This window comes from Candidatus Enterovibrio escicola, from assembly GCF_002464935.1.
Lineage (GTDB): Bacteria > Pseudomonadota > Gammaproteobacteria > Enterobacterales > Vibrionaceae > Enterovibrio > Enterovibrio escicola.
Window position 1 is genome coordinate 115,343 of sequence record NZ_NBYY01000013.1, and the last position, 41,889, is coordinate 157,231.

Genomic DNA, 41,889 nt, shown 5'->3' on the forward strand with positions numbered 1-41,889 from the left:
TTGCTATTTTATTAAAGTGGTGTTGCACTAGTCGCGGAGATTTGCGTTAAACTTGTGACCTAATAGTGTTACAACATCTGAAACCGCATTAGAAATATCAGCTTCTTCTAAGGTACGCTCCCCTGATTGAAGTAATAAGGCAATGGCTAAGCTTTTTTTGCCTTCTTCTACACTCCTACCTTTAAATAGATCAAACAGTCGTGAACTTCTAATAAGTGCATTATCAGTAGCCAAACACGCGCGAACGACTGTTTCTGCTTCAATTTTATCAGAAACAGTCACGGCAATATCCCGCCGGTTTGAAGGGAACTTAGAGATATCAACAGCTTCTGGAAGAATACGTTGGTTAATAGCGTCCCACTCTATTTCAAATACGATGGTACGACCGTTCAAACCAAATTTTTTCTCAAGTTTTGGATGTACTGCACCTATGTAACCAACAACTTTCCCGTAAATTTCAATCTCGGCACTTTGCCCTGTGTGTAGTGCTGGATGTTTAGCAGCCTTGAAATTATATGCCAACTCATTAGCAGTTAGCTTTAAAATAGATTCTAGATCACCTTTTAAATCAAAAAAATCAACCAAGTTAGTTGCAATATCCCAATGTTCCTCGGAACGTAACCCAGTAATTACACCTGCCAACATCATATCTTGACGTACGCCGGTCTCTGCAGATTCATCAGGGATGAAACACAAACCTGCTTCAAACAGACGTATGCGTGGTTGTTGACGCTTTTGATTATAAACAACTGTGTTCAACAAACCTGTCCAGAGACTTAAACGCATAGCGGACATATCAACGGAGATTGGATATGGCAGTATAAGTGCATCAACATCAGGTACGATAAGTTTTTGTTGTGCTGGATTAACAAAGCTATATGTGATAACTTCGTAGTAACCTCGGTCGACTAGTAGATCACGAATGCGCTTAAGAGGCTGATTTACTTCTTTATGTTCGTTCATAATGAGGTGCGTGATTGGTACTTGGTTTGGAATATTTTCATAACCGAAAATACGACCTACTTCCTCCACCAAGTCTTCCTCAAGAGATATATCAAAACGCCATGAAGGAATTTTGGTACTCCAACCTGTAGTTGTTTTTCCTACATCACAGCCCAGCCTCGTCAAAATTTCTACAACTTCATCAGAGGCAATGTGATGTCCAAGCAGATTATCCAATTTAGTTCGACGAAGAAGAATTGTTTGTACCTTTGGTAGATACTCTTTCGACTCTTGAGCAACAATATCACCCGCTTCACCACCACAGCTCGCAATCAGAAGTTGTGTTGCACGTTCCATGGCGTGGTACTGAAGACTTGTATCAACACCACGTTCGAAACGGTGTGACGAATCAGTGTACAAACCATAGCTACGTGCTCGGCCACGAATTGAATCTGGAGTAAAGAAAGCAGCTTCCAGAAAAATATCTTTGGTCTCAGTTTTTACACTTGAAAAGTCACCACCAAGGATACCCGCAATTGCCAGCGCTTTATTGTGGTCAGCAATAACTAGCGTATCGTCGTTCAGTTCTACTTCGTTGTTGCCAAGAAGAACTAATTTCTCACCTGGCTTCGCCATACGTGCCACAATACCCCCCTCAATTTTAGAGAGATCGAATGCATGCATCGGTTGACCTTGCTCTATCATCACGTAGTTTGTGATATCAACGATTGGGTCAATAGAGCGAATACGGCTACGCCTCAATTTTTCTTGCATCCACAATGGAGAAGTAACTTTTACGTTGACATTACGAACAACACGTCCCAAGTAACGAAGACAAACTCTGGGTGCTTCGATAGCAATGGAGACTTTATCGTCGATAACTGGTGATATTTTATTAAATTTAGGATCGGTTACTTCAGCGTGGTTTAGTACACCAACTTCTCGAGCTAACCCTCTGATGCTTAAACAGTCTGCACGGTTTGCAGTCAGTTCAACATTTATACTTACATCGTTTAGATTGAGGAGTTTTCGTACATCAGTTCCAATTACTGCATCTTTTGGGAGTTCCATTATGCCGTTCGGTTCAATGTCAATACCCAGTTCAGAGAAAGAACACAGTATACCGTTTGAGAGTTGACCACATAGTGTTTCTTTTTTGATTTTAGAATCGCCAAGTAAAACAGCACCAACAGGGGCTACAGCTACTTTCAAACCCAGACGGCAGTTTAATGCCCCACAAACGATGTCTAGCAGCTCTTCGCCAGCCACGTTTACTTTAGTTACACGCAGTTTTTCATTGTCGGGGTGTTGACAGCATTCAATTACTTCACCAACAACAACACCAGTAAATTTACCTGCAACAGCTTCAATATCGTCTACTTCCAGACCTGCCATAGTCATTTGCTGAGCAAGTTCTTCCCTATTTACAGCAGGTTTAATCCATTCTCGAAGCCAAGACTCACTGAATCTCATTTTTTAATTACTCCAATACTTACCTGAATTGTTTCAGGAAGCGTAGATCGTTTTCAAAGAACGCACGCAAGTCATGCACGCCATAACGCAGCATGGTCAAACGTTCCACACCCATGCCAAAGGCAAACCCTGAGTATTTTTCAGGGTCGATGTTGACTGCGTGAAGTACCTGCGGATGCACCATACCGCAACCCAAAACTTCCAGCCATTTATCATTCTTGCCCTTTACGTCTACTTCTGCAGAAGGCTCAGTGAATGGGAAGTAAGAGGGACGAAAACGTACTTCCAGATCCTCCTCAAAGAAGTTGCACAGAAAATCATGGAGGATGCCTTTTAATTGAGAGAAGTTTACGTTTTGATCAACCAACAATCCCTCTACCTGATGAAACATTGGAGTGTGTGTTTGGTCGTAGTCGTTACGATAAACACGACCAGGTGCGATGAAACGCATCTGTGGTTGGTTGTTCTCCATGGTGCGAATTTGAACACCAGAGGTATGCGTACGTAGCATAAGATCATGATTAAAAAAGAAAGTATCATGGTCAGTACGTGTTGGGTGATCTTTTGTAATGTTCAGTGCATCGAAGTTGTGAAAAGAATCTTCAATTTCCGGACCCGTTTTAACCGAAAAACCCAATTCCCCAAAGAAACCTTCAATGCGTTCGATAGTACGTGTTAGTGGGTGAATACCACCCTCCTCAATGCGCCGTCCTGGCAGGGTCACGTCAATGGCTTCACCGGAAAGCTTCAATTCAAGCTCCGAATGCTCAAGCGTGTTTTTACGCTCAGAAATGGCTTGCTTAATAGTTTGTTTGACTTTATTAATTCTCGTACCAGTTTCATGGCGCAGGCCAAGTGGTAATTTACCTAATGCTTGAAGTTGCGCTGTCAGTTCAGATTTTTTACCTAGGTGTTGTACACGTACCTCATCTAAGACCACAACAGAGTTAGCAGCGTTAATGGCCGATATTGCGTTGAACAGAATGTCCTCTACGCGTTGCATGGCTTCCTTTATCCACCCTTCTGGGTAGTGTCCTACGAGAATAAAAAAGATAGACAAATTTTAGTTTAAGTGCCCTTCATTAGGTGTTGTTGATCTTTGCTTTAGAAAACTCGTTCAACAATATAACTTTAGTCATATTAACATAAATACCAGTGATATTGTGCTGCCGTAATTTCTTTCGAGATTATCATATATATTTGAAACTGAATGATATTATTTAATTCACTTCAAGGGATTTTTATACTAAGGGATCAGTTTATACCACTTTTAGCGATATCTCGCTCATAATTTCCGGCGTTGTTGATTAAATCAGGTCTATAACGCACTGATCCCAATATTTGTTACAGTTTTAATTTGTCTGATGGAGCACAAGCATACCGAATCTTATGATATTGTTCATTGTTTTCATATTCGCCAGTGCTTCACCAACTTTAGCAGTGTAATCACGAAGAGTGAGTGTAGGACCGAGCAACTGCTTATAGCGATCCATTGCTGTTTCAGTTAATGAGTGTTTGTGATAAAGACTGTCCTGTTTACACTTCGTCAGTTTGTCGTCTTTCAACGCCTTTACTGCTTTACTTTTAACCTGATCCTTAATTGCAGATCTTGTCATTGTGGCGATAAAAACCGGATGTAGAACTGGGAAACTACAGAAACTGGAATGGCGAGATGTGATGGAAGATTGTTCACACATAACGCTCGGAGACACGAAGAACTGGCACACAAGGCGAGTTCCTCTTCTTAATCGTTCGGCTCTGATATATCATGCGTGAACGAAAAGAAAGAGGTCTTCATATGCCGTTTGAAGGACTCTCCGGAGCCAAAATCACAAACAACTGAAAGAAGATGCGGATGGTTCTAAGCATCAAAAGATGACCCTAAATTTATACCTCACTATAATGCGTTATACATGTGCCACGTGTTTGGTTATGAATGACACCCCAAAATTAAAAATTTTACTCTGGCTTGGTCGCTCAATGACCTGCATGGTTAAATGTTACTCTCATCTGAATGTCAAGCATTTTGCTGATGCTGTGACTTTCCTAGAGGGTTATTTATCGACAGCATAATGTTACATAAATATTAAAATATTAGGCTGTTACACGTTTATACTATCTAGTAGATTTACTTCATGTTATTAAGAATTTCTGAAATATAAAACCACGGTAACGATGACTGTGATGTATTAAACAATTCCATGCCTTAATGGCAGCCTCATTTATCTAAAAAGTGACTGAGCCATTGTTTACTAATGTTTGATTATATTGTTTTCAATTGCTGATCTTGTGCTTGGTCGTTTTCTTCATCACCTCGCGCTTAACTCCATGGTGATCTGATCATAGAAATTGCTATTAATTCAGATAGTTGTAGAAATATGCCGGAAGAACCTCGTATTTGGAAAATTTTTAATGATTTATAAAATAAAAGTCACGACTTTCCCCGTATTTTTTATTTCTGAAGTGCTAATTTACATTTGTTCAATCATATCTTGAGCAAACTCAGAACACTTTCGCAAAGTAGCACCCTCCATTAGACGTTCAAAATCATAAGTTACAGTCTTATTACTGATCGCTTTTTCCATAGAACAAATGATCAGGTCAGCCGCTTCCGACCAATCCATATGACGAAGCATCATCTCTGCGGACAAGATTAGTGAACCAGGGTTTACTTTGTCCTGACCTGCATATTTGGGCGCCGTGCCGTGTGTAGCTTCAAACAATGCAATACCGTCACCAATGTTTGCACCAGGGGCTATACCTATGCCACCAACTTGTGCTGCCAGCGCGTCAGAAATATAATCACCATTCAGATTCAGGGTTGCAATCACATCATATTCTGCTGGGCGCAGCAGAATTTGTTGTAAGAATGCATCCGCAATCGCATCTTTAACAATAATTCTTTTGCCAGTTTTAGGGTTATTGAACACCACCCAAGGACCGCCATCTAACAATTCAGCACCAAATTCTTTTTTTACTACCTCATAACCCCAATCTCTGAAGGCACCTTCGGTGAACTTCATTATGTTACCCTTATGAACTAAAGTAAGAGAATCACGATTGTTATCGATAGTATACTGGACTGCCGCCCGAACCAGACGCTTAGTACCTTCTTCTGATACTGGCTTGATACCAATACCACACTGATGATCGAACCGGATTTTAGTTACACCCATTTCTTCTTTTAGGAACTTGATCACCTTATCAGCTTCTGCCGTGCCTGCTTTAAACTCAATGCCTGCATAGATATCTTCTGAATTTTCACGATAAATAACCATATTAGTCATTTCTGGTCGTTGCAAAGGGGTCGGTACACCATTAAAATAACGAATAGGACGAACACACATATAGAGATCTAATTCTTGACGAAGAGCAACATTCAAAGAGCTGATACCACGACCTACTGGTGTAGTCAGAGGACCTTTAATAGACACTTTGTATTCACGAAGAAAGTCTAGAGTTTCAACAGGTAGCCATTCATCTTCACCGTAAACTCGAGTTGATTTTTCACCAGTATAGACTTCCATCCAAGAAATCTTACGGTTACCACCGTAAGATTTTTCTACTGCAGCATCGACAACTCGGATCATTGCTGGACTAACATCAACACCAATACCATCACCTTCAATGTATGGGATAATTGGATTGTTAGGAACTACCAACTTACCGCCTTCTATCTCAATCTTCTGACCAATTTCTGGTACCACCACTTTATTTTTCATTTAATTCACCTCTGTCTGTTTTTTATTACGTTACCTACCAAACAGAATAATTTTCTGTCGCAAAATGCTTCATTAATATATCAATATTGTGAATCAGGTAATTTTCTCTTTTGTATAACATACCGTAAAAGAATACTGTAAATTCTACAACACACTAATCACATTATTCTATGTATAATACGAAAGCGCATTTTGTAACTAGACCTGATTGATAGCATTCAACGACGTTTAAAACAACTTCAGAAAGAGGTGTCAACAAATTGGCTTCCACATTAAAGGCACAACATATTTCACGTGAGTACACTCGCAAAACTGTTCGAGAAAATAATCCTACACAAATCATTATTTTCAATAAGCCATTCAATACGTTGAGTCAATTTACGGGAAAGTGTGGTGATTCAACATTAGCTGATTTTATTTCAGTAAGAAATGTGTATGCTGCAGGTCGTCTCGACAAGGACAGCGAAGGTCTGCTTGTGCTGACGAATGACGGTGTTTTGCAAGCGCGTTTAACCCACTCAAAATTTAAATTACCGAAAACATATTGGGTTCAAATTGAAGGAATTCCCACCAAAGAATCACTAACTCGTTTGCGTAAAGGTGTAAAACTTAATGATGGATGGACACTTCCGGCTACTGTTGAATTAATGAATAATCCTGACTTATGGCCACGTAGTCAGCCCATCCGTCATCGTCCCTCAATCCCCACATCGTGGCTTACTATTACATTACAAGAAGGCCGTAATAGACAGGTTCGTCGAATGACCGCAGCTGTTGGCTTTCCAACACTTCGTTTGATCCGTTATAGTATTGGTGAATGGACAATAAATGGGTTGGAATTAGGCGAATGGCGAAAAACACCCATCACTCCGAAACAATCAAGGCGTGATTAGGTTCTCATCTGTATCAAAAAAAGAATTTCTGTTAAACTTCGCCACCAATCTAATGGGAGCTGGAAATGTCGTTATGTTAGATAGCAGCAAAAAAAAAGTTATTGTTGGTATGTCCGGCGGCGTCGATTCCTCAGTGTCTGCCTATCTACTGATTCAACAAGGCTTTCAGGTAGAAGGTCTTTTCATGAAAAACTGGGAAGAAGATGATAATGATAAATACTGTTCGGCATCGGAAGATCTGGCCGATGCACAAGCCGTTTGTGACAAACTTGGTATTCATATGCATACCATTAACTTTGCTGCTGAATACTGGGATAACGTCTTCGAGCACTTCTTAACCGAATACAAGGCAGGTCGCACGCCAAATCCAGACATCCTTTGTAACAAAGAGATTAAATTTAAAGCTTTTATGGAGTTTGCAAATGAAGTACTAGACGCAGATTATATCGCGATGGGTCACTACGTTAGGCGCACCTTCCCTCCTAAAAAAGATACGAAAACACAAATGCTTCGTGGAGTTGATAGCAACAAAGATCAAAGTTACTTTTTATACACTCTTAGCCACAAGCAAATTACACGTAGTTTGTTCCCAGTTGGTGGTTTGGAAAAACTTAAAGTCCGGCGCATTGCTGAAAAGCAAGGCCTGATCACAGCGAACAAGAAAGACTCCACGGGCATTTGCTTTATTGGTAAACGCAAATTTCCAGATTTTTTATCTAAGTACCTACCAGCGCAACCAGGTGTAATCGAAACCATAGAAGGTAAAAGTATCGGCGAACATCAAGGATTGATGTATCACACACTTGGTCAGCGAAAAGGTCTATACATTGGAGGGCAAAAAGGCGGTGATGGTAACGAAGCAGCTTGGTATGTGGTTGATAAAAACATGGAACGAAATGTCCTAATTGTTGCACAAGGTAACGATCACCCTCGATTATACTCGACTAAATTGGTTGCGGGTCAACTTCACTGGATTGACCGTAAAACAATGACGCAACCATTAAAGTCAATCGTAAAAACGCGATACCGCCAGCAAGACATATCATGTACCATCGAACCTATTGATGGCGACAAAGTCGAAGTTACTTTTGATAAACCGCAAACTGCAGTAACCCCAGGTCAGTCAGCAGTATTCTATTCTGGTGATATTTGTCTGGGCGGCGGTATAATCGAAACGCGTATTTAAGGAGCAACTATCAGTGGCTACTACTTTGTTTGATCGTACTATCGCATTCGCAGGTATCTGTCAAGCCATCAAACTGATTCAGGGAGTAGCTCGTTCAGGCTGTTGTGAGCACAGTGCTCTTAGAATAAGTTTGAACAGCATTATAGTCACAAACCCTGCTTCTGCCTTCGAGGTCTTCGGTAAAGAAGAAAACCTCAAATTAGGCTTAAGAACCCTGATTAATGAACTGGATAGCAGGATAAGTAGTAGCGAACTCACTCGTTATTTAATCAATATTCTTGCACTTGAACGCAAGCTGTCTGGTCGAAGAGACAGTCTTGCGCAATTAGGAAATCACTTGGAAACCGTCCAACGTCAGATTCAACACATTGACCTTCTTACTGATCAAATGATTAGTAATTTAGCCAGCATTTACCTCGAAATTATCACCCCATTAGGTCCGCGTATTCAGGTAACTGGTATCCCAGCTCAACTTCAGCAAATAGACGTACAACATAAAATTCGTGCACTCCTGCTGTCGGGTATCCGTAGCGCTGTACTATGGCATCAAGTGGGTGGAAAGTATCGCCATCTTATTTTTGGTCGTAAAAAAATGATTGAGCATGCCAAAATCATCTTAACCAGAAATTTATGAATATCATTCAGAAAGGAAACCATGGAACTGTCATCACTCACAGCTATTTCACCAGTGGATGGTCGTTACGGTGAAAAAACGAATGTATTACGTCCGATTTTCAGTGAGTTCGGTTTATTGAAGTACCGAACAATTGTTGAAATTTATTGGCTTCAAAAACTGGCAGCAACAGATGCTATTGAGGAAGTCCCCGCATTCAGCATTGAAGCCAATGCATTTTTGCATAAAATAGCGAATGAATTTAATGAAGATGATGCAATACGAATTAAAAAGATTGAATACACCACAAACCATGATGTGAAAGCAGTTGAATATTTTCTGAAAGAAAAAGTCGCAAAAAATACTGAATTGAACACTGTTAATGAGTTTATTCACTTTGCATGTTCATCAGAAGATATCAACAACATTTCTCACGCATTAATGCTAAAAGAAGGACGTGAGCAAGTTATTCTACCGGAAATCCGTAATGTGATTGATGCTATCAAGGCGTTGGCAGTTGAATATCGTGAAATACCGCTTCTGACTCGTACCCATGGTCAACCGGCTTCTCCATCGACCATGGGTAAGGAGATGGCAAATGTGGCATATCGTATGGAACGCCAATACAAGCAGATTGGAAGCATTGAGCTTCTTGCAAAAGCCAACGGTGCGGTAGGTAACTATAATGCGCACTTGTCTGCATACCCTGATATCGATTGGCATGCGTTCAGCAAGGAGTTCATCACCGAGTTAGGCATATCATGGAACCCGTACACCACTCAAATCGAACCACACGATTACATTGCTGAGCTATTTGATGCCATGGCTCGTTTCAATACGATCCTAATCGATTTTAATCGTGATATATGGAGCTACATTGCTCTTGGTCATTTCAAACAGAAAACCATTGCTGGCGAAATTGGTTCATCAACCATGCCACACAAAGTTAACCCAATAGACTTCGAAAATTCAGAAGGAAATCTAGGTTTAGCAAACGCTATTTATGGTCATTTATCACACAAGCTTCCTATTTCTCGCTGGCAGCGAGACCTAACAGACTCGACTGTTCTCCGTAATCTAGGTGTTGGTGTCGGTTATGCCCTCATTGCTTACAACTCAACATTGAAGGGCATCAGCAAGCTGGAAGTAAACCGGTCGTCACTGTCTGTAGAATTGAATGATAACTGGGAAGTTCTGGCAGAACCAATACAAACTGTGATGCGTCGATACGGTATTAAAAAACCTTATGAAAAACTAAAAGTGCTGACCCGTGGTAAACAAGTTGATGGTAAAAGCATCCGTGCATTCATAGACAGTCTAGAAGATCTGCCTAAGTATGAAAAAGACCGTCTGAAGCAGATGACACCTTCCTATTACATCGGAGATGCGATCAAGCTAACTGATTTGCTCTGATTACAGTTAAACCAAGCATAATAATCCTCATTTTTTGTGAGGATTGCATCTCTTAGCACACCTTCAGTTAAATGGATATTGCCTAGTGCTTGTATCCAAGAGTTTAAGCCTTTTGGCAGACGGTCGATGCTGAATGAATGTTTAAAACGATTTTAACTATTAAAACTGATTTTTCTGAACTCTGACTTAGCACCTTTTAATTTTTTATTCTCACTGCATACCCATCAAACTGGAGTTGTTTCCTAAAAGGCGAAGTGAGGAGTTTTAGATGTGGTATTCAGAATAGCCTACTGATCGTTATGATTTCTTTAGCAAAAGTTAGGCTATGAATGGCACTTACCGGATGGTAGAGAATACTTCTTTTAGCCAATAATGCTCTTAAACTCTGTAACAGCGGAAAGTGTGCCATTGTCAGATACTTTTTTGTTCTTGTTCAACTTGCATTTTAATTGCAGAACGTATTTTAATGAACTTGTCGTTTTCGTCCTTGTAATTATCATTATGGAAACGCTCAACAGCTAGATTGTACGAGCATCAATATAAAGATAAAGCATCAAAGTAGGTAGTTTTTATCTCTGGATAGAAACTAATCTTTTTCGATGCTATTACTTTTGCACTTGTCAACGGATCGTTTTCCGTAGTGGCTATTGCAGAACGAGGTAATAAAACCAATAAGTTCAGATGTCTCGAATGATTCAGTAGTGCTTTCCGAGTCATCCAAAATTTCTATTCGTCCACCTGATAATTGAATAAGCCATTTGATAATTTCAAAACCAGACCTTGCGAGTCGGTCTTTTGTAGCAACCAAAATGTGGATGGAGTGACCGAGTATTGCTGATTCCAGAATGGTTTGAAGTCCTTTTCGTTTAAAGTTAAAAGCACTGTCAACGTCACTGATAAATTCTGCGTCAGGATACCGTTTGAGCAGGATATGCTTTTGCGTGTCGATACTAGACTTTTGTTTGCTTGAGCTAACTCTTGCATAGCATATCCTCCGTTGTTGGGTAATAAAAACGCGGTAGTGACCGCCTTCGGTTTTCTTGACTTTATTGTAAAAGTTGCTTTCTATTCTTCGTCTAATTGTTTGCGTGGTTACACCCTCAATCTTTGCAAGTTTTGTTGTGGATATCTACATAAATAAAAATACCTCACTTAAGTGAGGTGTAAAAGATATCGCAATAAACACAACAATGTCAAACAGGGTTGTGTTTCGTTTGTTTTTTTATTTAATCAACTGTAACTTACGGCTATAAGAAGTACCCTATAAAAGGGTTAATCACCAATACAGAGCATGGCAAGACGCGTCACTGTTGAGTGGGTTTACGTATTTAATAAGTTGAATAGTTCATCAGGATGACTTGCAACTCTATTATTTACTACTGCAGATATCATGTGTCCTAACAAGATTTGTAATCCATGAAAAAATTCTTTTTCCAGACGGGAGCAAACTTATTGAATACACGACCTTGAGTTTGAGAAGAGCTCGGTACTTACCAATAATTCCTTCTGCAAATTAACTGTGCATACTGATCTTACATGCATCCTAATTAGGAGTAGAGTCAGTGATGAATTGATAACAATATATTTCAGACCGTAAAAAATACAGGTATAAGAGTCCCTTAATTACATACTTCATCGAAACCTCTTACCAACGTTTCGCTGCTTCTGAATCACTATCACACACTTCAATCCAGCGCTCATTATCAACCAAGCATTCTTTTTTCCAAAACATAGCCTTTGTTTTGAGCAAGTCCATAATGAACGCACAGGCTTCAAACGCAACTTTACGATGCACACTACTGACACCAACAAAAACGATTTGATCGCCAATGTCTAAGGTACCAACGCGGTGGATCACACGTACCTTTCCAAGCTGCCAACGCCATTTAGCTTCGTTACATATATCTTTAAGGGAATTTTCTGTCATGCCTCGATAATGTTCTAGTCTCAAGGTAGTAATATTATCACCAAAATTCATATCTCGGACTTTCCCAATGAAAGTCACGATTGCACCATCGCTTGCATTGTTGTTGAGCCATCTACATTCTTTCTCGACGGAAAAATCAGCAGATTGAACCGAAATCATCATCAACCCCCTGTAACTGGTGGAAAGAATGCAACTTCATCACCGTCTTTAACCGGTGTCATTAACTCTGAAATAGTATGGTTAATCGCCACTAGCAATTTTCCAGACTCCAACGCCAGTGACCATTTATCACCGTTTGCAGCAAGATGTACACGGATATCTTCTGCCGTTACAAAGACACCTTCAAGCTCCAAGTAACCCGTACCTATCAATTCTTTTACTTGCGCAAAAAAAAATACACGTATCATTCTTTTGCCTTAAAGTATCCTGATTTCCCGCCTATTTTTTCGAACAGCCTAACCTGACAAATCACCATGTTTTTCTGAATAGATTTACACATATCATAGAGGGTAAGTGCGGCAACCGACACCGCAGTCATAGCCTCCATTTCTACGCCTGTTTTACCATTGATTTTACACAAAGCTTCGATACGAACTTGTGAGGTTTGTAATAATGCTTCAAGCGTCACCTCTATTTTTGTTAGCATCAAAGGATGGCAAAGAGGAATCAGATCCCAAGTGCGCTTTGCTGCTTGAATACCCGCAATCCTCGCAGTAGCAAAGACATCACCTTTATGATGTTGCCCTGACACAATGAGTTCAAGTGTCTTTGCTTCCATATTAACATATGCTTCGGCGCGAGCTTCTCTAACTGTCTCTGCTTTATCGGAAACATCCACCATATTGGCTTCTCCAGAAACATTAATGTGCGTAAATGGACTCATTTTTACACATTAATGTGTAACATGAAATTACATGGGCGATGTCTAGCATTCATTTGCTGATTAATAATGCCATTCCACCCAGTACTACACGCATCCGTCGAACCTGGCATCGCAAAAATGATGGTATGATTTGCAAAACCTGCAACCGCACGTGATTGAATCGTCGATGTGCCAATTTCTTGGAATGAAAGGGTACGAAACAGCTCGCCGAATCCTTCCACTTCTTTATCAAACAAAGGTTTAATCGCTTCAGGCGTACAGTCACGTGATGTGAAGCCTGTTCCGCCCGTGATCAAAATGGCCTGTATATCTTTCTCTGCAACCCACTGTGAGATAATGGCACGAATTTGATAAATATTGTCAATAACAATTTTCTTATCCACCAGTGAATGCCCTGCGTTTTGCAGGGCATTCACTAAAAACTGCCCCGAACGATCATTTTTCTCAGTACGAGTATCTGAAACAGTAAGAACAGCGATGTTAGCTGGCATAAATTCAATAACATCTTGTCCCATAAATTTAAACCTCAGAGAATATATGCATACCATTTCAACTTGAAGTTGCAGCGTTGTTAACTAAGTTCTATGGTCACAATTACACAGACAATCAATGCTCGTAGGTATCATTTACCTATCACACACCTTCCTCTCAATTACTTAAAATACCTAAGGAGGTATTAACCGCCAATGGATGCTAAGTTAGAGGTCACCCCAGTATACCCTTGATCAAGAAAATGGCTTTTCTTTTTGTTAGAAACATGATCTTGGATGCGAGAAATCAAAGCATTTTTTTGCCTGTCTTCTTGTAATAAATCTCGAAGGTCTATGCCAAAATCACCAAACAGACACATGTGAAGTTGACCCAATGCTGAAACACGGAGTCGATTACACGAATCACAGAAATCTTTCTTGTAAGGCATGATCAAACCAATTTCGCCCACGTAATTAGGATTATAGAACACTTCCGCTGGCCCATCACTGTGTTTCTTCACTTTCATCAACCACCCATTCGACACGAGGTAATTATGGATCGATACGCCAGATTGGTGATGGCGAGAGAATAAAGAATGCATCTCACCAGTTTGCATAAGCTCGATGAAACGGAGTTGGATCGGTTTGTATTGAATCCATTTCAGAAAGGCCGGAAGATCCCCATTATTTAAATCTTTTAACAGTACCACATTAACTTTCACTTGCGAAAAACCAACTTCAAATGCTGTATCTATACCATTCATTATATTATACAACTTACTTACACCCGTAATTTGATGGAATATCCTAGGATCAAGGCTATCAACACTAACATTAATATCAGTTAACCCTGCGTCACGCCAACGGTGTACATTCTTTGCTAGGCTATACCCATTCGTGGTCATCGCAACCTTTTTAATACCTTCTTGTTCTGAAATCATAGCAAGAATATCTATAAAATCTTTACGCAATGAGGGCTCACCGCCTGTAATACGAACCTTGGATGTACCACGGTTAGCAAATGCAGACACGACACGCCGGAGTTCATCAACAGAGAGAAACTCAGAATTTTTATGCGTCGGTTTGTAACCATTAGGTAAGCAATAGGTACAGCGAAAATTACAAGCTTCAGTGACCGAAAGTCGCAAGTAATAATACTTGCGACTATAAGAATCTTCAAATTGAGTTGACACGAAACACCTTTTAGAATCTGTGAGTCGAACACACACTATGTGTGCCTTGGCGACATTATGTCATAGTCTATTTCCCATGTTTTTATAATAAACCGGACCCATCTTGAATGTAGCATCTGCCGAACTTAACCAGATAGATTTAGGTATCACAACCGCCCTAGGATTTTTATTAAACAACTTTTCGGCTACTAGCCTACTAAGTAGATTTAATAAAAGAAGAGGTTTGTTAACAACATTTCATGAGTCATTTTTCAATATATCATCGGGTAGTGACTACGACATGGATGGTCTAACGTAGAAGAGGAGGCCAACCATCGAAATTGGTGTTGTTGATTAAATCAGGCCTATAACACACTAATCTCAGTTTTTTTACACTCTTAATTTATTTGCTGGCGAACATGCATACGGAGTCTTATAACTTTGTTCATTGCTTTCACATTTGCCAGCACTTCACTAACTTACCTGAACTGTGCATAAGAAATGAACTAAATGCCAAAGTCGCGATCTGATCGTTTGAAATAAATTATTGACTGCACAAAGATTTGTGCATGAATAACTTATACGCTATTGTCTTCGACCTCTGCCAGACTTTCCTTCCTGCCATGGGCAAAACACCTAATTTATTCCGGTATGAAACAAAGAAACAAACTTTCTCACCGCTTAGTTAGTGAAGTGATGACTATAGTGATAACTGTCCATCAATCGGGGTATCGATACTTCAAAACTTATTACATCCACTTTATTTGTAGCTACCTCACCAACGAATTTTCTGAATTAGTTAGTTATACGAGGATGCTCAAGCTCATGCAAGGTGTTTTAGCTCCTCTTTGCTCTTACCGCACTCACCGTCAGGTAAGGCCGACAGGGATTGCCCTTGTTGATTCGTCTAAGTTACAGGTTTGTCACAATCTACGCATTCTCAGACATCAGGTTTTTAAAGTATGGTGAAGCAAGGAAAAGCAACGATGGGGTGGTTCTACGGTTTCAAATTCCACCTTATGATCAATGATCAAGATGACATTCTCTCAGTCAAAGTGACGACGGCTAACGTGGATGATAGAACGCTTGCATCGGAAATGGTTGACGAGCTTTGGGGGTGTTTATACGGAGATAAAGATGATATCTCTGGTCCATTTAAGCGGGAACTTGCAGACAAGGGAGTGACACTGATAACGGGTGTAAAAAAATATAAAACCCAAAGTGATGAAACTTTGGAACCGCTTGATGCTCCTGAAACGATTTATTATCGAAACTGTTTTTGACCAACTAAAAAACATATCCCAAATCGAATATTATCGGCACGGTAGTTGTATCAGCTTTATGGTCAAGTTGCTGGCGGGGCTTATCGCGTATTCATTTCAACCAAAGAAGCCGAATATCAAGATGACTCGGTTTGATAAGCAAGCGATCATGCAGATCTGAGGTTAATTTGAGCATTGTAATTAACCTGAGCTTCGCATAAGAAATGAATAATATTGAGCATGTGGTCAGTGAATTTACCTTAACTGGAAGTCATAGATGCGCCAATTTCGTCGTTAAATCCCCACGAAATTAACTGATAATTCCTATTAGGATTTACCTCGAGCTGGACGCATTGATGAATTCTAAAATCAAGCATTTCTAGGTAGTTTTGGTATAGTTCATAAATTGTAGAAAAAACATTCATGATCGGGCGCCAGCATGAAAATAGGTATGCATTCAATACGTTGATTATGATTTAAAGGTAATACTCCCGTGCAATGAATGTACCAAGCACTTTGTCGTGCATATCCATTGATTTTGAGTATCCAATTGTCTTCAGATTGAATTATTTCAAGCGGGTATGAAGGATCAAGTTTTTCTTCTCAAATGCGTCGCGTATAGAGCTTATTAATAATGTGTTGATCCCCAAAAATCATATTACATATAGTGAAATTGTCCGTGTACTAATATACAATATTAGATATGGATATCTGATTGAAAAATAAATTTAATTTTTTCTTTCACGACAAACGAATGTGTGAACAGTTATTTTCTTCAATCGGGGCTACTAAGCATACCAGAACCTGCACTGGTTATTTTGTTATCCATGAAAGAGCATTGTTCATCTACTTCTCAGATAAGCCCCTCTTCCTGTACACCAATAGAAAATGTGATTTCACAGCAAGGTGTGCTTTTTTCAAACCAGTAATCGAATTAATATTGATGTGTAGCACTCAAGAGAAATCTCGGACACCAACATGCTTCATGACAAGTTCAACAGCTTGTACCTTTACCCACGCTTGCACGCCTTAATATATATATTAAAAGGCTAGAAGGTTCGGAAATAGGATTGGCAACGATAGCGCTGGTATCCAACACGGCTGATACCATGTCTTTTAACTGTTTTTGTGTGCCAGTAAAAACGACATTTAACGTCAACGGTAGCCATGATGAACATCATGGAAAAGTAGATATTTTACACGAATAACAACCTACTGAATGCATTATCTACACATTGCCGTCACCCTATACTATTTACAAATAGGGTAATACGTAGTCATATATCGTAATACAAAGGTATTTTAATTTTAAAATGTAAAATGCGAATACCCTATAATGAACATGTCGAAATTTTCTTAAAATAGTTGGTATCAAAATCGCATTAAGATAATGAATACATAACTGATTTCAAACGACAGATAAATAAGAAAAGCACTTTACAAAGCACTTTACATAGTAAGAGAAATAATGTTAACGGCAGTAAAATATCCTATGTCATGTGTTCCATAAGTGGGTCTTCTTTTAGAATGTAAATTCTTTTATGTTTACAAATTCTGTTAGAAAATATGATAGATGCAGTGGTGACGCCAATACTACTGGGGTGCTAATTAACTAACCATTCAACTGATTGAACAGATAACCATGCCTTTCATACTGGAAGCTAACTATGTCTATGACTTTACCCATATTATTTAATAATCGTCATATCCTCCCTTCTAGCCGTCTTCCACTATACCTAATACCTGGAGAGCAACTCAATACTGTTAAATATACCATGCAATATGGTTTAAATATTGGGGTTTGCATGGACGAAACTAACCTCATTGGTGCGGGCATCGGGACACGAGTAACCGTCGAGGATTTTAATCTATCTAACGAGGGTGATGTGCTGATCATCACAGTTTGTGGGCATGAGAGTTTTATTATCGATAATTTAAAAGAGAATGATCACGATATCATGGTGGCTAAGTGTAAAATCCTTCCTACTTGGCCAGAACGCCAAGTGAGTAATGACTCATCGCCCCTCGCCGATCGGTTAAAAATTATGTTCAATCGCTATCCAGAACTCAGCGTACTCCACCAATATCCCCACTTCGAAAACTTGACTTGGCTATGCCAACGATGGCTTGAACTACTCCCTATTCCAGCAAGTGAAAAACAGCTTCTCATGGCAATCAATTCCTGTAGTGACACCTGCGAATACTTACTGAACTTAATGAAAGACCCATATTAAATAAAGCTCTGGTCAAATCTGGTGTACGGCTTACAGATCAGTATCCTGATGATTAATGTTTGTTTCATGAATGCCTTCTCTAAATTTCACGCCTTTGATGATATCCGAGAGTAATTTAAAGCCTCGCAGCCTACGCGAGTTAACCTCAGTGGTTCGCATCAGTTTGCAGGCTATTGCCAGTGTCGTTTTTTGGCTTCCACAATTCTTGGTTTTGTTTGTTCTTAGCCTCACCGTTGCAAACATTGATTCAATGGGGTTTGTCGTTCGAATATGTGTCCAGTGCTTGGGCGTGGAAATAGTAAAATGTCAGCATTTCCACTTTGTCTTTAGTCAGGGACTCCGCTATTTTGGAATATTTAGCACCGTATCGTATTTCGAACTGTCCGAAGGTTTTCTGTGCCTCTTGTTATGTCTCCGCCATCCAGATATCGCGAAGCGTTTCTTTCATTCTTGGTTGAACAGATTTTTGGACTTTGTTTAATACATTGGCCGTTTTGTCTACCCAGTAGTGCTGATGATTCGTCGTTAGCCAATGCTTTTTCACTGCATTCCAAAAACCGAAAGCCCCATAACTAATGGCGAGTTCAGAAGTGATACTGATACCTTGGGACGTTAGCTATGACAGAACTTCAAGCCAACTGATCTCTGACTCCCTGTACCCATCGACAACGGCTATCACTGCCTTGCGACCGGTGTCATCGATGCCGATGACAACAAACAGGCAAAGCTTATCATCCATCCGAACTTTGCAGTAAATACCATCGGCCAAAATGTAAATATACCAATGTTTACTTAGGTCGTGTTTTGCTTCCCACTGCTACTTGAGTCAAAAAACACTATTTGCTGACAACCTCTTGTCTTGCTTACTTAAAAGATATTTCAAGGCTGGCTGCATATCGCCCGTGGAACTTCCCCCTCCACAAATATAGCCAAGGGATAAGTTCTTCTATATTTTTTCTTCGCTTGAGATAGTGCGGAATCAGTGTGTTGTTGAACTTGCTCCCGCTCCCTGTTCTTTCATCTAGGCATTTCCTCCCAGAAACTATATGTGGTGGGGCTTAAGGCATGTCCCTTTTTGTGATACATTTGGCACGATTGAACAGATAAAAGGAATGAATGGATTTTAAAGGTATTAAATTGAAGCTGCTTCAATTTAAACGTATTTTTACTACGAATTTGGCCATATTCGTATCCAGTTATCCCCGCTATGACACCGATTATTATCATTCATAAGTCGCTAAGATGCTGAAGTGTGGAGGCTCAGTAAAGGGCTTTGCCACTTACCAATGCTTGGATTGCGGTCAAGGGAAATATAAAGTTAACTTTAGTTGTAAGGGGAAAACTTGTCCGCAATGTAAAAAGCGTTATGCATGGGAGAGTATAGTTACAATAGGCGTCTGCCTGTTTCCTAGAGTGAGCTATCGGCAAGTTGTCTTAACATTGCCTGAGAAACTTCGTATTCCTTTCCATAATCACTCCAATCAGAAGCATTTGTATTCTGGGTCTATGGTCTTGTCGGAAGCCTGTTTATCAAAGTTGATTCAGGCGCACTTTAAGAGCAATGTATGTAAAATTGCTGATATTGTTTTCATCCATACCAATATTTGTAATGGCAACTACAATCCTCATTCAAATGTGATATTAGCTGAAGGTGCATTATTTTCTTCAAACTAGGATTGGAAATGGTTTCAGTATTTATCGTTATCTCAGTTACGATTACTTGGGTCAAAACACTTACTGAAGTTAATGGAGATTAAGTTTCCAGCGTGTCCTAATGTGATTAGAATCTAATGGGCTAATGATCCTGATGGTTTTTATGCCCATCTTGGCAATGGTCGTAAAATAAAGTCCCAAGCAAAAGCTACCGAGGGTTAATATGATACCTAACTAACTATTTATCATCCCCTCCGATATCCTTATCTAGGATAGTTTGGTATGACGGTTATCAAGTCAGGTATTACTATCAATCACATAAAACGAAGTTGAAAACGTATGAGACAGTGGATGCTCAGGTATGTGTTGGCAGGCTGGTTTATCATATTTTTCCTAAAAGATTTCAATGAGTAAGATATTATGAACTTCAAGCGACCGCGAGCTTTAAGAAGTGGTGTGAAGCAATGGCAGCAGGAAACTTGGTAGATGCAATGATGAGTTACACCAAACATATCAGCTATAGTAGAGCTTTTTGAAGAGGTAGCAGGTCGTAATCTCTTAAAATGTGTGTTTTGTGGGAGAAGATGGAGTTGGTTTGGCTTTCCCACCCAAAGCATAGTGTATTCTTCGATTTATTTGCTTCAGATAGTGGTTAATTGATATGGTTTTTATTCTTGTTATCGCTCCACCTTTTGCAGAATTTGACTGTTTCAGGGTTCTGGAAAAAAACTATTGGCGAGGACTCAATTTTCAATATCAATTGAGCCAGATAGATGATGTTTGCGTGCTATATGATGTGAATCATATCGGCATTGACACTACGAGTGTTGGCTTAGGCGTTTGGGATTTCATATACGGAAATCACCCCCGCGTAAGCCGTTTTAATTCACTATAGCAACAAAACGAAGTAACGACTCGTATTAAAAATGCTTGATGTGATAGACACCAATTGGCTGCATATCGATGTGGAATATAAAAACGTCATTCTAGCCTGCATGGCTATAAAACGCATGGTCAGAGGAAGTGGAAATATGACTAATTTTATATCTCGACCTTTGGGAGTTTGATGGTAATGTGGCTGAGCCAAGTTTGTAGGTGCTGGTCAGGCAAATGTCCATTGCGAACCACTCCCCGCATTCCGTTAGCTTGGAGTGATGTGAAATTATCGAGCAAGGATTTAACCTCGGCTTCTATAGCTTGAGCCAATAACAGCTGTGCATCTTGTTCCAGCAGTTTATTAAGCGGGTTTTCTAGTTTATAAAGCTCGGTAACGTTATGACTATTATCCATGCGGTATATTTCTTGTTAGTTGTTAATTTAGCGAGATTAATCAACAGGTTACACTGTATTATTTCCTACCCATATACCAGAAATTACTATATCTCCATTAAATAAGCGTTCAAAAAAGAGACTAACCAAAGGTTTAATGTTGTTATTTTTTATTATAACCATAAAGCCCAATCATTAAAAACGACCATCGAGCAAAAGATCTTGAGATTTCCCTTAGAAATATGCCTTATTAACCTACGTTTCGTATTCGAAATAAATTCAAAGCGCGAGTCTGGATTTGGACGTTTTAAAAATTATTGACTGCACAAGGATTTGTGCATGAATAATTCAGATGTCGTTTTCATCGACTTCTGCCAAACTTTCCTTCCTGCATGGAAAAAACACCTAATTTCTTTCGGTATCAAACAAAGATACAAGCTTTCTCGCCTATCAGTTAGCGAAGTGATGACGATAGTGATAGCTTTCCATCAATCAGGGTATCGAGACTTCAAAACCTATTACATCCACTTTGTTTGTCGCTACCTCACCAACGAATTTCCTGAATTAGTTACACGAGGATGCTTAAGCTTATGCAAGATGTCCTAGTTCCGCTTTGTTCTTTCCTCACTCACCGCAGGCAAGGCTGACAGGGATTGCCTGCGGTGATTCGTCTAAGTTATAGGTTTATTACAACCTACGCATTTTCAGACATCAGATTTTCACAAGTACCGCGAAGTGAGGAAAAGGAACGATATTGTGATTCTACGGTTTTAAATTATACTTTACTATCAATGGGTAAGGTGTATTATCTTAGTCAAAGTGACGACGAATAACGTGGATGATAGAAAGCCTATATCGGAAATGGCTGACAAGCTTTGGGGGTGTTTATACGGAGATAAAGGTTATATCTCTGCTCCATTGGAGCGGGAACTTGCAGACAAGGTAGTGACACCGATAACGGGTATAAAACAACATGAAACCCAATAGTGATGAAACTTTGGAACCGCTTGATGCTCCGGAAACGATTTATTATTGAAACCGTTTTTGACCAACTAAAAAACATATCCTAAATCGAGCATTCTCGGTACCGTAGTTGTATCAGCTTTATGGTTAACTTGCTGACAGGGCTTATCGCGTATTCATTTCAACCAAAGAAGCCTAGCATCAAGATGACTAGGTTTGATAAGCAAGCGCTTATGCATATCTAAGGTTATTTAGCTATATTTTTGGATACTGCGATTAAAACGCACTGATAGTGGAAGGTATTTTTAAGCGCCTCTTCGTAAATTAAAAGGCTTTCTTAATTCGTTTTTTACGTTAATTAACAACACCCCATTTTTGCCTAAAAATTTATTATTTTCCAAATCATTCCAGATTATCTACAAACGATGGTTTCGCCTCAATAGGCCGTATTTTAAATGGCGAACACTTTTCCTTAGTAACCTTTTCAATATCTTTTATATTCCTACCTTACGTGACTATAGCACCTGTCTCCTTGCCGTTTATCGGTTGTGTTAAAACAACAAATCTACTCATAGTAGACGTGGACTTCTATATTTGTTAGTACGTGTGATATCTACTCGGAATTCCAATCGTTTTTGAGCAATAGATGAACGAAATGTCTTTGATCTGTTGGTAAATTATATTTGCTTGCTCACTTGCGATTATTCATCGATAGATCTTGAGTAATTTTAGGGTCATAATCACTGTGATTACGGTACCTTTTCAGTTCTAGGTAAACTGAGAAACGATGGTACTTGATTGTCTTTGCAATCTCGTAGATTAGAATTCCCCCGTTCTCAAAGGGCTGCAATTTAGTATCTTCTTCCCGTGGCCAACTGCTAATAATTAATGGTAGTACTGCTTATTTCCTTAGAGATAAGATCGTACCACTTTCGATAGTTGTCTTCCTATTCTACGCTAGACCATAAGTGTTTTAGTTATTATCTAAATTAAGGGTGGTGTAAATGAGGAATAAAAAAGAAAAACACAAAATAGTCGCCGTAGGAGGGGGACATGGATTAGGACGTGTACTTTCTGCATTGTCTGACTTTGACGGAGACATTACAGGTATAGTTACTACTACAGATAATGGTGGTTCGACTGGGAAAATACGTGCATCTCAGGGTGGTATCGCATGGGGTGACACACGTAATTGCATAAATCAGTTGATTACAAAACCTTCGATAGGTTCGATGATCTTTGAATATCGCTTTAAAGGCAATGGAGAACTTGATGGACATAACCTTGGAAATTTGATACTGACTGCATTGGATAGTCTCTCACTCCGACCACTAGAAACTATTAATTTAATCCGAAACATGTTGAAAATTTCTGTATACATAGTTCCTATGTCTGAACACCCTGCAGATCTATCAGCACAAATTCTGGATGGGCAAATCATCTCAGGAGAGACCAATGTAGATGACCTAATCGAGCTCCCCGCAAGATTAATTTTAGAACCTATTGTTCCAGCAACTAAAGAAGCTGTTCAAGCTATTCAGGAAGCCGAATTGATACTCCTAGGTCCTGGCAGTTTTTTAACCAGCGTAATGCCACCACTCTTGCTACCAGAGATTAATAAAGCACTGAAAAACACAGCAGCCAAAATTGTATTTGTGCGAAATTTAGGGAAAGAACTAGGACCGGCCGGACAAATGCCTTTGAATACGATACTTTCATGGTGTGAGCGTTCAATAGGAGGGAGGAGGATTAATATAGTATTAGGCTCAAATAATGATGATAGCCTTGCCGGAAACTACAAGCAGGTGGCAAAGGACTTGGCATCCGATCACTACCAGTGGTACCATGATAAGAACAAACTATCGCTAGCCATTAAACAGATGTTGCTTAGTGATTAAATAGATTTTGTTGGTTAGCCAATGCTTTATATTCAGATATAGTACCACGTAGCATAGAAATTAAACGTGGCAGTTGATCGTGTACCCAAGATTCTTGCCCTAGTTTCACCCGCGATTCACACTCACGAGCTAAGGCTGCCAGTTCATCAGCGCCAAAACTAGCTGCACTGCTTTTAATCGCATGGCTGATTTCACGAATCTGACTCGTGCTTGGAGCCTCTGAAAGTTGCTCGTAATAACGGCTGATTTCATCGCTAAACACGACTAATAAACTTGCCACCGTTTCTTCTCCAACTTCAACAGCCAATCGCCGTATTGTTTCATGATTCACTATCGTCGCCATACTCTAATCCCTTCTCTTTCTGTAATTATTGCCAACCCAGCAGTTTTTGATAAATGGTTGATGGGTTAACTCCTAGTAAACCACCCGCCTGAAAAATCTTTCCAACTCAAGCATCCATCGCAATCTAAACTGCTCCTTTTTCCACTAACCACGATGGTTTAGCATCGGTCTTTACTATTGTCCGTTGCGTCAACATTGCAGAAGGAATAAAGAAATCTTTTTCCAACCCGCGGCATTGACACATCAAGCCTATGGCCTACATAGGCTTATGTAATTTTGATATATGAATTCTTTAAGAATGAAGAAAGAAGCATTCCTTTTGTCACTTTTTAATCATTGTGTAATGCAATAATATTGCGAATAACCTACTTAATATAAACGTACCTGATCAATGTCAATTGTAGCATTTTAAATGCTGTATGTGGGTGTTAATTAAATCAGGCTTATAACGCACTGCTCCAAATATTTTTTATAGTCTTAATTTATCTGCTGGTGAATAGGTATACCAAGTCTTATAACTTTGTTCATCTATTTCACATTTTTCAGGGTTTCACCAACGTGAACATTGTAATCACGGAGAGTGAGTTTAGGGCTGAGCAACTCTTTATAGCGAAATATTTCTGTCTCTGCTAATGAGCATTTATGATAAACCCTGTCCTTTTCCAACTCCGTCAGTTTGTCATTTTTCAACGCCTTTCAAGCTTCCTTTTTAGGATGCTCTTACTCCCAGTACCCCGCATGCTTAGAGGTAGAATACTGGGCGTTTTTTCTGTACGTGGTGACATGCTCTTGTGTCATTGGTTCCATCAGCACTGACTTGCTGTATCTTTCGTTGTAATGGGTTAAGCAATAGAGGTAAAACCTCATTATCACCCACAAAAACTAGGCTAACTTATGCAACAATAATCTCATGAGTAGACATATCAACGGCCAGATGAAGTTTTTGCTAGATACGCTGCTTCTCCTTACAGTGTTTACGCTTTTCCGTCTACCTTTAGGCTTGTGGTATCAATAACGACGTGGGCAACAACTCATAGAGTGGGCAAACGGTACTTAACTTCTACGGTCTTCGAACGCTTACTAATGCAAGTGTATGTAGGGGATTTCAGCGTGACAATCATCAACGTAAAAACTGAATTGACACAGCCTTTTTACGTACGAAGTGGGAGCTTGAAAATACCTTTCACCATAAATGATGTCTCAATCTAGGTATCGGTAAATATAAACTTACGGTCACGATACTTTAGAAAATACCATGCTTTAATGGTAGCGGCGTCTATCCAGAAAGTGATTGAGCCACGGTTTACTAATGATTGATTATATCGTTTTCAATTGCTGATCTTGTGTTTTCCCTTTCCCATCATCACCTCCTGCTTAATTCCAAGATGGTCTAATCGTAGAAATTGCGATTAGTTCAGATATTTTAAAACAACGCCACACGAAATTGGAGAACTAGTTGGTTTCAGTCAATACTATGATGCTCCATGCTATAGATTAACCAAATGAAAGTTTGTATTAATAATATTTATCAACTATTGTGTTGTATATCCACCATCAATCGCATGTAAACTACCCGTAATAAAGCTGGCTTTGTCACTTGCTAAGAACACGACCAAATTAGCAATTTCCATAGGTTGTGCAATTCGGTCTAAAGGTTGAAGTTTTTCTTCCTTTCTATGAACCTTATTTTTATCCTCACCTGACCGACTGCAATAGTTGTCAAGGGCTTTGTGGTAAAGCTGTGTTTCCGTGGTGCCTGCACATACAGTGTTTGCGCGGATGTTGTACTTAGCGTAATCAATGGCGGTAGTTTTTGCTATGGATGCAATGGCATGCTTGCTGAGGTTATAGGCAAAAGACTTTGCTTTTGCTATTGTACACTGATCCGAGCCCAATAACACGATACTTCCTTTTTTGGCTACTCTCATACTAGGTATGCAAGCCCTAATGGCATTATAAACACCTTTTACATTGATGGCCAGTATGCGATCTAGTGCCTCCTCATTTGTGTCTTCGATGGTTGAGCTAAAATATATACCTGCATTACATACTAGAACATCAATAGATGTTTCATTTGCTAACACGTATTCAACTGCGGTTTTAATGGCATTCATGTCAGTCACATCACATTTTAACCAATGGCCATGAACACCTTGATGACAATCAAGGTTATACACGCTATATCCCTCGTTGATAAAGCCATCAACAATAGCCAATCCAATACCTGCCGAACCACCAGTAACCAGTGCTACTTTTATCATTCTTGTGTTACCTCCAGAACCAACCATCATTAGGACTATGCTTATATGGCATAGTCAGATCATCGACGTCAACTAGTAAAAAGTCAATTCACGCAGGGTAAGACTATAATGACCATGAAAATATGGAAAGATAGGCGGTGAGTTAAAGCATGCTAATTTTGTTAGTTGACTTACATTATCTAGAGCGCAAAATATAGTGACAAATAATTATGGATATGAACGTGCAATGGGAAAGACCTTTAAATTGTATTCTCCATTCGAACCTTCTGGCGACCAACCAAACGCAATTCATCAATTACTTAAAGGGTTGGAGTCTGGTCTAGCACATCAAACCCTTCTGGGGGTTACGGGTTCTGGAAAAACGTATACTATGGCTAATGTTATTGCAGAGTCAAATAGACCCACTATGATCATGGCACCAAATAAGACACTGGCAGCGCAGTTATATGGTGAAATGCGAGAGTTCTTCCCTGAGAATGCAGTTGAGTATTTCGTGTCTTACTATGATTATTATCAGCCTGAAGCGTACGTTCCGACGACCGATACCTTTATTGAAAAAGACGCTTCGATTAACGAATATGTTGAGCAAATGCGTTTGTCTGCAACCAAAGCGTTACTGGAGCGTCGTGATGTTATCATTGTTGCGTCGGTCTCTGCGATTTATGGTTTGGGTAATCCTGATGCATACTTAAAAATGATGTTGCATCTTCGTCGTGGTGACGTAATTGATCAGCGCAGTATATTAAGACGTTTGGCAGAAATACAGTATAAACGTAATGACCAAGCTTTTACCCGCGGGATCTTCAGAGTACGTGGTGAAGTGATCGATATTTTTCCTGCAGAATCTAATCGTAATGCCATTCGGGTTGAGTTGTTTGATGATGAAGTGGAATGTATTAGTATCTTTGATTCAATGAGCGGGGTTGTGCTTGAGTGTAACCTTCCCCGTTGTACAATTTATCCAAAGACTCACTATGTCACACCTAGAGAGCACATTATTGGAGCGATAAAATATATCAAAGAAGAGTTGCTCAGTCGCAAAAAAGTCTTCTTGGAAAACAACAAACTGATCGAAGAACAACGAATTTCACAACGCACCCAGTTTGATCTGGAAATGATGACAGAGTTGGGCTACTGCTCTGGAATTGAAAACTATTCACGTTATTTGAGTGGACGCTCTGACGGCGAGCCACCCCCGACTTTATTTGACTATCTTCCTGCAGATGGTTTGTTAATTATTGATGAATCTCATATCACTATCCCCCAGATTGGGGCTATGTATAAGGGAGATCGTTCGCGCAAAGAAACCCTTGTTGAATACGGTTTCCGCCTTCCATCCGCACTTGATAACCGACCATTGAAGTTTGACGAATTTGAAGCGATTGCACCGCAAAGTATATACGTTTCTGCAACACCTAGTAAATATGAGGTCGAAAAATCGGACGGCGAAATAGCCGAACAGCTGGTGCGACCAACGGGTTTATTAGATCCTCAGATTGAAGTGCGTCCCGTGGCTACACAGGTAGATGACCTGTTATCGGAAATTCGTTTGCGTGTCGATATTGATGAACGGGTACTAGTGACGACGCTAACCAAACGGATGGCGGAAGATCTTACCGACTATTTCGAAGAACATAATGTGCGTGCTAGATATCTACATTCCGATATCGATACTGTTGAGCGTATTGAGATCATCCGTGATCTTCGACTCGGCCAATTTGATGTCCTTGTGGGTATAAATTTGTTGCGTGAAGGTCTTGATATCCCAGAAGTGTCTCTGGTGGCGATCTTGGATGCAGATAAGGAAGGCTTCTTACGTTCGGAACGTTCACTCATTCAAACCATTGGACGCGTTGCACGTAACCTGAATGGTAAGGCTATCCTCTATGGAGATAACATCACAAGATCGATGCGTCTTGCTATTTATGAGACCGATCGCCGTCGTGCGAAACAAGAAGCGCATAATGAACAGCATGGAATTGTGCCTCAAGGTTTAAATAAGAAAATAATAGACGTTATGGAGATGGGTAGGAATCGAAAACCATACAAACAGAATACATGTACATCATTGGATGCCGTGATAAATGACTATGGGAAATACAGTTCCAAGTCACGACAGCAGATTGAAACGGAAATTCAGGTGCTAGAAGATAAAATGCACGAGGCTGCACAGAATTTGGAGTTTGAGGTTGCGACATCTCTTCGTGATCAGATAGTTGGTTTAAGAACAATGTATATACAAAATAGCTAAAATAAATCTGCTAGAAAACATGTTACTAGCTAGCAGATTCCTAAGGGTAGGGTAGGCGTATACTAGGCACATGCAGTTTTGAATCTTTTGTGCAATCAATACCAGTTTGTATATAGTGGTTTCTTTTAGTTAACCTCTGATCTGCAAAGCGCCGCCAGCAAGTTGACCATAAAGCTGATACAACTACGGTGCCGAGAATGCTCGATTTTGGATATGTTTTTTAGTTGGTCAAAAACGGTTTCGATAATAAATCGTTTCCGGAGCATCAAGTGGTTCCAAAGTTTCATTACTTTTGGTTTTATGTTTATTTATACCCGTTATCAGTATCACTCCATTGTCTGTTAGTTCCCGCTCCAATTGACCAGAGATATAAGTTTTCTCTCCGTATAAACACCCCCAAAGCTCGTCAACCATTTCCGATACGGGCTTTCTATCCATCTACGTTAGCCGTTGTCACTTTGACTGAGAGAATACCACCGTGGTTATTGATAATGAAGTGTAATTTGAAACCGTAAAACCACCCCATCATTCCTTTTTCTCGCTTCACGGTATCTTTAAAAACCTGATGTCTGAGAATGCGTAGGTTGTGACAAACCTGTAGCTTAGATGACTCAATGAAGGCAATCGCTGTCAGCCTTGCCTAACAGGTGAGTGAGGTAAGAGCGAAGCGGAACTAGAATACCTTGCATGAACTTGAGCATTTGCGTGTAGCTAACTAATTTAGGAAATTCATTGGTGAGGTAGCGGCAAACAAAGTGGATGTAATAGGTTTTGAAGTCTTGATACCCCGATTGATGGAAAGCTATCACTATAGTCATCACTTTGCTAACGGAGAGACGAGAAGGCTTGTTTCTTTGTTTGACACCGGAAGAAATTAGGTGTTTTCCCATGCAGGGATGAAAGTTTGGCAGAAGTTGCCGACATCGACGAAACAGCGTCTAAGTTATTCATGCCAAAGTCCTTGTGCAGTTAATAGTTTATTTCAAACGATTTGATTGCGACTTTGGTATTTAGTTCATTTCTTATGCGCAACTCAGGTTAGCTATCTTCTGATTATTCCTAATAAGTTGATTCCAACAATAAATGACCTTGAATGAGGATGACAAAGTGGCGATGGGGGAGCCTGTTTACAGTTTCGCGCAAGCTTACGAAAGAAGAAGGCAGTGATAAAGATGGTTATCGCTTAATTGTGAATTGCAATGCGCATGGTGGCCAAGCGGTATATCCCACCCACTTGGTAGGTGGCCGTCTTTTAGAGTTGATGTTAATCGGGTAACGTATCGTCAGATAGATCGTGCATTCAATAAGTAAGTTCTCGGATAATAACCCTGATTAGGAGCTGTTGATTTTTGCTGTACAAAACTTCTTCAACAATACAACGATAGCTACATTAACATAAATGCCAGTAATACTATACTGACGTAATTTCCTTCTAATTTGTCATATCTAATTGAAACTAGGATGATATTGTTTAATTCGCTCAAAGGTATTTTCTACTAAATGCAGTTCACATAAGAAACAATCTCTTGAGTACATAACCCAAACATTTTTAGTAACCATTCGTAAGTTTCTGGGTGTTTTCTTTCCAAATAAATAAGATCTCGAGTTCTTTCTATTTGATTTTTTGATGTGTTCCATTCGATTCTAAAATTCTTTTTCCGCAAGCTTGGATAGGTAACTACAAGCTTAAAACTTTTCCATATAGGGTTTATTTTTTCGTTTTTTTCGAATAAAATCCAAACCTCATTCTTACATACAGTTACCATTTCCTTACCACCAAGAATTAATACTTACAAGACTAGTTTACGACAACCGAATTAAAGAAGTAGACTAATTCTCAACCAAAACTACTCTGTTTGATGAAGTTGAGATAGAGGGTGGAAAGTCCACTATGTAGCAATGGGCTCGTCAGACCAGAACTAACCTGATGTTTAACGGATAACCTCCTGATGAGGTTGAGATCCGAGACCTCAAGAGGAAATAAACGAGGTTTGAAGTGCACAACGAGATAGAAAAGAAGCTACAACATCTCTTGATGTCAGACTCGCTGAACATTAGTAGCTAGTCGACAAACTCTGGAAGGACTCCACAAGCTGTAATTATATCCACAATCCACCAAAAAAGCTACAACCCTTGGTATCTTAGACTAAGAACAATAGCTTTGTTATTTGTTTAATTAAATAGCGAAGTGTAAGCGTATCACGGCATTAGCAATAGTTCGGCCGATACAAGAACTATTGCTGATATTGATACGACGATAGGAATATAAATCGGTCAACCTAAAGCAGTAACCTATTAAGTTAACCTCAGATCTGCATAAGTGCTTGCTTATCAAACCTAGTTATCTTGATGCTCGGCTTCTTTGGTTGAAAGGAATACGTGATAAGCGCCGCCAGCAAGTTGACCATAAATCTGATACAACTACGGTGCCGAGAATGCTCGATTTGGGATATGTTTTTTAGTTGGTAAAAAACGGTTTCGATAATAAATCGTTTCCGGAGCATGAGACGGTCCCAAAGTTTCATTACTTGTGGTTTAATGTTTCTTTATACCCGTTATCAGTGTCACTCTCTTATCTGCTAGTTCCCGCTCCAATGGAACAGTGATATAATCTTTATATCCTTATAAACACCCCCAAAGCTCGTCAGCCATTTTGATACAGGCTTTCTATCATCCATGTTAACCGTCGTCACTTTGACTGAGATAATACCGATCATTGATAATAAGATATAATTTGAAGCCGTAGAACCACCCCATCGTTCCTTTTTCTCGCTTCGCGGTACCTTTAAAAACCTGATGTCTGAGAATGCGTAGGTTGTGACAAACCTGTAGCTTAGATGACTCAATGAAAGCAATCCTTGTCAGCCTTGCCTGACGGTGAGTGAGGTAAGATCGAAGCGGAAGCAGAACACCTTGCATGAGCTTGAGGATTCGCGTGTAGCTAACTAATTCAGGAAATTCATTGGTGAGGTAGCGGCAAACAAAGTAGATGTAATAGGTTTTGAAGTCTCGATACCTCGATTGATGGAAAGCTATCACTATAGTCATCACTTCGCTAACGGAGAGACGAGAAGGCTTGTTTCTTTGTTTGACACCGGAAGAAATGAGGTGTTTTGCCCATGCAGGGATGAAAGTTTGGTAGAAGTCGCCGACATCGACGAAACAGCGTCTAAGTTATTCATGCCCAAGTCCTTGTGCAGTCAATAGTTTATTTCAAACGATTCAGATTGCGACTTGAGCATTTAGTTTATTTTTTTATACACAACTCAGGTTAAGTACTGTTTGCCGAGTCGATGATTTGTCGCCCCCGTCGTTATTGATGCCACAGACCTAAAAGTATACGGCGAAGGTGAATGGAAAACACGTAAACATGGTAAAGAGAAGCGGTGTATCTAGCGCAAACTTCATCTTGACGGTGATGTGTTTACTCATGAGATTATTGTTGCAGAAGTTAGCCTAGTTTCTGTGGGTGATAATGAGGTTTTACCTCTATTGCTTAACCCATTACGACGAAAGATACAGCAAGTTAGTGCTGATGGAACCTATGGCGCAAGAGCATCCACCAATTACTAAAAAACAAAGGAATAACGCCCAGTATTCCACTTCGAAGCAACACGGGGTACTGAGAGGAAGGGTATCCTAGAAATGAAGCTGTAAAGGCTTTAAAAAAGGACAAACTGGCAGAGTGGAAAAATGACATGGATTATCACAAAGGCTCATTATCAGAGACAGCAATGTTTCGCTATAAAGAGTTGTTAAGCCCGAAACTTACGCTTCGTCATTGCAATGGCTTCAGTTATAAAATGACTAAAAGTATCCCCAGCAAGTTTGACCTAGAAAAACAAAGAGATTTCATCCGTTACTATGATGAGCTCAAAGCCTTCTGCATCAAGGAGGAACCCGTTTTATTCATTGACGCCGTTCATTCAACACAAGCGATAAAAATCATCCATAGATGGATATCCACGGTACAAGACAAGTCACTTGCAACCACAGAAGTTACAGTCTCCTGAATATTATTGGCGAGCTCAGTCTCTCTGATATTGCATACATAGGTCATGTATTCAATAAGTTGAATGGTTCGTCAGTATGACGAGGCAACTCAGTTGTCTACTACTACAGATATGATGTGTCCTAACAGGATTTATAACCATGAAAAAATTCATTCCATAGACGGAAACAAACTTATTGAATACATAACCATAACGTTGGTTTATACTGCAGTCCTCCTCACTGCAAGACACGTTTTATGTAACATATATTATGCATTTTTCACGAAATCATCCAGAAGTAGATTAAAGTGTAACTTTAGCTGATGACTTTTAGTGGTTTGCTATAGAATAGCTGTAAGCTACCTCAACAAGCTTGTGTCAGAGTGACTACCTTATTTTAAGGTGTCTTGAGTTTGTCTATTCAGCATTAGTTTAAGGATAGTTAAATGTGCATCTTGCTATTTAAAAATTCAACGATCGTTAATGAGAACCAGATCTTCGAATCTGACTTATTGGTTGAAAATGGCCGCATCACCAAGATTGAAAAGGATATTGAAGTACCAGCAGACTGTCGAGTTATCGATGCTAAAGATAAATATCTTCTGCCAGGCATGATTGATGATCAAGTGCATTTCCGAGAGCCAGGACTCACCCATAAAGGTGAAATTGCAACAGAATCTAAAGCTGCTATCGCAGGCGGCATTACCACATACATGGAAATGCCAAACGTAAATCCGCCAACCACCACTCTTGAAGCACTAGAAGATAAATATCAACGTGCTACTGAAAAAAGTTACGCAAACTACTCATTCTATCTTGGTGCAACCAACGATAACATTGAAGAGATCAGCAAGTTAGATCCAAATCAAGCTTCTGGTGTAAAAGTCTTCATGGGCGCATCAACGGGGAATATGCTAGTCGATAGTGAAGAAGTACTTGCCAAAATCTTTGCTAATTGCCCAGTGCTTATAGCAACTCACTGCGAAGATCCACAAATGATCACAGAATTGGAGGACATTTACCGTAAGAAATATGGTGAAGACGTGCCAATGCAGGAACACGCGAGCATTCGCTCTGCTGAAGCATGTATGAGGTCATCACAATTAGCGGTAACTTTGGCGAAAAAATATGGCACTAGTTTACATCTTCTCCACCTAACAACTGCAAATGAATTATATCAATTCGAATCAGTAAAAACGCTAAAAGCGTTGGCAAACAAGAAAATCACCGCAGAAGTGTGTGTCCACCATTTGTTCTTCAACAGTAACGACTACGAACGGTTAGGCAGCCAAATTAAGTGTAATCCCGCCATAAAAGACGAAAGTCACCAAAAAGCACTGATCCAAGCAGTAAAAGACGGTATAATTGATATTATTGCAACAGACCACGCACCCCATACTTGGGAAGAAAAACAAAATACTTATTTTAAGGTTCCATCGGGCATGCCTCTTGTTCAGCATGGTCTACAGTCTGCACTTGAATTCTACCATCGCGGTATTTTCGACCTTGAGCTTGTGGTTCAAAAAACTGCACACGCACCTGCTGTTCGCTACCAAGTAAAAGATCGTGGTTTTATCCGTGAAGGATACTGGGCTGATTTGGTGTTGATTGATTTTAATAAATCTGAGACAGTATCAAAAGACAACATCTTTTATAAATGTTCGTGGTCACCGTTTGAAGGACATACCTTCGGCACATCAATTGACATGACTTTGATAAACGGTAATATTGCATTTGAAGACGGTCAACACAGGAAAGAGCGCTATGCACAACGTATCGAATTTGAACGTAAATAACCTGAGCTGCGCATAAAAAATGAACTAAATGCCAAAGTCGCGATCTGATCGTTTGAAAAACTATTACCTGCATAAGGACTTGGGCATGAATAACTTAGACGTTGTTTCCGTCGATATCGATGGCTTCTGCCAAACTTTCCTCCCTGCATGGGAAAAACACTTAATTTCTTCCGATATTAAATAAAGAAACAATCCTTCTCGCCTTTTAGTTAGTGAAGTAATGACGATCATTATAGCTTGCCATCAACCGGGGTATCGAGACTTAAAAACCTATTACATCCACCTTGTTTACCGCTACCTCACCAACGAATTTCCTGAATTAATTAGCTACACGCGAATGCTAAGGTTCATGTAACGTGTTCTTTCACCTAGAAATTTCCTCCCAGAAACTATATGTGGTGGGGCTTAAGACATGTCCCTTTCTGTAATACATTTAGCATGCTTGAATAGATAAAAGGCATGAATGAATTTCAAAGGTATCAAATCAAAGCTGCTTCGCTTTAAACGTATTTTTACTACGAATTGGGTCATATTCGTATCCAGTCATCCCCGCGATGACACTGATTATTATCATTCAGGAATCGCTAATATGCTGAAGTGTGGAAGCTCAAAAAATGGCTTTGCCACTTACCCGTGCTTGGGTTGCGGTCAAGGGCAACATAAAGTTGACTTTAGTTGTAAGGGGAAATATTGTCCTTAGTGTGGCAAGCGTTATGCACGAGAGAGTATGATTAAAATAGGCGTCCGCCTGTTTCGTGGAGTGAGATATCGGCAAGTTATTTTAACATTGCCAGAGTAAGTTCGTATTCCTTTCCATAATCACTCCAATCAGAAGCGTTTGTATTCTGGGTTTATGGTCTTGGCGGAAGACTGCTTATCAGAGTTAATTTAGGTGTACTTTAAGACCGATGCGTGTGAAATTGCCGTCATTGTTGTCATCCATACCCATAGTCGTCATGGTAACTTCAATCATATTGACATGTGATACTGGCTGAAGTTGCATTTTTTCTTTCAAACTAGGATTGGAAAGGGTTTCAGCATTTATTGTTATCTCAGCTACGATTACTTTTGCAAAAACACTTACTGAAGTTAATGGAGATTAAGTTTTCGGTGCATCAATATGTGATTAGAATCTTATGGGCTAATTATCCTGATGGTTTCTATACCCATCCTAGCAATAGGTCGTAAAAATAAAGTCCTAAGCAGAAAGCTACCGAGGGTTAATATGATACCTAACCAAATGTTTGTTCTCTCCTCCAATAGGCTTATCTAGGATAAGTTGGGTATGACGGTCATCAAGTCAAGTATTACTATCAATCACACAAAACGAAGTTAAAAACATATGAGACAGTGGATGCTCGGCTATTTGTTGGCAGGTTGGTTCAGCACATTCTTCCTAAAGGATTTCAACGAGTGAGATATTATGCCATTCAAGCGACAGCGAGCTTTAGGAAGTGGTATGAAGTGCTAGCGAGGGCAGCAGGAGACTTGGTGGAAATGATGCGCTACACCAAACGTATTAGCTATGTAGAGCTTTCCGAAGAGGTAGTAGGTCGTAATCCCTTAAAATGCCTATTTTGTCATCGAAGTTAGATGGGCGATCGCTGATATCTACGCGACTAGGGATGATCTTGTCACCTGCTTTTACTCCCTTATATTTCTTATAAACCTTACCGTTACGAGCAAGTAACAGTTGTCATTTTTCTTGTTTGACGATGTTATAAAGAGTGTTGCACGCGAGTTGGTTAGGCATGTTTTCAACTTTGATTTTTCCAGCTCTCTGTTCTATCTCAAACATCTGGTACTACTACCTCAAGTACTAAAAATGAACGAGGTAATGTTTATGCCTCTGTCTTAAAAGGTTTTGCTGTCACCTTAACTCCAAAAGCTACTAAAGTATTAAAGAAAAAATTAGAAGTGGATTATATCACGGTTGATGGGGTTGTTAGCTTAGACCAAGTATCTTTAGATGATATAAAAGTATTCAATCAAGACAAGCTAATTTCTGGGGTTTTAGATCGTATAGATCAAAGGAATTTACCTTTAGATAATGAATATACCTACACCAGTACTGGTAAAGGTGTGTATGCTTATATTCTTGATACAGGTATTTATGCATATCATCAAGAATTTAGAGGTCGGATAGGTAATGGTTATGATTTTATACATAATTATAGTCATCTTAATGACTGCTAGGGTCATGGCACCCATGTAACAGGTATCTTAGGAGGTACTTACTCTGGTGTAGCTAAGGAAGTGACCTTGCATGATGTAAAAGTAATAGGTTGCTCTGGCGAGGGATCTATCTCAGCCATACTGGCAGCTATGAATTAGATAGCTAGAAACCACATAAAGCCAGCAGTAGTAAACATGAATCTAATTATAAAAAGTATAAATCGTCCTATAGATACTGCTATATTCAACTCTTTTCATGCTGGAGTAGTCGCTTTGTATTTACAAAATCATGAAAACGTTTCTTCTTACGATATTACTAGTGCAATATTAAATAAGACCACTAGAGATGTGTTGAAGGATCAAGGATCTGGATCTCCTAATTTATTGTTATTCTCTCCTTCTGCAGTTCAACTATAAAAATAGTTTCACTGTTATATCTAATGATCATAGTTATGCTAGTCTAGAGGCATACTTCAATTATGATGTTGCTAGAGTTAATAAGATTTTGGGAAGAAATTTATTACAAGGTGAGAAATTATTTATTAAGAATCAGAATACAGGTAAAAAAGGTGAGGCAATATTCTGGATAACAAGAAATGTTGGTAGTCTTGGTGATGGTAATGGTCATTGGTTGCATGTATCAAAACCAAATGATTGGTGCATAGGTTGTGTAATTATGATTTTGCATTCTGGCGATATTAAATCAGGCCTATAACGCACTGATCCCAATCTTCTTTATAGTCTTAATTTGTCTGATGGCAAAGAGGAATACTGAGTCTTATGCTTTGTTCCTCGCTTTCACATTTTCCAGTGCTTCATCAACTTGAGTATTGTAATCACGAAGAGTGAGTTTAGGGTTTAGCAACTGTTTATAGCAAAATATTACTGTCTCTGCTAATGAGCGTTTGTGATAAACCCAGTTCTTTTTTACTCCGCTAGTTTGTCCTCTTTTAAAGCCGTTGCAGCTTCATTTCTAGGATGCCCTTCCTCCCAGTACCCCGCGTTGCTTCGAGGTGGAATACTGGGCGTGATTCTTTTGTTTTTCGTACCAAACGCAAAAAGAATATGTCGTACATGAGTTTTGTAGACTTATGCACATAAATACAGCTACTTTCGAGACCGTGACATCAACGGTGCGAGAAACTTATTACTTAAACCTTTAACAAAGTAGCTCGTACCTTAATTAATATAAAAAATGTTGCGTTAGAATCTAACCGTAATGAAATAACTACCGAGTATTTCAATTGACAACTGTAGTTAACAGACATAAACTAAATAAGTTCGGTAAAGTGCCCGTACATAGCGTTGAGATGATGAAAAAATGAGCACATTAATATACTCATATTTAAATTCAAATTTAAAGTAGGAAAAACATGAGGCCGTCTTAGGGCGGATGATCGTATGTCTGCACTCAAAAAAGAAAGGGTGGAGTACCGAGTTACAGCGGAAGAAAAATTAGCACTTGAAGAAGCAGCTATACTGTCTAGTACCACCGTGAGTAGATTTATCTCGGAAACAATGGCACAAAAAGTCGAGGCGGTAATATTAGAACGTAAGAGGTTACTTGTTTCTCATGAACAGTGGAAAAACGTGATGTTTGCGCTAGAAAATCCACCTGAACCGACTGAATTAATGAAAGAAATTTTTGGTTCTGCTATGGAGGAAACGTGGAAGGTAACGGTCAATCGGTAGGTTTCTAGCGATAGGACGCTGACACAGCGTATGATTTAGCGGGCTTTGATTGTGATGTACCACATCTAAACGAATTTCCCTCAAAAAAATGTGTAAAGAAGCCAGAAAAATTATTTCTGTTCCTTACCTGTATGTCACAAGTGACACAAAGGTAAGTATTGGCTACTTTACACTGAGCAGTGGTAGTCTCGAGCGAGATTACTTGACTCCGAGGCCACGAAAAGAAGTTCCGTACAGTATCGTTCCTTGTATTTTGCACGGACGGATTGCGGTGTGTAAGTTGGCGTAAGAGCATGAACTAGGAAAGGCTATAAACAGGTTCTCAGAGTGTTGGTGTTTTTGCAATGGTTCGGCGAGCAGAGGAACACAACTGTAACTTTTACAAGAAAGATAGATACATACAGTCGAATAGTGGTGATAGAACAACTTTTTTCTATTCGCTCAGGCAAGCTGAGTAACACTATAAAAATATACATCAGTGATCCGACCACTTGACCAATAAGGTCTGACAAAATAGAAATCAGCGTCTGTCCTTTTGGACAGCTCTTCATGTTCAGCGAACTTTATACCGTTGTCTGATGATATGAAGGTGTTTTAAATCATAGAAAGTGGAATTCATAATTTCAATAAACGTTTCTACCACAGTATTTGCCTGATTATTGACATCTTTCTGATGCAGCAGAACTTATCAGCTTTATCAACCAAGGTAAGCAGAAAAAGTTTGTACCAAGTCCTAACGACAGTGTTAATCTTGAAATGAGCAGACTCAGTCTTTTCGTAAAAAATATTAGGGTGTTGCTCCTCCATACCAACATGGTTCTTTATTTTTACCTTATCACTGTTCTCCATCTTAATTTTGCAGGGCTTACCCTGCTGGAGAAGATCCTTGTATAGCGCCTCTCCATTATTCCTTTCATGCCTGATATATAGGTAAATAGTGCTTCAACTGAGTACCACATCATACTTGATAACTAACCTAAGATCTGCCTAATCGCCTGCTTATCAAACCTAGTCATCTTGATACTAGGCTTCTTTGGTTGAAATAAATTACGCGATAAGTCCCGCCAGCAAGTTGACCATAAAGCTAATATAATTACGGTGCCGAGAATGCTCGATTTAGGATATATTTTTTAGTTGGTCAAAAACGGTTTCAATAATAAATCGTTTCCGGAGTATCAGGCGGTCCGAAAGTTTCGTCACTTTGGTTTTCATGTTTCTTTTATACCCGTTATCAGTGTCACGCCTTTGTCTGCAAATTCCCGCTCCAATGGAGCAGAGATATAACTTTTGTCTCCGTAGAACCACCCCCTCGTTTCTTTTTCTCGCTTCAAGGTACCTTTAAAAACCTTATGCCTGAGAATGGGTAGGTTGTAACAAACCTGTAACTTGGACGAATCAACGAAGGAAATCCCTAACGGTGAGTGAGGTAAGAAAAAAGTGGAACCAGAGTACCTTACATGAGCTTGAGCATCCTCGTGTAGGTAACTAATTCAGGAAATTCGTTGGTGAGGTAGCAACAAACAAAGTGGATGTAATAAGTTTTAAAATCTCGATACTCAGATTGATGGAAAGCGATCACTATCTTAATCACTTCGCTAACTGATAGGCGATAAGGCTTGTTTCTTTATTTGATACCGGAAGAAATTAGGTGTTCCTCCCATGCAGGAAGGAAAGTCTGACAGAAGTCGTCGACATCGACGAAAACGGTGTTTAAGTTATTCATGCTCAACTCCTTGTGCATGTCAATAGTTTATTTCAAAAGATTTGATTGCTACTTGGGCATTTAGTTCATTTCTTATGCGTAACTTAGGTTAATGAAAAAAGTGGCACTAAAATCGACAACGGATGTCACCGCAGTGATAATTGATTTACTGATTCCATACAAAAGTCAGGTCCATACAATGACGGCAGATAATGGTCGAGAGTTTTCTCTTCATGAAAAGATAGCAAAGTCTTTGGATGTTCAAATTCCCTTTGCCCACCCTTACTCAGTCATGGGAATAAGGGAAAAATAAAAATGATAATGGGCTTTTAAAACCGTACGTAAAGAAATATTCAGACTTAAAAAGGATCACGGATTAAGAAATTAGCTTCGCTTCAGCAAAGTTCGATCATCGACCTAAGAAATGTTTAGGATTTAATTAGCCTGCCGTTATTTTTAATAAGAATGGCATTAGTAGCTTGCTTGGAAGGTGTTGCACTTCAGACTCGAATTTAGGGGGTACAATAGTGGTTTTGTGCTTATGGCTTATTCATATATTAACTCAAGAAGCTATTTTCGTGCTTACTGAGCTACTCACTTTCAGTGATATGGATTAATCCGGCTCATTCAGCATGTTTTACAACTATCTTCCTGTTGAAGGGTTCATAGTTTACAGTCAGCACTGTAAGTATCGCTAGTTCGTTTTCCAATATGGACTCATACTTACTGTGACGGTAACTAGTTTACTCGACTCTACCGAATTAATTCAGAAATGATGACACCAACAATACCCAACAACAACAGAACACCAAACGCTATCATACCTTTTTTTATTTTTGTGGTGTCTACAAATTTGATAGCCAAAATACCAACGATAATAAAACCAACAATGAAAGCAATTTTTATCATCTGTACGCCTCAATATCAATAATGCCAATGATTAGATTTTTAATAAAGTATATCCTTCTTACTTCAAGTTTTTATGTTATTGGCTCTATCCTTTCACATGAATCACATCTCTAGTCTATTATTCATGGTACCTACGTCACTTGGCATCTAGCTACCACTTCCATTACTCTGAAGTTAAAGATATTAGAATGCATTCAAACACCCACTTCACAATAAAAAGATAAGTCTTTAAAACTTGTTATTTTTCTAGATTTAAGGAACATCGCAGCAGGATAGTTATTAGCTAAACCGTATCTTCTAGGTAAAGACTATGTGCTACTTGTTAAGTACATGAAACAACTCTATATTTGTATTGTGGAGTGAAATATTATGTCGCACAGATGAAATCTAGATAGAAGAACCTGATACGCAAAAGAAACTTTTCACCGAATTTATATTCGGCACTGTCTGGTTTATGTTGGGTGGCTCGGTTACGCCATACTTTTAGCAATATCGCCGTAAACCCTCGCCCAATGCGGGCGGGGATATAAGGCGAACTCCCGTAGGGAGTTAAAATGCTCAATTCGGTGTGGATTGACTGTTCACGTAAGCTTTTAACGTCTCTATTGTTGCACCTCCGGCAGTGCAAGCAAAATAAGAGCGTGACCATAACGCAGAGCTTTTACTCTGCCTTGCAAGGTTCGTATTTTGCTGACGAAGCTGACGGGACGACACTGCTTTTAAATTATTGACCATCACACTGATTGCAAGCTTTGGTGGTTATGCAATAAGTAGGTGAACATGGTCTTTTTCACC

The 41,889-nt window shown here is 39.5% G+C and carries 37 protein-coding genes and 14 pseudogenes; 24 read left to right on the forward strand and 27 right to left on the reverse strand.

The features are described 5' to 3' along the window. Positions 1-27: 27 nt before the first annotated feature. From pheT to BTN49_RS20595, 3 genes are all read right to left on the reverse strand, one after another. A complete protein-coding gene (gene pheT, locus BTN49_RS05885; RefSeq protein ID WP_097356406.1) occupies positions 28-2,415 on the reverse strand; it encodes a phenylalanine--tRNA ligase subunit beta in 2,388 nt (795 codons plus the stop codon). A 19-nt stretch (positions 2,416-2,434) separates the two neighbouring features. After that, on the reverse strand, positions 2,435-3,418 hold the full coding sequence (pheS, locus tag BTN49_RS05890) for a phenylalanine--tRNA ligase subunit alpha (protein WP_097356407.1): 984 nt from the start codon (positions 3,416-3,418) through the stop codon (positions 2,435-2,437). Between the two features lie 349 nt (positions 3,419-3,767). Beyond that, a complete protein-coding gene (locus tag BTN49_RS20595; RefSeq protein WP_146679178.1) occupies positions 3,768-4,142 on the reverse strand; it encodes a hypothetical protein in 375 nt (124 codons plus the stop codon). A gap of 148 nt (positions 4,143-4,290) precedes the next feature. Between BTN49_RS20595 and BTN49_RS12945 the strand changes: the two genes are divergently transcribed. Further along, positions 4,291-4,488: a hypothetical protein gene (locus tag BTN49_RS12945; RefSeq protein WP_146679181.1), complete on the forward strand. Its 198-nt coding sequence runs from the start codon at positions 4,291-4,293 to the stop codon at positions 4,486-4,488. 398 nt (positions 4,489-4,886) lie between these two features. On the opposite strand, the gene icd is transcribed toward BTN49_RS12945, so the two are convergent. Continuing rightward, complete coding sequence (icd, locus tag BTN49_RS05900) at positions 4,887-6,137, reverse strand: NADP-dependent isocitrate dehydrogenase (protein WP_097356409.1); 1,251 nt, start codon at positions 6,135-6,137, stop codon at positions 4,887-4,889. A 260-nt stretch (positions 6,138-6,397) separates the two neighbouring features. On the opposite strand from icd, the gene BTN49_RS05905 reads away from it, so the two are divergent. The 4 genes from BTN49_RS05905 (at position 6,398) to purB (ending at position 10,242) form a co-directional block, all read left to right on the forward strand. Further along, on the forward strand, positions 6,398-7,030 hold the full coding sequence (locus tag BTN49_RS05905; protein WP_097356410.1) for a pseudouridine synthase: 633 nt from the start codon (positions 6,398-6,400) through the stop codon (positions 7,028-7,030). Positions 7,031-7,103: 73 nt separating this feature from the next. Continuing rightward, positions 7,104-8,216 (forward strand): tRNA 2-thiouridine(34) synthase MnmA, encoded by a 1,113-nt coding sequence (gene mnmA / locus BTN49_RS05910; RefSeq protein ID WP_097356411.1) that lies wholly within the window; start codon positions 7,104-7,106, stop codon positions 8,214-8,216. A 13-nt stretch (positions 8,217-8,229) separates the two neighbouring features. Then, positions 8,230-8,850 carry a high frequency lysogenization protein HflD gene (gene hflD, locus BTN49_RS05915; RefSeq protein ID WP_097356412.1) on the forward strand — a complete coding sequence of 207 codons (621 nt, stop codon included), beginning with the start codon at positions 8,230-8,232 and terminating at the stop codon, positions 8,848-8,850. Positions 8,851-8,871: 21 nt separating this feature from the next. Then, complete coding sequence (gene purB, locus BTN49_RS05920; RefSeq protein WP_097356413.1) at positions 8,872-10,242, forward strand: adenylosuccinate lyase; 1,371 nt, start codon at positions 8,872-8,874, stop codon at positions 10,240-10,242. A gap of 586 nt (positions 10,243-10,828) precedes the next feature. Here the strand turns inward: purB and BTN49_RS17605 are convergent. From BTN49_RS17605 to moaA, 6 genes are all read right to left on the reverse strand, one after another. Further along, the gene (locus BTN49_RS17605) at positions 10,829-11,371 is read right to left on the reverse strand and encodes a recombinase family protein (RefSeq protein WP_097356414.1); all 543 of its coding nucleotides are present in this window, start codon (positions 11,369-11,371) and stop codon (positions 10,829-10,831) included. A 516-nt stretch (positions 11,372-11,887) separates the two neighbouring features. After that, positions 11,888-12,328 (reverse strand): molybdopterin synthase catalytic subunit MoaE, encoded by a 441-nt coding sequence (gene moaE, locus BTN49_RS05930; RefSeq protein ID WP_097356415.1) that lies wholly within the window; start codon positions 12,326-12,328, stop codon positions 11,888-11,890. A gap of 2 nt (positions 12,329-12,330) precedes the next feature. Then, positions 12,331-12,576: a molybdopterin synthase sulfur carrier subunit gene (gene moaD / locus BTN49_RS05935; RefSeq protein WP_097356416.1), complete on the reverse strand. Its 246-nt coding sequence runs from the start codon at positions 12,574-12,576 to the stop codon at positions 12,331-12,333. Next, a complete protein-coding gene (gene moaC / locus BTN49_RS05940) occupies positions 12,573-13,052 on the reverse strand; it encodes a cyclic pyranopterin monophosphate synthase MoaC (protein ID WP_097356417.1) in 480 nt (159 codons plus the stop codon). The genes moaD and moaC overlap by 4 nt, the downstream gene beginning before the upstream one ends. Positions 13,053-13,054: 2 nt before the next feature. Further along, entirely contained in the window at positions 13,055-13,567 is a 513-nt protein-coding gene (moaB, locus tag BTN49_RS05945) for a molybdenum cofactor biosynthesis protein B (RefSeq protein ID WP_097356418.1), read from the reverse strand. Positions 13,568-13,728: 161 nt separating this feature from the next. Beyond that, on the reverse strand, positions 13,729-14,715 hold the full coding sequence (gene moaA, locus BTN49_RS05950; protein ID WP_097356419.1) for a GTP 3',8-cyclase MoaA: 987 nt from the start codon (positions 14,713-14,715) through the stop codon (positions 13,729-13,731). Between the two features lie 548 nt (positions 14,716-15,263). Between moaA and BTN49_RS22115 the strand changes: the two are divergent. Then, positions 15,264-16,137, forward strand: a pseudogene (locus BTN49_RS22115) (IS982 family transposase). Between the two features lie 295 nt (positions 16,138-16,432). Here the strand turns inward: BTN49_RS22115 and BTN49_RS20600 are convergent. Both BTN49_RS20600 and BTN49_RS20605 read right to left on the reverse strand, forming a co-directional pair. Further along, complete coding sequence (locus tag BTN49_RS20600) at positions 16,433-16,516, reverse strand: IS1 family transposase (RefSeq protein ID WP_223824866.1); 84 nt, start codon at positions 16,514-16,516, stop codon at positions 16,433-16,435. Positions 16,517-17,005: 489 nt separating this feature from the next. Then, positions 17,006-17,137 (reverse strand): IS1 family transposase, encoded by a 132-nt coding sequence (locus BTN49_RS20605; RefSeq protein ID WP_146679183.1) that lies wholly within the window; start codon positions 17,135-17,137, stop codon positions 17,006-17,008. A 486-nt stretch (positions 17,138-17,623) separates the two neighbouring features. Between BTN49_RS20605 and BTN49_RS05965 the strand changes: the two genes are divergently transcribed. Then, on the forward strand, positions 17,624-18,190 hold the full coding sequence (locus BTN49_RS05965) for an LON peptidase substrate-binding domain-containing protein (RefSeq protein ID WP_146679185.1): 567 nt from the start codon (positions 17,624-17,626) through the stop codon (positions 18,188-18,190). Positions 18,191-18,220: 30 nt separating this feature from the next. Here the strand turns inward: BTN49_RS05965 and BTN49_RS20610 are convergent, their stop codons facing one another. Together BTN49_RS20610 and BTN49_RS20615 are read right to left on the reverse strand one after the other, a co-directional pair. Beyond that, positions 18,221-18,421, reverse strand: coding sequence for a hypothetical protein (locus BTN49_RS20610; protein WP_146679187.1), 201 nt, complete (start codon positions 18,419-18,421; stop codon positions 18,221-18,223). Between the two features lie 385 nt (positions 18,422-18,806). Next, positions 18,807-18,929, reverse strand: a complete 123-nt coding sequence (locus BTN49_RS20615) for a hypothetical protein (protein ID WP_394336645.1) — start codon at positions 18,927-18,929, stop codon at positions 18,807-18,809. A gap of 503 nt (positions 18,930-19,432) precedes the next feature. Between BTN49_RS20615 and BTN49_RS05970 the strand changes: the two genes are divergently transcribed. From BTN49_RS05970 to BTN49_RS19665, 3 genes and pseudogenes are all read left to right on the forward strand, one after another. Next, positions 19,433-19,864 (forward strand): transposase zinc-binding domain-containing protein, encoded by a 432-nt coding sequence (locus BTN49_RS05970; RefSeq protein ID WP_097356420.1) that lies wholly within the window; start codon positions 19,433-19,435, stop codon positions 19,862-19,864. A gap of 218 nt (positions 19,865-20,082) precedes the next feature. Beyond that, positions 20,083-20,253 (forward strand): annotated as a pseudogene (locus BTN49_RS20620) (transposase); the annotation flags it as partial. Between the two features lie 251 nt (positions 20,254-20,504). After that, positions 20,505-20,738 (forward strand): phage terminase large subunit family protein, encoded by a 234-nt coding sequence (locus BTN49_RS19665; RefSeq protein ID WP_097356422.1) that lies wholly within the window; start codon positions 20,505-20,507, stop codon positions 20,736-20,738. Positions 20,739-20,884: 146 nt separating this feature from the next. Here BTN49_RS19665 and BTN49_RS05985 read toward each other — a convergent pair whose 3' ends face one another. Then, positions 20,885-21,133, reverse strand: coding sequence for a hypothetical protein (locus BTN49_RS05985; protein WP_097356423.1), 249 nt, complete (start codon positions 21,131-21,133; stop codon positions 20,885-20,887). A 318-nt stretch (positions 21,134-21,451) separates the two neighbouring features. Here BTN49_RS05985 and BTN49_RS22120 point away from each other — a divergent pair. Next, a pseudogene (locus BTN49_RS22120) lies at positions 21,452-22,320 on the forward strand (IS982 family transposase). Between the two features lie 759 nt (positions 22,321-23,079). After that, positions 23,080-23,973 carry a uridine diphosphate-N-acetylglucosamine-binding protein YvcK gene (gene yvcK, locus BTN49_RS05995; protein ID WP_097356424.1) on the forward strand — a complete coding sequence of 298 codons (894 nt, stop codon included), beginning with the start codon at positions 23,080-23,082 and terminating at the stop codon, positions 23,971-23,973. Here yvcK and BTN49_RS06000 read toward each other — a convergent pair. The 3 genes and pseudogenes from BTN49_RS06000 to BTN49_RS06010 all read right to left on the reverse strand — a co-directional run bounded on the left by BTN49_RS06000 (position 23,963) and on the right by BTN49_RS06010 (position 26,577). Beyond that, positions 23,963-24,316: an Hpt domain-containing protein gene (locus BTN49_RS06000; protein WP_097356425.1), complete on the reverse strand. Its 354-nt coding sequence runs from the start codon at positions 24,314-24,316 to the stop codon at positions 23,963-23,965. The genes yvcK and BTN49_RS06000 overlap by 11 nt on opposite strands. Positions 24,317-24,844: 528 nt before the next feature. Further along, positions 24,845-25,677, reverse strand: a pseudogene (locus BTN49_RS06005) (IS5 family transposase). A 171-nt stretch (positions 25,678-25,848) separates the two neighbouring features. Then, the gene (locus BTN49_RS06010; protein ID WP_097356426.1) at positions 25,849-26,577 is read right to left on the reverse strand and encodes an SDR family NAD(P)-dependent oxidoreductase; all 729 of its coding nucleotides are present in this window, start codon (positions 26,575-26,577) and stop codon (positions 25,849-25,851) included. 226 nt (positions 26,578-26,803) lie between these two features. Here BTN49_RS06010 and uvrB point away from each other — a divergent pair, with 226 nt between their 5' ends. Further along, the gene (uvrB, locus tag BTN49_RS06015) at positions 26,804-28,828 is read left to right on the forward strand and encodes an excinuclease ABC subunit UvrB (protein ID WP_097356427.1); all 2,025 of its coding nucleotides are present in this window, start codon (positions 26,804-26,806) and stop codon (positions 28,826-28,828) included. Between the two features lie 125 nt (positions 28,829-28,953). Here the strand turns inward: uvrB and BTN49_RS06025 are convergent. The 3 genes and pseudogenes from BTN49_RS06025 to BTN49_RS12970 form a co-directional block, all read right to left on the reverse strand. Then, positions 28,954-29,266 (reverse strand): annotated as a pseudogene (locus tag BTN49_RS06025) (transposase). Next, positions 29,259-29,462, reverse strand: a complete 204-nt coding sequence (locus BTN49_RS17625; RefSeq protein ID WP_097356430.1) for a transposase — start codon at positions 29,460-29,462, stop codon at positions 29,259-29,261. The pseudogene BTN49_RS06025 and the gene BTN49_RS17625 overlap by 8 nt, the downstream one beginning before the upstream one ends. Then, a complete protein-coding gene (locus BTN49_RS12970; RefSeq protein ID WP_146679191.1) occupies positions 29,440-29,718 on the reverse strand; it encodes a hypothetical protein in 279 nt (92 codons plus the stop codon). The genes BTN49_RS17625 and BTN49_RS12970 overlap by 23 nt, the downstream gene beginning before the upstream one ends. Before the next feature lie 150 nt (positions 29,719-29,868). On the opposite strand from BTN49_RS12970, the pseudogene BTN49_RS13950 reads away from it, so the two are divergent. Further along, positions 29,869-30,104: pseudogene (locus BTN49_RS13950) on the forward strand (HIT domain-containing protein); the annotation flags it as partial. 1,030 nt (positions 30,105-31,134) lie between these two features. On the opposite strand, the pseudogene BTN49_RS06040 reads toward BTN49_RS13950, so the two are convergent. Next, a pseudogene (locus BTN49_RS06040) lies at positions 31,135-31,957 on the reverse strand (IS982 family transposase). A 171-nt stretch (positions 31,958-32,128) separates the two neighbouring features. Here BTN49_RS06040 and BTN49_RS17635 point away from each other — a divergent pair. From BTN49_RS17635 to BTN49_RS20630, 4 genes and pseudogenes are all read left to right on the forward strand, one after another. After that, positions 32,129-32,616 (forward strand): annotated as a pseudogene (locus BTN49_RS17635) (IS5 family transposase); the annotation flags it as partial. 650 nt (positions 32,617-33,266) lie between these two features. Then, positions 33,267-34,616, forward strand: coding sequence for a dihydroorotase (locus tag BTN49_RS06050; RefSeq protein WP_097356433.1), 1,350 nt, complete (start codon positions 33,267-33,269; stop codon positions 34,614-34,616). A 220-nt stretch (positions 34,617-34,836) separates the two neighbouring features. After that, positions 34,837-34,971: a hypothetical protein gene (locus BTN49_RS19065; protein WP_263363862.1), complete on the forward strand. Its 135-nt coding sequence runs from the start codon at positions 34,837-34,839 to the stop codon at positions 34,969-34,971. A 108-nt stretch (positions 34,972-35,079) separates the two neighbouring features. Further along, positions 35,080-35,316 (forward strand): transposase zinc-binding domain-containing protein, encoded by a 237-nt coding sequence (locus BTN49_RS20630; RefSeq protein ID WP_097356434.1) that lies wholly within the window; start codon positions 35,080-35,082, stop codon positions 35,314-35,316. Positions 35,317-35,499: 183 nt separating this feature from the next. Here the strand turns inward: BTN49_RS20630 and BTN49_RS19070 are convergent, their stop codons facing one another. Further along, positions 35,500-35,631, reverse strand: a complete 132-nt coding sequence (locus tag BTN49_RS19070; protein ID WP_263363861.1) for a hypothetical protein — start codon at positions 35,629-35,631, stop codon at positions 35,500-35,502. Positions 35,632-35,912: 281 nt separating this feature from the next. Between BTN49_RS19070 and BTN49_RS19075 the strand changes: the two are divergent. The 4 genes and pseudogenes from BTN49_RS19075 to BTN49_RS06070 form a co-directional block, all read left to right on the forward strand. After that, positions 35,913-36,209 (forward strand): annotated as a pseudogene (locus tag BTN49_RS19075) (transposase); the annotation flags it as partial. Positions 36,210-36,434: 225 nt separating this feature from the next. Continuing rightward, positions 36,435-36,812 (forward strand): annotated as a pseudogene (locus tag BTN49_RS06065) (S8 family peptidase); the annotation flags it as partial. A gap of 174 nt (positions 36,813-36,986) precedes the next feature. Continuing rightward, the gene (locus tag BTN49_RS12975) at positions 36,987-37,208 is read left to right on the forward strand and encodes a hypothetical protein (protein WP_146679196.1); all 222 of its coding nucleotides are present in this window, start codon (positions 36,987-36,989) and stop codon (positions 37,206-37,208) included. Between the two features lie 88 nt (positions 37,209-37,296). Further along, on the forward strand, positions 37,297-37,506 hold the full coding sequence (locus tag BTN49_RS06070) for a hypothetical protein (protein WP_097356437.1): 210 nt from the start codon (positions 37,297-37,299) through the stop codon (positions 37,504-37,506). A 63-nt stretch (positions 37,507-37,569) separates the two neighbouring features. Here the strand turns inward: BTN49_RS06070 and BTN49_RS17645 are convergent. Then, positions 37,570-37,835, reverse strand: a pseudogene (locus BTN49_RS17645) (IS5/IS1182 family transposase); the annotation flags it as partial. 357 nt (positions 37,836-38,192) lie between these two features. Here BTN49_RS17645 and BTN49_RS06075 point away from each other — a divergent pair. Then, positions 38,193-38,483: a type II toxin-antitoxin system TacA family antitoxin gene (locus tag BTN49_RS06075; RefSeq protein ID WP_097356438.1), complete on the forward strand. Its 291-nt coding sequence runs from the start codon at positions 38,193-38,195 to the stop codon at positions 38,481-38,483. Positions 38,484-39,454: 971 nt separating this feature from the next. Here BTN49_RS06075 and BTN49_RS06090 read toward each other — a convergent pair. Then, positions 39,455-40,206: pseudogene (locus BTN49_RS06090) on the reverse strand (transposase). 88 nt (positions 40,207-40,294) lie between these two features. Here BTN49_RS06090 and BTN49_RS06095 point away from each other — a divergent pair. Further along, positions 40,295-40,562, forward strand: a pseudogene (locus BTN49_RS06095) (IS30 family transposase); the annotation flags it as partial. A 376-nt stretch (positions 40,563-40,938) separates the two neighbouring features. Here BTN49_RS06095 and BTN49_RS15455 read toward each other — a convergent pair. Together BTN49_RS15455 and tnpA are read right to left on the reverse strand one after the other, a co-directional pair. Next, positions 40,939-41,094 (reverse strand): hypothetical protein, encoded by a 156-nt coding sequence (locus BTN49_RS15455; RefSeq protein WP_190319219.1) that lies wholly within the window; start codon positions 41,092-41,094, stop codon positions 40,939-40,941. Between the two features lie 558 nt (positions 41,095-41,652). Continuing rightward, positions 41,653-41,889 (reverse strand): annotated as a pseudogene (gene tnpA / locus BTN49_RS06100) (IS200/IS605 family transposase); the annotation flags it as partial.

What these genes read in the sequence shown, in the direction of transcription:
- pheT (WP_097356406.1), bottom strand. Translation starts at nt 2,415, where the DNA reads ATGAGATTCAGTGAGTCTTGGCTTCGAGAATGGATTAAACCTGCTGTA.
- pheS (WP_097356407.1), bottom strand. Translation starts at nt 3,418, where the DNA reads ATGCAACGCGTAGAGGACATTCTGTTCAACGCAATATCGGCCATTAAC.
- BTN49_RS12945 (WP_146679181.1), top strand. Translation starts at nt 4,291, where the DNA reads ATGACCCTAAATTTATACCTCACTATAATGCGTTATACATGTGCCACG.
- icd (WP_097356409.1), bottom strand. Translation starts at nt 6,137, where the DNA reads ATGAAAAATAAAGTGGTGGTACCAGAAATTGGTCAGAAGATTGAGATA.
- mnmA (WP_097356411.1), top strand. Translation starts at nt 7,104, where the DNA reads ATGTTAGATAGCAGCAAAAAAAAAGTTATTGTTGGTATGTCCGGCGGC.
- purB (WP_097356413.1), top strand. Translation starts at nt 8,872, where the DNA reads ATGGAACTGTCATCACTCACAGCTATTTCACCAGTGGATGGTCGTTAC.
- moaE (WP_097356415.1), bottom strand. Translation starts at nt 12,328, where the DNA reads ATGATTTCGGTTCAATCTGCTGATTTTTCCGTCGAGAAAGAATGTAGA.
- moaD (WP_097356416.1), bottom strand. Translation starts at nt 12,576, where the DNA reads ATGATACGTGTATTTTTTTTTGCGCAAGTAAAAGAATTGATAGGTACG.
- moaC (WP_097356417.1), bottom strand. Translation starts at nt 13,052, where the DNA reads ATGAGTCCATTTACGCACATTAATGTTTCTGGAGAAGCCAATATGGTG.
- moaB (WP_097356418.1), bottom strand. Translation starts at nt 13,567, where the DNA reads ATGGGACAAGATGTTATTGAATTTATGCCAGCTAACATCGCTGTTCTT.
- BTN49_RS20605 (WP_146679183.1), bottom strand. Translation starts at nt 17,137, where the DNA reads ATGATGTTCATCATGGCTACCGTTGACGTTAAATGTCGTTTTTACTGG.
- BTN49_RS05965 (WP_146679185.1), top strand. Translation starts at nt 17,624, where the DNA reads ATGTCTATGACTTTACCCATATTATTTAATAATCGTCATATCCTCCCT.
- BTN49_RS20615 (WP_394336645.1), bottom strand. Translation starts at nt 18,929, where the DNA reads ATGGATGATAAGCTTTGCCTGTTTGTTGTCATCGGCATCGATGACACC.
- BTN49_RS05970 (WP_097356420.1), top strand. Translation starts at nt 19,433, where the DNA reads ATGCTGAAGTGTGGAGGCTCAGTAAAGGGCTTTGCCACTTACCAATGC.
- BTN49_RS19665 (WP_097356422.1), top strand. Translation starts at nt 20,505, where the DNA reads ATGGTTTTTATTCTTGTTATCGCTCCACCTTTTGCAGAATTTGACTGT.
- BTN49_RS05985 (WP_097356423.1), bottom strand. Translation starts at nt 21,133, where the DNA reads ATGGATAATAGTCATAACGTTACCGAGCTTTATAAACTAGAAAACCCG.
- yvcK (WP_097356424.1), top strand. Translation starts at nt 23,080, where the DNA reads ATGAGGAATAAAAAAGAAAAACACAAAATAGTCGCCGTAGGAGGGGGA.
- BTN49_RS06000 (WP_097356425.1), bottom strand. Translation starts at nt 24,316, where the DNA reads ATGGCGACGATAGTGAATCATGAAACAATACGGCGATTGGCTGTTGAA.
- BTN49_RS06010 (WP_097356426.1), bottom strand. Translation starts at nt 26,577, where the DNA reads ATGATAAAAGTAGCACTGGTTACTGGTGGTTCGGCAGGTATTGGATTG.
- uvrB (WP_097356427.1), top strand. Translation starts at nt 26,804, where the DNA reads ATGGGAAAGACCTTTAAATTGTATTCTCCATTCGAACCTTCTGGCGAC.
- BTN49_RS12970 (WP_146679191.1), bottom strand. Translation starts at nt 29,718, where the DNA reads ATGGGAAAACACCTAATTTCTTCCGGTGTCAAACAAAGAAACAAGCCT.
- BTN49_RS06050 (WP_097356433.1), top strand. Translation starts at nt 33,267, where the DNA reads ATGTGCATCTTGCTATTTAAAAATTCAACGATCGTTAATGAGAACCAG.
- BTN49_RS19065 (WP_263363862.1), top strand. Translation starts at nt 34,837, where the DNA reads ATGACGATCATTATAGCTTGCCATCAACCGGGGTATCGAGACTTAAAA.
- BTN49_RS20630 (WP_097356434.1), top strand. Translation starts at nt 35,080, where the DNA reads ATGAATTTCAAAGGTATCAAATCAAAGCTGCTTCGCTTTAAACGTATT.
- BTN49_RS12975 (WP_146679196.1), top strand. Translation starts at nt 36,987, where the DNA reads ATGAATCTAATTATAAAAAGTATAAATCGTCCTATAGATACTGCTATA.
- BTN49_RS06075 (WP_097356438.1), top strand. Translation starts at nt 38,193, where the DNA reads ATGTCTGCACTCAAAAAAGAAAGGGTGGAGTACCGAGTTACAGCGGAA.
- BTN49_RS15455 (WP_190319219.1), bottom strand. Translation starts at nt 41,094, where the DNA reads ATGATAAAAATTGCTTTCATTGTTGGTTTTATTATCGTTGGTATTTTG.